Genomic DNA, 57,051 nt, shown 5'->3' with positions numbered 1-57,051 from the left:
ACCGCCTACGATGAGCACGCTCTCGAAGCCTTCGGCGTAGATGCCATCGACTACCTGTTAAAACCGATTCGACGGGACGATCTGAGCCGGGCGTTAGGCCGCGCCGAGCAACGGCTGGCGCTGCGTCAGCCTGCTACTGAGTTGGCGAGTGGATTGACTCAAGAACCAGCGGCCGATGCCTCTGGCACAGATGCTCGCTCTCACTTGTCTGCCCGTACTCATAATGGTCTGGAGCTGATCCCGATCGACGATGTGCTGTATTTCTCCGCCGATCAGAAATACGTCAATGCCGTTCATGAGCAGGGGCAAACCCTGATCGACGACAGCCTCAAGCAACTGGAAGAAGAATTTGGCGAACGCTTTGTGCGGGTGCATCGCAGTGCGTTGGTGGCCCGTGATCGCATGACCCGGCTGGAAGCCCAAACCGGCGGCGGTCATCGCTTGTATCTGCGCGGTCAGGAAGAAGGCATCAGCGTCAGCCGCCGCCATCTGGCCGATGTACGACGGCTGATGAAGCGGTTGTAATACGGCGTCATCGATTATTCCGGTTACTACCTGAGTATGTCTCTGGTCGGCTTGAGCCAGATCAGCGGTCGTATTTCGCGCAGACAAAGGCGGCTGCTATGATGCCCGCAATTCTGAATCGACCGTCTGAATCTCAGGGACCGCCATGTCTGCTATCAAAACCCTTCGAATTGCTACCCGTAAAAGCCCGCTTGCTCTGTGGCAGGCCGAACACATCAAGGCGCGGCTGGAAGCCATGCACGACGGTTTGCAGGTGGAGCTGGTGACCTTCTCGACCCAGGGCGACAAGATTCTCGATACCCCGCTGGCCAAGATCGGTGGCAAGGGTCTGTTCGTCAAAGAGCTGGAAAACGCGATGCTGGATGGTCGTGCGGACATTGCTGTGCACTCCATGAAGGACGTGCCGATGGAGTTTCCGGAAGGTCTGGAGCTGGGGGTCATCTGCGAGCGTGAAAATCCGCTTGATGCCTTTGTTTCCAACCAGTACAAGAGCCTTGATGAGCTGCCGCAAGGGGCCGTGTTGGGTACCTCCAGCCTGCGTCGTCAGTGTCAGGCTCAGCAACTGCGTCCGGATCTGGTTGTGAAGTCACTGCGTGGCAACGTCCAGACCCGTCTGGGCAAGCTCGATGCCGGTGAGTTCGACGCCATCATTCTGGCTTCTGCCGGTTTGCTGCGCATGGAAATGGACGATCGCATTGCGTCTTTTATTCCGGCAGAACAGTCGCTGCCAGCCGGTGGTCAGGGTGCTCTGGGCATTGAATGGCGTACTGGCGATACGGAGATTCAGGAGCTGATTCGCCCGCTGGGCCATGCAGAAACCACCGCCTGTGTATTGGCCGAACGGGCCTTGAACCGTCGCTTGCAAGGTGGCTGTCAGGTACCGATTGCGGCCTATGCCGAGCTGGATGGCGACAACCTCAGCCTGCGTGGTCTGGTCGGTGCGGTGGACGGCAGCAAGATGCTGACCACGGCGCAGGCGGGTTTGTCTGCGGATGCCGAAGCCATTGGTATTCGCGCCGCAGAACACCTGCTGGAGCAAGGTGCCGGTGAAATCCTGAAAGACGTGTACGGCCACGAGGTCAAGTAAACCGTGGCCCATGTGATTGTTACTCGCCCGGCGGGACAGGGTGAGGCATTGGTGCAGCAGCTGCAAGCCAATGGCCATTCGGTGGCGTCGATGCCCTTGATGGCCATCAGCGCCGTTGCCGACAGTAGCGCCGAAGCGCGCTTGTGCCGCACTCGCATGCTCGACCTCGATCTCTATCAGCACGTTATCGCCATCAGTGCCAATGCGGCCCGCTATGGTCTCGACCTGCTCGATGAACTGTGGCCTCAGCCTCCCATCGGTGTGCATTGGTATGGTGTTGGTCCTGCCAGTGCCGAACCCATGCGTGAGGCGGGTTTGACTGTGCAATTGCCGCACTCCCGATATGACAGTGAAGGCCTGCTGGCGCTGCCAGACTTGCAGGTGGTGGCGGAACAACGCATCCTCATCTGGCGGGGTGTCGGCGGCCGTGAGACGCTGGCCACCGTGCTGCGTGAGCGCGGTGCGACGGTGGATTACGCCGAGTTGTACGAGCGTGTCGAACAGCAATACAGTCCGGCCCAGTGGCAGCAGGTGTTGTCAGACGAAGGGAATAGCTGGTTGTTGCTCAGCAGTGGTCAGGCCCTCGACATTGTGATGGCGCAATTGCCAGACCTGCCACAGCGGCTGGCCGGCATTGTGCTGCCAAGCGAGCGCGTGGCCGATCAGGCCCGTGAGCTTGGCTTCCGGCAGGTGCTGGTACCCGCCAGTGCGCGCGATGACGATATGCTGGCTTGCCTTGCAAGCCACTTTAACGGATAACTGAACCAGCCCGTTTTGGCGGGCTGTGCCGGGTGGTTCTCCCCGGTTTTTTCAAACGGATCACAGGAAGTTAATCGTGGACGATAACGGCAAGCCAAATTCAAACCGGAAGTCAGACCCGAAGACAACCGTGAGTACTCCTTCATCGAACTCTTCACCAGGCTCGTCTTCGAAAAATGCCGACAAGGCTCCAGACGAGCTGGAAAGCGTTTCCCTGTCGCTCAGTATTGAATCGGCCGACGTCGAGGACGTCGCCGCCAGCAAACCGGATACGGCTGACAGTTCTCCTGCGGATAACAAGACGACTGCCGATGCGCCCAAAGCCGCGGCGAAAAAGCGTCAGGCTGCCGACAAGGCTGTGTCTGAATCCGCCTCTGAAACAGCGCCATCGAAAGGCCGTGGCTTCGCGGTGCTGTTGGCTTTGTTGCTGGCTTTGGTTGCCTTGCTGGTGGCCGGATACAGCGTCTGGATGAATCAACAGCAGCTGGTGCAGGTGAATGCTGACCAGCAGCGAATAGAAGGTATCCAGCGCCAGCTGAACGGTGCCTTGTCAGCCCAGCAGCAAGCCAGTAGCCGTGCCCAGGCGTTGGCCGCCGACAATCGTCGCTTGCTCGATGAGCTGGAAGCCTTGTCTCGCCAGACCCGCCACAATGACGCCCGTTTGGCCGAACTGGCCGGTTCCGACCGTCAGGATTGGCTGGTGGCAGAAGTCGAATACCTGCTGCGGTTGGGCAATCAGCGCCTGAATCTGGAGCGCGATGTCAGCGGTGCGCTGGCAATGCTGGAAGCTGCCGACAAGGTACTGGCTGAAACCCGCAACCCGGGCTTTGATGGCGTGCGGATGGAAATCGCCCGCGAAATCCAGTCCTTGCGTCTGGTGCCGGGCGTCGACCGGGTGGGTGCAGTGAGCCGTTTGCAGGCCATGCAGGATACCCTTGGCGAGATTAACTGGATGCCGGACGTGCGTTTCGAGACCAGCACGCCTGAGGCCTCGGCCAGCAATGAAGAACGCAGCTGGTATGTCCAGCTGTGGTTTGAAGTACGCGAGGGGTTGGGTCAGGCGATCCGGATTCGTCGCACAGACACGCCGGTCGATATCCCGCTGTCCCCCGAGCAATCCTACTACCTGCAACAGAACGCCCGTTTGATGCTGGAACAGGCTCAGCTGGCGATGTTGCGCCGTGATCAGAACCTGTACGACCGCAGCCTGAAACGGGTGTCCGAATGGATCGGCCGCGCCTTGCCGCAGGACGATGCCGCCACCGTCACCTTGCAGCAGCTGGTGACCGAATTGGAGGGCTGGAAAGTCAGCCCGGCGGTACCGGACATCAGCGGTTCCTTGCGCCTGTTGCGCCAGCGTCTGGCCCAGACTGAAGTGGTGCTGCCCGCAGCTGAGCAGGATGCAGGAGGTCAGCCATGAAGCGTTGGCTGCTGTTCTTTGTTGTCACCATGGTGGTGGGCCTGACGCTCGGCTCGCTGAGTGGTGAGGATTCAGGCTACGTACTGCTGAGCTGGGGGCCGTATCGGGTTGAAACCAGCCTGTGGGTGTTCCTGCTGCTGCTGACGGCGTTTGTACTGGTGATGTACTTCCTGTTCCGCTTCAGTCTGGTGATGCTGGGGTCGGATTGGCGCTTTAACGAATGGCGCCGCAATCGCAAAACCAGCCGTGCTCGCAAGCAGACCACTCGGGGTCTGCTGTCGCTGGCGCAGGGCCAGTGGGCACGGGCTGAACGCTTACTGACCCGCAGTGCAGCCAATACCGACATGCCGCTGATTAACTATCTGGCTGCCGCCCGGGCAGCCTATGAGCAAGGCAAGCACGAAGCCACCGACGAGCTGCTGAACTCGGCCAACAAGAGTACCCGTGGGGCAGAGCTGGCGGTGGGTATTTCCCATGCCCAGTTGCTGATTTCCCGTGGCCAGCGCGAACAGGCGTTGGCCGTGCTGGTGAACCTGCGTGACAAATACCCTCGCCACACCTATTTGCTGAAGCTGCTGGTGCGTTTGTATCAGGACCTTGAAGACTGGGTTGCCCTGCACGAGCTACTGCCGGTGATTGGCAAAGCGGGCAAGGTACCGCAAGACAAGCTGCGTGAGCTGGAGCAGAAGGTGTATCTGCAACTGATCGACCGCACCGCTCGCAGCAGCCAGTCGAAACAACCGGCGGCGGCGATCCAGAAGCTCTACAAGGGCATGCCTCGCTACTGCCGTTACAACGCCGATATTTTGATGCGCTACGTTACTGCGCTGCACGATCTTGGCGAAGATGAAATGGCCGAAGCCGACCTGCGTCACGCGCTGACGCACGTTTGGCGCGATGACCTGGTGCAGGCCTACGGCAACCTCCACGGTGCCGATGTCAGCCGTCGTTTTCTGTTTGCCGAGAAACAGCTTACCGGGCGTCCGAACGACCCGGTGCTGTTGTTGGTGTTGGCTCGTCTGGCCAACAAACAGGAACAGCCGGAGCGTGCGCGGGAATTCCTGCAAACCGGTTTGCGCCTGAAAAGCCTGCCGGAGCTGAACGCCGAGATGGGCAAGTTGCTGGTGCAAGAGCAGGATCATGTTGGCGCCAGCCGTTACTTCCAGCAGGCACTGGCCACTCGCGACTGAGGGCTGGTGAAGCGCCCGGCTGTTAGTGGGTAGCTGTTAGTAGACGGCGGGTGGTCTGAATGGATAAATATTCAGCGCTGCCATCAGTGATGGCTCACGGCAGCGCTGGTGGTTTTATTGCAATACCAATGGCTTGCCCGCGGCCTTGCGGGTTTGCTCCCACTCGGCGCGGGTCTTCACCGCCACCGAGCCGGGAATGTTCAGCAGTATTTCGAAAAAATCTTCCTTGAAGGTGTCCTTCAACACCTCGTTTCTGGCCTTACCCCGCACCACATACACCGATTGCACGTTCTGGTGATCAAAGTCGCGCCAGGTTTGTGGGTCCTTCAGGGCGGTGTAGCTATGGTTTTCCAACGCCGCAATCAGCTTGTTGGTATCGAGGCTGCCTGCTCGCTCGGCGGCATCACGAAACTGATAGACGATGCTGTAGGCCGATGCGGCCGAACTGGACGGGTAGGTACGGTAGCGGGTGCTGAAGTTTTTGACGAACTCCTGGCCCTTGGAATAACCGTAAACAAACGGCACTTGCCAGCTCCAGGGCACTGCCCCGACCACGCCTTCCATCACCCCGGCACCGGCAGATTGCGCCATGCCGAGCGTGAGGTTGGGCACTACAATCTGCATGCGGTCTTTCAGCCCCATACGGTAGGCCAGCTTCAGCGCGGTGGCCATGTCGTCACCAAACTGGATCAGCATCAGCACATCGGCGCCAGAACGCTCGGCGGCTTCCAGTGCGGCTTCAATATCGGCCTGACGTGGCCGTGGGAAAGGCACCGTCATGGCCGGATGGGCCTGGGTGTCTGCGGTATTGGTGAAGGTGCGCAGCGACGACTCCACCGAGTGGCCCCAGCTGTAGTCGGCCGTCATATAAAAGACCTTTTTATCGGCCAGGCTCGGCGTTAAATAAAACGCCAGTGCCTTGGCTGCCATCCAGGCGTTGTAGGTTTCCCGGAACATGTGCCGGTGACCTTCTTCGTCGGTGGTTTCGTTGGCGTAGGTCAGAGTGCCAAAGTAAATCAGCTTTTGTTTGGCTGCTTCCTTGCCAGCGGCAATGGCCACCGCGCTGGAAGCACCGCCAAACAGCATGGCCGCGCCCTTGGACGCCAGATCGCGGACGTTGTCGACAGCCTTGTCCGGTTTGGACGCGGTGTTAGCGGTCAGCAGGTCCAATGGCCGCCCCAGCACCCCGCCGGCAGCGTTGATCTCTTCAATGGCCATCAAGGCACCGCGAGCCTGGGCAATGCCCTGCTCTTTGTAGCGCCCTGTGGATGGGTAGTTAAGGCCCAGTTTGATGGGCTCGACGGCCTCTGCAATCAGGCTCAGGGCCAGCAGAGGCAGTAGCAGGAATCCAGATGGTTTCAGCATATCGATTTCCTATCTTGTTATTTTTATATAAGACATGATCTGCCGATTTTGCGACCAATGCAGTGGGGCTTTGGTCTGATACGCTGGTTGCGTTTGGGGAATATTGGCTACTGTCCGCCAGCTGTCGCTCGTGTTGGCGCAAAACGCGGCGTGATGACGCCGCAACAAAAACGGGCACCCGCAGGTGCCCGTTTTCGTGTGATGCAGTGACCGCTCGGCGGCCGAAGATAATAGCTGTTATGCCTTGTCTTCGGCTTCCTTATGCAGGTGCACATCCATTTGTGGGAACGGAATTTCGATGCCTTCTTCGTCGAACTTCAGTTTCACTTTCTCGGTCAGGTCCCATTTCAGGGCCCAGTAGTCGGAGGCTTTTACCCACGGGCGAACAATAAAGTTTACCGAGGAATCGGCCAGCTCGTTTACGGCAACGCGGTACTCCGGGTCTTTCAGCACGCGCTCGTCGGCGGCCAGCATTTCCTGCAACAAGCGCTTGGCCTTGAGCAGGTCGGAACCGTAGGAAATACCCACCACCAGGTCGAGACGACGGGTCGCTTCTTCCGAGTAGTTGGTCATGGTGTTACCAAACACGTTGGAGTTTGGCACGGTCACCACGCGGTTATCCGGGGTTTTCAGACGGGTACTGAAAATGGTGATCTTGTCGACGGAGCCGGCAACGCCGTCCACTTCAACGTAGTCACCGACCTTAAATGGACGGAACAGAATCAACATCACGCCAGCAGCGAAGTGCGACAGTGAGTCTTTCAGTGCCAGGCCAACGGCCAGACCGGCGGCACCCAGCAAGGTGATCAGCGAGGCGGTTTCGAGACCCAGCTGCGACAGCGAGATAACAATGACCAGAACCAGCAACAGCGAACCCAGTACGGTGCTGATGAAGTTGGTCAGGATCGGGTCTACCTTGGCGCGCCCCATGGCGCCGGTCACGCCTTTCAGGATCAGTCGGGCCAACAGGCGGCCAACGAAGAACACCACCAGAGCCATGACAATCTGGGTGCCCCACGGCAGCAGATAGTTCGCCCAGATTTCCTCGGTCGAAAGCGAGGTCATTTCTTTAAGCCAATCCACAGAAACTCCTTGGTATTGAATTGATAGCATTAAAAGCAACAGAAACGTGTTGTATCACAGCCTGTGACCACGGATATGACAAAAGTTTGCAGAAATAGCCGTGGCATTGCGGCTGGCGTCTGTATTTGGCCACTGGATTGAGCTGCTTTGGGCAGTGATCAGGGCTGGTTCTTGAGTACAGACGCTAGGGACCCTCTGAATAACTCGGTGCCCGCTCTGGATGACAGGGCGAAGCTGAATCACGAAGCTGATTTGCAGGCCTGACGGGTCAAGTCAAAAATCAGCGACACAGAGTCAGCAATGCCATGCCATCCCCGCAGGGCGCGGCCTGCAGGCCGCCAGAACGGTGTTAGCGAATTTGGAAAGGACTAGTCATTCCACTGCATTCGCCGCCTTGTTCTGACAACCTGCAGGACTCGCGCAGAGCTGTGCAGAGTTATTCAGAGGGTCCCTAGCCACCCTAACAGGGAGGCAGATACAGGTATGGCGACAGTGTGTCAGTAGAGCTGGCTGGATTTCAACCATTTGTGGCTGCCTGGCCGGGAATATTGAGTCATTGCTCAGTCGGTGCGACAGAAACGTTAAAGGCCGCTCACCAGCAGGCGAGCGGCCTTTAATGTTTGGGGGCCTCTGAAGAACCAGAGGCTTGCTGAAAAGCTACAGGCGGGTTGGTTGGCCTGCCTCCATACGGTCGGTTTTCCACTCGTCTTCGGTGCGGGCACTGACGGAGCCTGGCAGGCTCAGCATGACTTCAAAGTAGTCGGAGCGCAGTGGCGACTTCATAACGTCGTCCCAGGATTTGCAACGTACGACATACACAGACTGAATGTTCTGGTGGTCGAAGGCGCGCCACTGCTGTGGTTCTTTCAGCAGGGAGTACTTGTGGCCTTCCAGTGCATCGATCAGGTCGTTGCTGTTAAGGCCGCGGGCATTTTCGGCCGCTTCCTTGATCTGATAAACAATGCTGTAAGCGGATGCTGCCGGGCTGTCCGGGTACTGGTCGTACTTCTCAACGTAGGCGTTGACGAAGTCCTGGCCACGCTGGTAACCGAATTCAAACGACACCTGCCAGGTCCATGGCACCGTGCCGACGATGCCTTCCATCAGCGAGGCACCGGCATTGGCGGCCATATTCTGGGTCAGGCTTGGCACAATGATCTCCATGCGCTCTTTCAGGCCCATCTCGGTCGCCATTTCCAGCGCGGTTACCATGTCGTCGCCAAACTGAATCAGCATCAGTACATCGGCACCGGACTCATCCGCCTGAATCAGGGCATTTTCGATCTCGGAATGGCGTGGGCGTGGGTAAGGTACCTGAGCCGCCGGGTGGGTTTGTACATCGCCGGTGTTGGTGAAGCGGCGAATGGACTCTTCCATGGAATGACCCCAGCTGTAATCGGCGGTCAGGAAGAATACCCGGCGGTCTTGCAGCTGTTGGTTGAGGTAGAACGACAGTGCCTTGGCGGTCATCCAGGCGCTGGCGGGCTCACGGAACATATGGCGGTGTCCAGCGCTGCCGGTGGTTTCGTTGGCGTAGCTCAGCGCTGCGAAAAAGAGCTTGTCGTGGCGGGCGGCTTCCTTGCCGGCGGCGATGGCGACATCACTGGAGGCGGCACCAAACACTACGTCGGCACCCTGCTTGATCAGGCTATTCGTGGCTGCGACGCCTGTTTCAACCTTACCAGCGGTGTTTTCAGTCAGTAGTTCAACCGGCTGTCCCAGAATCCCCCCTTGGGCGTTAATCTCTTCAATTGCCAGCAAGGCGCCCTGCGCCATATCAAAGCCTTGTTGCTGGTAACGGCCGGTGGTTGGATGAACCAGGCCAAGTTTGACACTGCTGGCGATGGCTTGTTGGGTCAACAAGCCGCCCAGCAAAAGCAGAAGCGGGGTTTTCAGACGGGACGCTGTGAGCAGGTTGAACACACGACCGAATACTTCCATTTATTTCTCTCCGGTGATGGGGGGTAATTAACAAAATGATTATCATTTGATAATGATTATCAAATACAATTGATGGTTTTGTAAAGAGTGGTTTGGCCAGAATCCGTTTTGGCACTCGCTTTGAAGGGGTACAGCGGGGTGAACTTGAGGGTCCTAACAACACTTTTGTAAGTTAATTTTACTATTAAAATCAGTGCCTTAGGAAAATCTGATGGCAAGGAAGTATTGAGCCGAAAGCATGAAAAACAGTACGGTCGATCAATTTACAATGGTTCAAATTTGACATATGGAATTCGGGTTAACCGGCAACGTGAACGAGATTTTGCGCTCTATATCGTCGCTCTATATCGGTGCTCTAAGGGGAACGTTGTAAGGAAAGCAGGCAGGTGTAGGTAGTGCGGAGAAGTCGTGCAGGGAAGTCGTGAGTTGGAAAGAATAGCGCCGCTCATCGCCACGACAGAACGCTGGGCTACCGGCTGAACCGGTAGCCCAACAGCATCAGCCTTTGGCCGGGCGAGTTGCCCAGGCAAACACATCCGAGTGCAAATTGGCTTCGGTCAGACCCAGTGGTTCCAGCTGGTCGAGGGTGCCGAACACCATGTTGGGAGAGCCACAGGCGTAGGCGTGAATGCCTGACAGGTCACGGAAATCGCTCTGGATGACTTCGTAAATCCATCCCGCACGGCCATCCCAGTCTTCCGCTGCTTGCTCCAGAATCGGGTGGAAGTGCACATTACTGTGCTGCTTGACCCATTCAAACGGCAGCTGGTTCAGGTAGAAACCGCCGCCATGGCGGTTGGACCAGTACAGATGAAGCTCTTTCTCCGGCTCCAGAGCCAGAATGCCTTCGGCCAGCGCCTTGATTTGGGCAAAGCCGGTGCCGGCACAAATCAGCAGGATCGGCTTGTCGCCAAATTCTTTCAGCTTGTTGGCCGACACAAAGCAATCGCCCATTGGCAGCGTGGCGGTAACCACCGGCTGGGACTTCAGGAACTCAATCACCTTGGCGGCCGTGTCACTGGCGTTGGCAATGTGCAGTTGCAGCGCACGCTCGTCGCCACCGGTCAGGCTGCCCGGCGCACTGGCGATGGAGTACGGCAGCTGTTTGGCTTCGCCATCCAGCTCGACGTGCAGCATCAGGTATTGGCCAGGCAGGAAATCCAGCGACTTGCCAGCGGGTGCCAGCAGATCAACGATGACGACTTCTTCATTGGCCTGTGTAACGGACTGAATCTGAAAGCCCAGCTCTACCTGTGGCTTGTCGTCCGGGTGTTTGACGTTCGACATAAAAATTTCGGTATCCGTGGTCGGTATGGCTACGCAACATAGTACCTGATTCTTTTTCTCAAGTACGTGCTCGCCGATGGGATTGCTGAAACGGACGGTTCCTTGTCGCAAATCCGCTTTGCAGACCTCACAAATGCCGTTTTTGCAGGCCACCTTCATCTTGATACCCGCGGCTTTGGCCGCTGCCATGATGGTTTGGTCTGGCTCGCAAGGGATGGTGATATCGGCAGGGAGGAAATGGATTTGGGGCATGGTGGGTTCACGCGTGCTGTTGCGATGGGCACCGCAGAGCAAGTTGGACCTTTTGCCTCTTGGGGAGAACTTCTCCCGGAGCGCCGTATCGCCCCGGCGGCAAGCCATCCCCTCTGCTTTGCGCTACCGATTCGCTATTCGTTTTTTGCTCTGGCTCACAACGAACTCGCCCGGATGCGGCATCCATGCCTTAACCGGGCTATCCGGCCATCCATGGCCGTGATGTCCTGTTCGCCCTCCCCAAAAACGGCTCATCTTGATGCGCGGTTGTCGGGAGCCGAAACGCTGCTTCTTATTCATTGTAGGTTGGGCCACGCCCAACAACGCTGTGGGAGGCAGCTTGCTGCCGATGGTTTATCGAGAGCAAGCTCTCTCCCACACTCTTGGCCAGACCTCAGACCTCAGACCTCAGACCTCAGACCTCAGACCTCAGACCTCAGACCTCAGACCTCAGACCTCAGACCTCAGACCTCAGACCTCAGACTCAAATATTCCCGCCGTTTTCCGGCAGTTTGATGCCCAGCTGGTCCCAGATGTCGTCGACGTGGCTGACGACGGCGTCGTCTTTGACGATTGGCGTACCCCATTCGCGGGTGGTTTCGCCGGGCCATTTGTTGGTGGCGTCCATCCCCATTTTCGAGCCCAGGCCGGAGACCGGTGAGGCGAAGTCGAGGTAGTCGATCGGGGTGTTTTCAACCAGCGTGGTGTCGCGAGCCGGGTCCATGCGGGTGGTGATGGCCCAGATCACGTCTTTCCAGTCGCGGGTGTTGACGTCGTCGTCGACCACAATCACGAACTTGGTGTACATGAACTGACGCAGGAACGACCACACGCCCATCATCACGCGTTTGGCGTGGCCGGCGTACTGCTTCTTCATGCTGACGATCGCCAGACGGTAGGAGCAACCTTCCGGCGGCAGGTAAAAGTCGACGATTTCCGGGAATTGCTTCTGCAAAATCGGTACAAACACTTCGTTCAATGCCACGCCCAGTACTGCTGGCTCATCGGGTGGACGGCCGGTGTAGGTGCTGTGGTAGATCGGGTCCTTGCGGTGGGTAATACGTTCTACCGTGAACACCGGGAAGTTATCGATTTCGTTGTAGTAACCGGTGTGGTCGCCGTATGGCCCTTCCGGTGCCATGTCGTCCGGGTGAATCACACCCTCCAGCACGATTTCGGCGGAGGCCGGTACCTGCAGGTCGTTGCCAATGCTCTTCACCAGCTCGGTTTTGCTGTCGCGCAGCAGACCGGCAAAGGCGTATTCGCTGAGGGTATCCGGTACCGGTGTCACTGCGCCCAGAATGGTTGCCGGGTCGGCGCCCAACGCTACGGTTACCGGGAATGGCTTGCCCGGGTTGGCTTTTTGCCACTCAAGAAAATCAATCGCGCCGCCACGGTGGCTTAGCCAACGCATGATGATGCGGTTCTTGCCAATCACCTGCTGGCGGTAAATGCCTAGGTTATGGCGGTCTTTGTGAGGCCCTTTGGTGATCACCAGCGGCCAGGTAATCAGTGGCGCGGCGTCGCCCGGCCAGCAATGCATCACCGGGATTTTACCCAGATCAACGTCGTCGCCTTCAATCACCACCTGCTGACAAGCGGCCTTGCGGACTTCTTTGGGTCCCATGGTCAGCACTTTCTTGAAAATCGGCAGCTGATTCCAGGCGTCTTTCATGCCTTTTGGTGGCTCCGGCTCTTTCAGAAAGGCCAGCAGCTTGCCGACTTCACGCAGCGCTTCGACCGAGTCTTCGCCCATGCCCAATGCCACGCGCTTGGGCGTACCAAACAGGTTGGCCAACACCGGCATGTCGTAACGCTTGCCGTCTTTGGTTACCGGGTTTTCAAACAGCAGCGCCGGGCCGCCAGCGCGCAAGGTGCGGTCGGCGATTTCGGTCATTTCCAGATGGGGATCGACCGGATGGCTGACGCGAACCAGTTCGCCTTGCTTCTCCAGCTGATCGATAAAGTCACGCAGGTCGTTGTATTTCACTTGGGTGCCTCGTTTTCAGGTCGCCGCATGATAACAAGCGGCGGGAATTCTCTGCCAGTTCGCGATCTCAGCCGGGCGTTAGCCAATCGGGTGTAATTGGCCTTCGCTCAGTTGCAATACCCGGTCGCAGCTGTGGCGCAGCTGGTCGAGGTCGTGGCTGATAAAGACCGCGCTGCAATGGGCGGCACGCAAGGCGCGGGTCATCAGTACGGTGACGTCGCGGGCGGAGACGGGGTCGAGCCTGGAGGTCGGCTCGTCGGCAATCAGCAGTTTGGGGCGCATCAGCAGTGCCCGTAGCAGTGCGATGCGTTGCAGCTCGCCACCACTGACTTCGTTGGACGGCCGTTCAAGCAGGCTGGCGTCCAGAGACAGCGCTTCAAGTAACGGTGCAACCTGCTGATGGGCGAGGCCATGCAGTTGAATCACGTCGTCGATCAGCTGACCCAAGGCTACGCCGTCGGCGAACGCCGCCGGTGGTTCCTGATACAGCTTCAGCTTTTGCCAGCGTTGGACTCTGGTGTGCCAGTGAATGTCGCCCGAGTCAGCGCTGACCAGCCCCAACAGTACATCGCCGAGGGTGCTTTTGCCGCTGCCGCTGTCGCCACACAAACCGAGGATTTCACCTTCGGCGAGTTGCAGGTTCAGGCTCCCGAATAGCTGACGTCCGCCCCGTTGTTTGCCCAGACCACGGGTTTCAAGCAGCAGCTTCGAGGGGATTGGCACTGGCTGTTCAAACAAGCCGTTGGGCCAGTTCGACGGTGCGGCGGCAATCAGCTGACGGGCGTAGTCGGAGCTTGGCTGGTTCAGCACCTGCTCGGCACTGCCGCGTTCCAGAATCTCGCCTTTACGCATCACGATGATGTCGCCGCCAAGCTGACGGGCAACGTCGACATCGTGGGTGATGGTCAACAGGCCGTGGCGCTCTGGCGAGCGTTCGATGTGTTGGCGCAGCAGTCGGCAAACGTCGTTGCGGCGACTGGCATCGAGCCCTTTGGTGGGTTCGTCGGCCAGCACAATCTGTGCTCCGGCGGCGGTTGCGGCGGCGAACGCCAGACGTTGCGCCATACCACCTGACAGCTGTGAGGGAATCTTGTCGCCATCATTGACCAGTCCTAACGACTGTAAGCTTTCAGCACTGCGCTGCTGGCTTTGCTCTGGCGTGTGTTGCAGCACCAGTTGGTGGACTTCGCTGACTTGCTGTTGGGACGCCATGGTGGGGTCCAGCGCGCGGGCGGGCTCCTGCGGCAGCATGGCCAGTTGCTTGCCCCACAGTGCTTGCCGTTCGCTGGTGCTCAGGCGCTGTCCCTGGATACAAACGTCACCATCGCTGTGCAAACCATCGGGCAGCAGTCCCATGATGGCTTGTGCCAGCAGGCTTTTGCCTGAGCCGGTTTCTCCCAGAATCGTCAGCGGCCGACCCGCGTGCAAGGTCAGTGCTAGCGGTTGCATCAGGGGCTGGCTGGCCGAGCGGATGGTGAGGCCGGAAACATCGATCAATGGGGTCATGACGGCTTACTCGCCAGCAGGTTGCAGCCCAGTATCAGCAGAAACAGGGCAACAAGCGGTTGTGCCAGCACCCAGGGGGCTTCGGCGTAATACGGGAACAGTTCAACGATCATCAACCCCAGCTCTGCCGTGGGCGGCTTGAGGCCAACGTAGACAAAGCCGGTGGCGGCCATCGCCAGCACCGCGGAGGCGGCACCAAAGGCCATCAGGGTGAACACCTGACTGGCCAGCCCCGGCCAGATATGACGCTTGAACAGATACCAGCGGCCAAAGCCAAGCATGTTGGAGGCCTGCAATTGTGGGCTTTGCATGCGCTGTTGGGTAATGGCTCGCACCAGTCGAAAATACTCCACCCACAAGGTGATGGCGATGCCGACGTACAGCATTACAAACGAGCCCGGCACGATGGCGGCAAACAGCAGCACCAGCACCAGCCCCGGCAGTGCCAGTACGGTGGTGACCAGAAAATTCAGTGCCTTGTCGGTCCAGCCGCCGCGCCAGCCTGCCACCACCCCGAGGCCAATGCCGAGACTGGCGGCGGTGACCACACACATAACGGCCAGCAGCAGCGACAGCCGCACCGCTTCGCCCATGCGAGCCAGATTACTGCGACCAAACTGATCGGTACCTAACCAGTGTTCGGCCGAGGGTGCCAGAAAGCGGTTCATTAACTGCTGGCGGGCGGGGTCGGCACTGCCAAACAGACCTTCCAGCACGGCAAACAGCACCAGCACCAGCAAAATGGCCGTGCCGAGCCATTGGCGGCGAGTGACCGTGTTGATAAGCCTCACAAGCTGGCCTCCTGTGCCGTTTTTTTGCCGGTGGAGTTGGTGGGCGATGCGTTGTTGGATGTGCTGGCAGAAAGCTGTAAGCGTGGGTCCAGCCACAGGCAAATGGCATCGACCAGTGCATTGATCACCACAAACAGCATGCCCATCAGCAGTGCGGCCCCCTGAATCATGGGCACATCGCGGGAGAAAATGGCGTGTGACAGCGCATGGCCAATGCCGGGCCAGGCGAACAGGCTTTCGATCATGATCACGCCTTCAATCAGCATCACGGTTTGAATGCCCAGATAGGCCACCACCGGCACCGAAATATTGCGCACGCCGTGGTGCACAAAGGTGTGCCAGCGACTTAGCCCTTTGACCCGGGCAAACTGGTAATAGGCCGAGCGGGTGACGTCGACGGTGCTGTTACGAATGATGCGGCTGGATACCGCCGCCATGCAGATGCCCAGCGTCAGGGCGGGCAAAATCAGGTGCTTCAATTCCCCAAAGCCCGCCACCGGCAGCCATTGGATGTTCATGGCCAGCAGGAAAATCAGCAGCAGGCCGACGCTGAATACCGGTTGCGCCCGGATCAGGGTCGAGGCCAGCAAGCTCAGATGGTCAGCACCGCGGTTGGCCTTGAAGCCCGCCAACAAGCCAATCGGAATGGCCAGTAGCAGCGACACCAACAGCCCGGCGAATACCAGTGCCAGGGTGTAGCTAAGCTGGTGTTGCAGGTTGTGAATCACAGGGTCGCCACTGACCAGACTGTTGCCCAGATTCAGCTGCACCAGTTCCAACAGCCAGTTCAGGTAGTGCTGCCAGGCCGGTACATCCAGCCCTAGCTCTTGCCGTACTGAGGCGGCGGCGGCGGTGGTAATGGCGTCGTCGCCGTAGCGTTCGGCGGCAATCCGGTAAGCCATATCGCCAGGCAGGCTACGCACCAGCACAAAGGTAATGGTGCCAATGGCCCAGGCCATCAGCAGCAGTTGCAGCAAACGACGCAGCAGCAGGTTACGGATGGCGGCTGCGGGCATCATGGCTGCGGCTCGGCGTTAAGTTGCATGTCGCTGATATGGAACGAGCGTTCGTAAGGGTCAAAGCGGAAACCTTTCACCCGGTCGCTGATGCCGGTTTGCTGCTGATAGAAGGTCACCGGAATCATGGGCAACTGCGCTGCCAGCATCGCCGCTGCCTGTTGTGCTTGCTGGTGGAACAGACCCGGGTCTTGTTCGGTTTTCATCTGTTGCAGTAGGGCAAACAGCGGCGGGTAATCCCAGTTCATTGGCCCCCAGTCGCCACCGTTGGCATCGGCAAAGTCTTTTAGCATTACACTGAGTGTGTCGGGCACCGAGGCGAAGTTGCGCGCCATCAGTGCGGTTTGCAGCTCGCCACTGTGATGACCCGCCGGAATCGCACTGGAGTTATCGACCAGCACGTTCACCTGCACGCCGACATCAGCCCACTGGGCCTGAATGGCGGTGGCAATGGTGATCAGTTCCGGACGGTTGGCGTAGGTCACCATGTCCAGTTGCAGCGGCTTGCCTTCAAACAGGCGGAACTGACTGCCCGCAGGCCAGTTGAAACCAAGCTGGTCGAGCAGCTGGTTGGCGCTGGTCAGGTCGCGCTGTGGCTGTGTCAGGTTGGGATTATACCAGTCGCCCATGGCCGGGCCGAACAGCTGGTTGGCGGCGCTGCCCGGCACCCGCAAGATGCCCATGGCGATGCCTTGTCGGTCGATCGCCAGACTCAATGCCCGGCGTCCTGCAACGCTGTTCAGTAACGGCAAGGCGGTGTTCAGCTTGATGGCAATGGTGCGTGGAATCGCCACACTGCTGACGTGCACGCCTTCGGCATGGCTGAGCATGTCCATGCTGGCCGGGTCGAGGTTGTAGACAATGTCGGCCTGACCGTTTTGCAGCATCAAGGCGCGGGTTTCGGAGCGGTGGCCGGTGATGTAGTCGGCGCTGGCAATGGCGGGTTTGGCACCCCAGTAGCCATCAAAGCGTTGGGTCTGCAGTCGGTGCGGCAAGCTCAGCTCCGCAACCTGATAAGGGCCGGTGGCAATCACCTGTTCGACATGGTGGTCGTCGCCCTGATAGGACGCCGGTGCCAGAATGGCGGTGGAGTAATTGGCCAGCACGGCGGCCATTGGCCGATAAGGCTCGCTGAGTGTGATCACCAGCTCATTGGTAGCCGCCGAGGTATCGATGGATTCAATCGGCAAACCCTTCAACGGCCCGGGTTTCTGGCGGGCAATGCGCAGGCTGTTGACCACGCTTGCCAGCGTCATCGGTGTGCCGTCGTGAAAGCTGACGTTCGGGCGAATCTGAAAGCGCCATTCGGTGAAGTCGTCGGAATGCTGCCAATCAGTCGCCAGCCCGGCTTGCAGTTCGCCATGGCTGGAAACGTCCACCAGGGTTTCCAGTACCTGCATGCGGGTGAATACATAGCCCGCTTCGGATGGGTCCTGACTGACCATTTCAAACGGCCCGCTGATCACCAATTCGGCATCCGACGAGGGAATGTCTTCGCCGTCGCTGGTTAGCCAGTTGGCCAGCAGAACAGTCGCAGCGAGGGCCGCAACCAATAGGTATGTTTTCATAGTAAATAGTAACGATTATCAAAAACGGCTCACTTTACTGCAATGGGCCGAATTTGGGCAGTGTCATCAGAGCAAGGGTCTGTTCCTGACAGGTGACTGCTTTATAATGCGTCGCTTGTGTCCGACATATTCGCCACGGAATTTTCTATGCACGCCCGTACCACTCTGATGATCGCTGCCATTGCTGGTTTTCTTGCCGTTGCACTGGGGGCTTTTGGCGCCCATGGGCTGAAGAATCTGGTATCGGCGGATATGCTCAAGGTCTACCAGACTGGAGTGCAGTACCATTTGGTGCATGCGACGGTATTACTGGGGCTGGGTGTCTGGCAGGCGGTTAACCGTCAGGCCGCAGTGGCAACCTGGTTAAGCCGTGCGAGCTGGCTGATGATCATAGGCTTGCTGCTGTTCAGCGGCAGTTTGTATCTGCTGACCATGACCGGTATTCGCCCACTGGGCATCATTACGCCATTTGGTGGCACCAGCTGGTTGGCTGGCTGGGTATGTGTGCTGCTGGCTGCGCGCCAACTGCCTCGGCAACAGAATTCTTAAACAAGTTATTTGGGTCAAAACACGTGACAGAACACGAATCCGCGAAGGATCAACAAGACATCACCACGGACGATCAAAACACCGAACAGCTGTCCGATACGGTGCCTGCCGATCAGGCCAGCGCTGCCGACAAGCCGGTTTACCGTCGTGGTATCAAAAGCTTTGTGATTCGTGCCGGTCGTTTGACCAAGGGCCAGGAACTGGCACTGGAACGCAAGTGGGATGAATGGGGCGTAGAACTGACCGACGGCGCCATCGTGCCAACCGAGCTGTTTGGTCGTGATGCTCACACGGTGCTGGAAATCGGCTTCGGCATGGGCCAGTCACTGGTGAAAATGGCTGAAACCGCTCCCGAGAAAAACTACTTCGGCGTTGAAGTACATCTGCCGGGCGTAGGCTCGGCGCTGAATCTGGCCGAAGAAGCCGGTATCGAAAACCTACGTGTTTCCAAAGACGATGCCATCGAAGTGCTGAAGCGCATTCCGGATGCAAGCATCGACACTGTGCAGCTGTTCTTTCCGGACCCATGGCACAAGAAGAAGCACCACAAGCGTCGTATTGTTCAGTCTGAATTTGCCCAGACCCTGCGTCGTATCTTGAAGCCGGGCGGCATTTTCCATATGGCCACCGACTGGGAAAATTACATGGAGCACATGCTCGAAGTGATGGACGCGGAAGAAGGCTACGAAAACATCGCAGGTCCGGGCCAGTGCGTGGAACGCCCGTCCGACCGTCCTTACACCAAGTTTGAAAAGCGCGGTGAGAACAAGGGCCACGGTGTTTGGGATATGAAGTACCGCAAGATTTCCTGAGTTCGTCCCTGATGTTGGCTGGTTCAATACAGGGCTGTCATGAGCTTTTTAATCCACTCTTTCACCAATGAGGAGGCGTGAATGCAGCAGGATATTCGTTGGCAGCAACGATTTGCCAATTATCAGCGCGCTTTGACGCAGCTTGGCGATGCGGTGCAGTTAGCGTCGCAGCGTGAGCTGTCCGAGTTGGAGAAACAGGGAACGATTCAGGCGTTTGAGTACACCCATGAATTGGCCTGGAACTGCCTCAAGGACTTTTTGCAATATCAGGGGCAGCAGGATATTTACGGCTCTCGAGATGCCACCCGCAAGGCATTCGAAGTTGGCCTGATTGCTGACGGCAGCATCTGGATGGACATGATTGCTTCTAGAAATCGCAGCTCGCATACCTACAATCAGGCAACCGCCAATGCCATTCTGGAAGCAATACGTGGCTCTTACTACGACTGTTTCCAGCAGCTGGCGGACAAACTCACGCAACTGAAAGAGTCGTCTTGATGCCGTACGGGTTGCCGGATCAGAGCCTGCAACAGTTACGTGAACTGTTTGCTCGTCAGCAGAAGGTTCAGCGTGTGGTGCTGTATGGCTCCCGAGCCAAGGGCAATTATCGCCCCGGTTCTGATATTGATCTGACGCTTGAGGGCGATGATTTATCGCTTCAGGATCTGAATCGCATGGAGCAGCAGTTGGATGACTTGCTGCTGCCGTGGGCAATCGATTTATCGCTGTTTGCCGATATTGATAACCCGGATTTGATTGATCATATCCGCCGGGTTGGCCAGATCTTGTTTGAGCGGGCACCGAGTTATTCAGAGAGTCCCTAGGGCAAACCCATTTTGAGGCTTGCCAACGATCGATTAACCCCACGACGCTGCCAACGCAGCGTCCGGCAAGGAGAGAGTCCATGCAAAAGAAAGACAAAGAAAAAGTATTTGGTGGTGACTGGACGGAAGCGCAGTTGAGCATGTTCCTGAACGTCAACAGCTACGATGGCGACTCAGCGGATTACGTGTCCGTGATCCGTGCTTACCGTCATATGGTGCCGGCGACGTTTGCCGATTACGTTGAGCTGTTCAAGGCCAAGGGTCACGACCTGAACGCTACCAACCGCAACGGTGAGTCCATTCTGGCTACCGTTAGCCAGCATGCCAAAGGCGCGGATTACGCCGCCATTCTGAAGGATGCTGGCGCTGCAGCCTGAGCTGTCAGGCCCAGTTGCTCCCCTCAAACGGCCAGTGTTTACTGGCCGTTTTTGTTTCAGCCAGAGCGCTTTGTAAGGAAACGATTTCATGACTATTCAATTAAGCACTGCCGATCGGGCGGAGCTGATTCAGCGACTGAAACGCTATTTCAGTGATGAACTGGACCGTGATCTCGGCAGCTTTGAGGCGGAGTTTTTACTCGACTTTATTGGCCGGGATATCGCGACGGCTTTTTATAATCAGGGCTTGCGCGATGCTGAAGCGGTGCTGCAAAGCAAACTGATGGATATCTCTGACGAGTTGGCCGAGCTGGAGCAGTATCCGGCCAAACGTATCTGATCTGCCCCCATTCGGAACACCTTCATGTCTCATCGAAAATGCCCCCAATGCGGCACACCGCTGGATTTCCAGACCATGGTGATGGCGCTTAATCCTTTCTCCATGCCTTGCGCTGGTTGCCCGCAGAAAATTCACCCCAACCGCGCGGTGATGGCCGCTGTGTGTCTGGTGTTGCTGGTGGCGGTGTACGCCGTCTGGACCGGACTGGAGCAGCTGGGACTGAAATTCAGCCACATTGCGGTACTGGTCTTCGCCGGCTTTCTGGGGTTGGAATATGTGCTGTATCTGGCGCTCGACCGTGGTTGGCTGGGCAGCAACCTGATTGCCGCCGAGCAGCCCGCTTTTGCCCAGAGTGTTGCCGACACCATGGCCGCACAGACTCGCTCTGAAACGGCTGCAGGTATGGAATCCACCGCTGAACAGCCCTCGTTGACGCCAGAGTGTGTGCTGCCGGTGATCAAAACCACCGCCTATCAGCAGTCCCTGCTGCAACAGTTGGGCGCGTCGTCGGAGTCGTTGCCATGGTCGCAGCCTATGGTAGGTGACCTGATTCTGACCTGGGCGATCGACTGTGACAGCGATCGCATCGCCGTTAGTCCGGCCAGCTTGCGCCAGTTTGGTCTCGATCGTCAGCTGACACAGGCATCTTTGGCGACGCAGGCGGAACGTAACGCGCTGGCGGTACTGCGGACCATTCGTCAGGGCCAGCATGGCGCCATTACGGCGCTGAGCTGTGACAACCATTTGATGGCATCGGCGTTGCTGTATCCGGAGTTATGGAACCAGCTTGAACAGCAAGCGGGAGACGAGCTGGTGGTCGCGGTGCCACACCGTGACGAGATCTGGTACGTGGCGGCCAGTGATCACGACGCAGTGGATGCCTTGCGGGCGGAGCTGGCGGGCTATAGCGCCCCGGACAACCATGGTTTGTCCGGTTTGCTGTTTGTCCGGGAAGAAGGCGAGTGGGAGGTTTATAACGATCGTTAGTATTGTTTCAACTGAATAACCTGGTGTTGGTGAGTAATAAAAGCCGCTTAACTCTTGCAAATCTTAATGCTAATGTTTCGCATTGTGTTTTGTTGGAGTGCCAGTATGGATTGGAAAGCCGCAGCCAGACAGGGACAGCAGGCATTTCTGGAGCATCAGTATTTGCAGGCGTTGGGTCATCACCGCCAGGCGTTGCAGTTGGCTCTGGAGGGGTTTGAGGCACTGGCACCGCTGGATATGGATGGCGCCATTGCCAGTGTGGTGGTGAGTTACATCAATATGGCGGAGTGCAATGCCTTGTTGCAGCAGCGTGGAGAGTTTCACCGTTGCCTGACCCGGGCGGAAAACTTCATTGCCGATCTCAGCGAGCAGCAAACCCTCAATGGTCAGCGTGCCTGCCATCGGGCGGGGCTGATGCTGCGACAGGAAACGCTGACGCTGTTGCGTCAGTTTGAAGACTTGCCTGCCGACGCGGCACTGTCGCCATCTGCAGCGGCTTCGCTCAGCGGTGGCGCCGACAAAACACGATCGACTTCACCTTCACCCAAAGGATTTCACTGATGAAAAACGCATTGCTTGCAGGTTCTGCGCTGCTGCCATCCCTGGCACTGGCTCACCCTGGTCACGATCACGGTCACTGGATGAGCGGTTCCGTTCACGCCATCACCGCCGTTGCCATCGTTGCCGTTCTGGCCACTGGTGCCTGGTTCGTTCGTTCCCGTCTGGCCAGCCGTAAATCCAACGAGGAGAAATAAGTCATGCTGCACACGCTGATGTCGAAACTGGATACCTCGCTGGGCTTTGAAGAAGCCGCTGCCCACTGCGACATTCCTTGTAAAATCTACGATCCGTCCACTGCCCAGATCGCGGCATTGACTGTGATTCGTATGGTCGACCTGCTGGAAGAGCTGAAGTCTGCCGAGCTGAACGTCAACACCATCGCCAAGGTCAGCCGTCTGGTGAAGGAAAAAGAAGCTCACGGTCTGGTTGTGAAAGAAGAGATTCGTGTGATCTGGGGCGACTACATCAAGCAGCCGCAACTGGATCAATTCCCGCAACTGCATGAGTTGACGCATAAAATCATGCTGGCAGCTTCCAGGGCCAAGCAGGAAATCAACCGCGACGACGCCATGAAGTTGTTGGAGCTGGTGAACGAGTTTGCCGAAATCTTCTGGGCCACTAAAGGTGTCTCTACCTTCCGCGCCAAGTGCCCGTACCTGCCAGAAGAGATTGTGGTTTACCCACAGCTGACGCCAGAAGCCTGATGCTGAAGGTTGCCAGAGTCTCCGGACTCAGCATGTCGCCGGGCTTGATGCCCGGCGATTTTGTTTGGGCGCTACGCTGGCCGGTGCGAGGCTATCGGCCGGGCCAGTGTGTGCTGGTTCGACATGCTGAGCTGGGATTGATTGTAAAACGGATACAGGCGTGTGAAGCGGACGGGGTCTGGCTGCAGGGGGATTCCAGTATGAGCGACTCACCACAGGCGATGGGCTTGCAAAGCTATGATCGCTTGCTGGGCAGGGTTTTCTGGACGGTCAGACGCGGCAAATCGGCCTGACCATTGGTGTCAGGGCATTTCGATGCTGTATTTGTCGTACAGGGCTTGCAACTCCCCCGACGCTTTCAGTTGCTGTATGCGTTGATCGTAGATATCGATCAGTAGCCGGGATGAAGGAACGTCGTAAAAACCGATATAGACGCCCTTACCACCGGGCAAGCGATTCAATTGAAAATCCTTGGGCTCCTGGTTTGATAGCCGGATGTAATCCAGCAGGGCCTCTCTGGTATCCAGCAGATAATCTACCTCGCCGTTATTGAGCATTCCTATCGCCTGCCCAGGGGTCCGGTATTCGTGTGTTTCGAGCTGCGTGGTGCCAGGTGGAAACAGGTCATAACCCTTGTGCCATGCAACACGGACATTGGCCTGACGGGTAAATGGCGGCTGTGAGGGCATGCTCAGGCTATACAGATAAACCCGATCGAGTGGTTCCCTTGGCAGGATCAGATTACTTCCGTCGCCTTCAACAACGCCAACAATACCACTGTAGAGGTAGTAGTCGGTCACCATCTTCAAGGCCCTATTCCAGGGGGCATCGGAATAGCGCACGGCAATATCGACGGGCTCATACACCTTACGAATGACTTCCCAGTAAAGGCCGCTGCCATCGGCATTGGTGAGTCCTGGCCAGTCAGGAGCAATCAGTTTGACTGCTTTGATGTGCTGTTTTTCATATTGAGCTGCCCATGAGGGCGTGCTCAAAAGCAACAGAGACAGAAGGATAAATTTCATGAAATTCCTTAAAAATAGAATTTGTTCTATTTTTAAGGGTTGTTCGGACGTCTGTCACCCTCAAGTGTCCTCAATGGCGCCATATGAGGTATTGATAGCTCAGGGATTTGTTGTTGCTGGTGGTGGGGCGGGCAGGTCGGGAAAAGAAACAGAGCCGCAGGATGCGGCTCTGCAGGAAGTATCAGATGCTGAGGTTTTCTTCCGCAGACTTCAGTGCGCGACGGGCCAGAGCCAGGTTCGCCTTGCTGTTGGACAGCACGTAGTAAATGAACAGGCTACGGTCGGTGCTCATTGGGCGAATCAGGTGGTAGTGGTCGGTCAGGGTGATCAGGATATCGTCGATGTCCTGGTTCAGGCCCAGCATGTCGATGGTTTTCAGTTTGGAACGAACCACTTCGGTGTTACCTGCTGCAGCAATTTCCATGTCCATGCCGCTACCGGCAGAACCCAGCAACATGCCGCTGCTGTGGTCAACCACGGCGGCGGCTTCGGCGCCGTCGATTTCCAGCAGTTTGCTCAGGGTTTCATTGATGTTTGCCATGTGTGTTTACCTCACGGGATCTAATTGTAGTTTTCGAGGATCGCCAGCACGTCGCTGACCACCTTGTTGAGTGACCACAGCGCAATGCCGTGGTTGGTTGATTGTTCAAAAGCACCCAGTAATACCACTTCATGGCGATTGCTCTTGAGTTGTTTGCACACCAGCAAACCCGCATTGGTTTCAATGATGCTGCCATTGGCAGCGGGTTTGTTGGATTGGCTGGCCAGACCATCGCTGATGCCTGCAAACGAGGCGGCCATGGCAGCCAGACTGTCACGGTTGATGTTGCTGCCATCGCTGATGGTGTCGCACAGGGCATAACCGTCGGATGTGGCCATCAGCAGAAACTCCATGCCGCTGCTGCCCTTGGTGGCTGATTTCAACGCCTCGCGGAATGCTGCCTTGAGGGTGTTGGAGTTCAACGGGTTGGATGAATCAGTCATCGATGGATATCTCAATTTCCAGATTGGCGATCAGAATGTTAAGGGCCAGTACCAGCTCGTCGTGAAAGCGTGGATCGGTGGTCAGTAGCGGCAAGCAGTAACCTTGCTGGTCGAGCAGCTCGGCCAGTTCGTCATGTTGTTCATCGGTGATGCGATTGGCAGCCACCAGAATGCTGTTGCTTTTGGCCAGCATGTCGAACGCCTTGATGAAGTACAGGGTGTCCTGCTGCCAGTTGGGCTGCGATGCGTTGACCAGCAGGATCGCACCAATGGCCCCTTTGGCCACCACAGGCCAGACAGGTTCAAAGTGTTTCTGGCCAGGGATTCCGTACAAATGAATGCGCTGGTTGTCGTCCAACTGAATGGCACCGTAGTCCATGGCAACGGTGGTGGTTTCCTTGTTGAACATTTCCTTGTTGGAGTTCTGTACCTCGGTGCTGGCAGCAACATCGTCGCTGAGCGTCTGGATTGCGGTGGTTTTACCCGCACCCATAGGACCGATGAAGAGCACCTTGTTTTGTATCTGCATTATGAGAACGCCATCTTGAGTCGTTTGCGAAGGCTCGACAGCAACGAAAGCTGTTTACCTTGCTGTTCATTGGGGCTGGCCGCCAAACGCGCCTGTGCGCCGCGTATGCGGGTGTCCGTGATACGCAGCCCAACGGTGGTGCAAGCTTTCAGAAACCGGATAACAGCACCGGGTTCAATCTTTAACAGCGTAGCCGCTTCCTGAATGGACAGTGGGCGTTTGGTAAAGGCAGCACTCAGGCGCAGTACATTATCACCGGTGCGCAGCCACTTGAAATCCGGCCACTGACCAAGGCTGTAACGGCGCTGCTCCCACTGAGACAGGTCACTGGCGGGCAAGTCGGCTTCCAGCTCCAGATCCCACAGCAAAGCGATCAGCGGGTACTTGTGCGGCAGCTGGGTGGCGTTGTCGACAGCGTTGCCGATTTCAATGTGCTTGTTCTTGCGCAGGGCATCACCAAGGGCGCTGACCGGCAAGCGCGAATATATAAAGGTGCGTCGGTTTTCTTCTGTCAGGGCTGCCAGCAGCTGGTTGTTTAACTGGTATATGGCGTTACCGGATTTGAGTGCCGTCAGCTTTTTAATCAGGGCAGCGGTCTCATTGGTGGTGGCCGTGCCGGACTGGGCAGCAGAATTATTATTAATAATCTTTTCGGTTTGCTGAACGATATCCAATAAGCCGAATATCCGCAGTGGCCATTCTGCGTCTATATAGTGTGTTTGGCGCGATTCGGAATTCTTGTCGACCGGTTTATACAAACGAACCTGAACCGCCTGGGTGCCTTTGTGACACGGCTTTTTTGCCAACAGCAAGGCAGCCTCCGTCGTCTCGCCAGCGTACATCCACTGGCAAGCCACTTTGGAATCTATAACCTTGAGTTGTTCTTGAATCAGTTTTCGCTCATACGGACTAAAACCGTATGTACCCAGAATAAGTGCCATCAGTCGTCCCATTGAATCTGCAAATTGATATTAGGAGAACATCGCCGTATTGGCAAATATATTGTTTTTTAGTGTAAATATAAGTTGGACTTTCGATAATATGAACAGAGGTTCTCGTATATTGTGTGAATGTTTATATTTGGATTGTCATACAATATGTAAATGACAATTATATTTATTAAAGGTTCATTTCATTAATTGATGAGGTGGTATATCTATTAGTTGAATTTTTCCACTATTGATGATTTACGGGCAATAAAAAACCGCCGCCCGGAACTCCGGAGCGGCGGTTTTCACTGTTTCATCCAGTGCGCCATATTGGCGCGGATGTCATCAGGATTTTTTCGGCTTGGAACGCTTACGCTCGGTCTCAGTCAGCAGCTTTTTGCGCAGACGGATGCTTTCCGGCGTTACTTCCACCAATTCATCGTCTTCGATGAATTCCAGAGCCTGTTCCAGCGTGTGACGGGTTGGTGGCGTCAGGGTCAGCGCTTCGTCCGTACCGGAGGCACGAACGTTGGTCAGCTGCTTGGCCTTGGTCGGGTTAACCACCAGGTCGTTGTCACGGCTGTGCAGGCCGACGATCATGCCTTCGTAGACTTCGGTTTGAGGACCGATGAACAGACGACCACGATCCTGCAGGGTGAACAGGGCGTATGCCAGTGCCTTACCTGGAGTCATGGAAACCAGTACACCGTTGTGACGGGTAGAACCCAGGCTGGCTTGTACCGGACCGTAGTGATCAAACACGCTGGTCAGAATGCCGGAGCCGGAGGTCAAGGTCAGGAACAGGCCGCGGAAGCCAATCAGACCACGTGCAGGTGCCATGAATTCCAGACGAATACGGCCTTTGCCATCCGGGATCATGTTGGTCATTTCAGCACGACGGTTGCCCATCTCTTCCATGATCGAACCCTGATGTTCTTCTTCAACGTCGATCATGACCTGCTCGTACGGCTCTTGCAGTTCACCGTCGACTTCTTTCTGAACCACTTCAGGCTTACCAATGGCCAGTTCGAAACCTTCACGACGCATGGTCTCGATCAGTACCGACAGGTGCAGTTCACCACGGCCGGAAACCTTGAATTTCTCAGGGGTTTCGCCTTGCTCAACACGCAGGGCCACGTTGTGGATCAGTTCCTGATCCAGACGGTCCTTGATGTTGCGGGAGGTTACGAACTTGCCTTCTTTACCAGCGAACGGGGAGTCGTTCACCTGGAAGGTCATGGAAACGGTTGGCTCGTCCACGCTCAGGGCCGGCAGCGCTTCTACATTACCAACAGCACACAGGGTGTCGGAGATGTTCAGGCCGTCGATACCGGAGATACAAACGATGTCACCAGCGGTCGCTTCGGCAACATCAACACGGTTCAGACCGTGGAAGCCTTTCACCTGCTGGATACGACCCTTGCGCACATCACCTTCACGGGTGATCAGCTGGATGTCGGTACCTGGCTTCAGCTTGCCGCGGGTAATACGGCCAACACCGATAACACCAACGAAGCTGTCGTAGTCCAGTGCAGATACCTGCATCTGGAAAGGACCTTCGATTTCAACGGCAGGCGCTTCAACGTGGTCAACGATCATCTGGAACAGTGGAGACATGTCGTCAGCCATGTTCTCTGGGTCATCGCCGGCAATACCGTTCAGAGCGGAGGCGTAGATAACCGGGAAGTCGAGCTGTTCTTCGGTGGCGCCAAGGCGGTCGAACAGATCGAAGATTTCATCCATAACCCAATCAGGGCGAGCACCCGGGCGGTCGATCTTGTTGATAACAACGATCGGCTTCAGGCCACGCTCAAACGCTTTCTGGGTTACGAAACGGGTCTGTGGCATTGGGCCGTCAACGGCATCAACCAGCAGACACACGGAATCAACCATGGACATAACACGTTCAACTTCGCCACCGAAGTCGGCGTGTCCAGGGGTGTCGACAATATTGATACGGTAGTCATTCCATTTGATGGCGGTGTTCTTCGCCAGAATGGTAATACCACGTTCTTTTTCCTGGTCGTTCGAGTCCATGACTCGCTCGCCACCCTGATTGCGATCCAGCGTGCCGGACTGTTCCAGCAGCTTGTCGACCAGTGTGGTTTTACCATGGTCAACGTGGGCAATGATGGCGATGTTTCTTAAATTGTCGATCACACTGATATGCCTTGGTTAAAGTTTGTACAAATTGGCGGGCGATTATACCCGAAGTCGCGGCTCACTACATGACAATTTGAATTTGTTCTGGAGCGCCATTTTTGTGCCTTACCATTCCTGAAATGAGGCACTTGAACCTATAATGGGCACGCTGCCTAAGAGCAGTCAGATATCTGAAAAATAGAGCACTAATATGGTGCATAAAAGGTAATCTGGCACCTATATAGTGCGAAATGATAATGGTGGGCTGCCGAATAGCCTGAATTTCCGCGGATGCAAGGCGGATATGGAGTGGCACGGCTCTTGCTCTATCGTTGGGCAAGGTAAACCGGGGTAGGACCCCTTTATCGGAATTGAACCTGCATCTGGAGATAACAAAATGTCAGAGAACACTCTGAATCTGATCAAAGAGAACGACGTTAAGTGGGTTGACTTGCGTTTCACCGACACCAAAGGTAAGGAACAGCACGTTTCCATCCCTGCTTCTTACGTTGATGAAGAGTTCTTCGAAACCGGCCAAATGTTCGATGGTTCTTCTATCGCTGGTTGGAAAGGTATCAACGAGTCTGACATGATCCTGATGCCGGACGATTCCACTCCGTTCCTGGACCCGTTCACTGAAGACGCTACTCTGGTTCTGCGTTGTGACATCATCGAGCCAAGCACCATGCAAGGTTACGAGCGTGACCCACGTTCCGTTGCCAAGCGCGCTGAAGCCTTCCTGCAGTCCACTGGTCTGGGCGACACTGCTTTCTTCGGTCCTGAGCCAGAATTCTTCATGTTCGACGACGTACGTTGGGGTCAGGACATGCAGGGTTCTTTCAGCAAGATCAACTCTGACGAAGGTGCATGGGCCACTGCTTCCAAAGTAGAAGGTGGCAACCTGGGTCACCGTCCACGCGTTAAAGGCGGTTACTTCCCGGTTCCACCAGTTGACTCTCACCACGACATCCGTGCTGCCATGTGTAACACCATGGAAGCGATTGGTCTGGACGTAGAAGTTCACCACCACGAAGTGGCTAACGCTGGTCAGAACGAAATCGGCGTTAAGTTCAACACTCTGGTTAAGAAAGCTGACGAAGTGCAGATGCTGAAATACGTTGTTCACAACGTTGCTGCTGCCTACGGCAAAACTGCTACCTTCATGCCTAAGCCAATCGTTGGTGACAACGGTTCCGGTATGCACGTTCACCAGTCCTTCTGGAAAGACGGCGAAAACCAGTTCGCTGGCGACGGCTACGCAGGCCTGTCTGAAACTGCCCTGTACTACATCGGCGGTATCATCAAGCACGCTAAAGCCCTGAACGCGTTCACCAACCCATCCACTAACAGCTACAAGCGTCTGATCCCAGGCTTCGAAGCTCCAGTGATGCTGGCATACTCTGCCCGTAACCGTTCCGCTTCTATCCGTATTCCTTACGTTGCTTCCCCTAAAGGCAAGCGTATCGAAGCACGTTTCCCTGACCCAATGGCGAACCCATACCTGTGCTTCGCTGCCATGCTGATGGCTGGTCTGGACGGCGTTAAGAACAAGATCCACCCTGGCGATGCTGCTGACAAAGACCTGTACGACCTGCCAGCTGAAGAAGCTGCTCAGATCCCTCAGGTTTGTGGCTCCCTGCGTGAAGCGCTGGAAAGCCTGAAAGCCGACATGGGCTTCCTGACTGAAGGTGGCGTATTCACTGAAGACATGATCGAAGCTTACATCGATCTGAAGATGGAAGATGTGTACCGTCTGGAACACACTACCTCTCCAGTAGAATTCGACATGTACTACTCCCTGTAATCTTCGGATTAACAGCTGTAGTAATGAAAAGGCCGCTTTATGCGGCCTTTTTTATTGCTTTGAATCTGGCTGGGTAGTTATGCAGGTTGGGCTGAGCCCAATGATTGCTGGGCGGGGCCCAGCCTACGATCGTGTGCCGACACCCGACACCCGACACCCGACACCCGACACCCGACACCCGACACCCGACACCCGATCGTTCCACGCCGGACCCGACAGCACTTGCTGTTTGCGCTGACCGCCTCCAAACTAACGGTCATTCACCGGATGTTCGGAGCTTGTCTTGAAACCTCAGTACCGCTGGGACCCTTCACCTCTTAAACGCAGCCTGTTGGAGTTGTCTGACGACGTTGTTGCGGATGCTGGCCCGCTGTTGGCCGATTACCGCGCCTATTACGGTTTGCCGGAACCGGCAGGGACGCATCGTATGTACAAGATGATGCTGGAAGGGTACGAGTTGGCGGTGCAGCAGTGGCGGACGCCCAACGCTCGCGGCAATCTGCTGATGGTGCATGGCTACTACGATCACGTGGGCTTGTACGGCAACCTGATTGAATTTGCCCAACAGCAGCAGTTGAACATCCTCACATTCGACCTGCCAGGCCACGGCCTGTCGTCTGGCGAGCCTGCCACCATTGATGACTTTGATACCTACCAGCGGGTGTTTGATGCCTTGTTGCAGCACGGTCAGGGCATCTGGGCCGACTTACCCTGGGTTGTTGCCGGTCAGAGCACTGGCGGTGCCACGTTGACCACCTGGCTGATGACTCATCGGCCTGAGGTCGACGATTCGATCGTCAAGGATGTCTGGCTGCTGGCACCGCTGCTGCGACCGACCGGATGGAACAGTGGTCGCTGGGTGCATTCGGTTGCCCGCTTCTTTATCAAACGCCTCCGACGGCGTTTTACGCTGGATGGTAATAACCGTCCGTTCTTTGAATTTGTCGCCCGCCACGACCCGCTACAGGCCTCTCATTTGAGTGTGCAATGGGTGACGGCGTTGAAGCGCTGGATTGGCTGGATGGAACACCAGCCTGCGTTGGAATTCCCGATGCTGATGATTCAGGGCACGGCCGACAACACCGTCGAGGGACGTCACAACCTGCGTGAATATCAGCGTCTGTTTCCGTCCATGGCGGTCGAAATCATCATCGACGGCCAGCACCATCTGGTGAACGAAACCCCTGAACGGCTGGATCATATCTTCAAGGTGCTGCAACAGCGCCTGAAGGGGATTCTGACGCCCTGAGGGTGCATACCTGGCTCTCTCTGACTATCTGCTTTTTTCGTTGTCTCTTCCCAATCGACATCGGTGTGAAGTGCTCAAGCCTCGCACCAGTTCGGCGCAAGTCGTTGTCCCTGATTGTTCTGTGAAGGTGCTTTGTAAAGTTTTTTATTCAAAGCACCAAAAGTGAACTTTTTGCTTGGATTTTATCTATAGCTGACCTGAAATTGCCCTTGTTCCAATGGCTTGCGAGGCATAATCTATTTTGCGTCAAAAACACCACGGGTCCGCTGTGTGTTTTTTGTACGCAAATAATAAGAAAAATTGATCCGGATTAACGCCGAATCGTGGCCATCGTGACCTAATGTTGTGCATTCGTTACCGAGTCATTTGAAAGTCACAAAATGTGACTAAAGTGGCAGAAAAATTGCTGCTGGTAACAGCAAAATATAACAGGTTGTAGGTTTTGTCGGACAACCGGACAAAGTAGAGCTTAAGCTGGAGTCACTTTACGATGAAAAAGCCAGATTTACTGGTGTTCGTTGGCATGATCGTTCTTTTGGGGGCCGCGTTAACCGGCATGACGATCGATGAAGAGCAACGTCCATCACAGGCACTGGCTTCCGAGAGCACCATTCGCTGAACCCCGGTCACTCTGGTGACTGGTTGAACGTTCGCAAGGTTACATCGGTAGCAATTGCGGATAATGGAATATCCCAGGCTTCTGCAGGAATCGCAGAAAGACATTGAAACTCGTGGGCGCAACCGATCAACCTGGGCTTTTTGCCTGGCTTGCGGGTGAACGCCAACGTGCGGTCGTAAAAGCCACCCCCCATTCCCAGACGGTTACCCTGTTGGTCGAAGGCCACCAGGGGCATAAACACCGTATCCAAAAAGCGTGGATGAATGCGCTTGCCATAGCGGAAATCCGGTTCGGGAATACCGAAGCGGTTTTTGATCATGCGTGTCTGGCGGTTATACAACACAAAGGCCAACGCACCTTTTCTGAGCGGGTGCAGGGTTGGCAGGTACACCGTCTTACCCATCCGCTGGAGCTGGTCGATCAGTTGCTGGGGATCAATCTCGCCATCGTTGACCAGATACAGTGCCAGTCGCTGGCTATTCAGTAATACACCGGAGGTCAGTGCACTGCGTTTCAGTCCACGGCCTGCCTGAGCGCGTTGGGCTGGTGTCAGGGCACGACGCATCTTGCGCATCTGTTTGCGAATACGGGTCTTGTCCATAAGGGCTCGGGAGTCGGCAGAAATTCAGGTAGGAACCCCACTGCACCGCTGTCGGAAAAAGCCCTTGAACCCAATGGTTCAAGGTGGAGCGCCCATCACTGAATAAGGCTTTCCGACAAGCGGACATGCACACAACAGCGAGTGAAGCACCCCTGGGTAATGGACATCGGCTCGAGGTCTTTATCGACTGGCGGATGCAGCAGGGAGTTTTAAGAGTATAACAAAGATGGCAAAGAGATGTGAAATTTCACAATTCCCGCTGAGAAGATTCATTCAGTGCATCTTCCAGAGCCTGGTTGATTTCACTGATTAATTGTTCTTGCTCGTGCTGTTCTGTCTGAATTTCGAGCAATTGATGGGCGATATTAAGGGCCGCAATCACCGCAATTCGGTCGATGCCGGGCACCTTGCCGGACGCCGTGCTGGCGGCCTTGATTTCTGACATCTTGCTGTCGAGCAAGTGTGCGGCATTACGTAGCTGCTGCTCGGCACCGGCCGGGCAGTTGATGCGATAGTCGCGCTCGAGAATCGTCAGATTGATGGTATTTACTTCACTGCCCACAGTTGCGCTCCAGGACCTGCAATTTCTGGATCATTTCATGAACCTTGCGCTTGGCCAGCTCGTTCTGCTGGACCAGCATGGCACGTTCGGTATGCCACTGGGCTTCTTCAGCACGCATGCGCTGGTTTTCCTCCTTGAGTTCCTGTTGGACCTCAAGCAGTTTCAGAATGCGCTTTTGTAGAGTCAGCAGTTCGTTGGCGGCCATGGCAGGATTATCTGACATATCTCCTTTAAGGGACGCCTACTATAAAAGTCTGTGCTTAACATGGTCAATCGGGGACACCTATTTAATCCGGTGCCCACTCTGGGCTACCGGATGGTTTCGAATCACGAAGCCGGCTTGCAGGCCTGGCGGGTCAAGTCAAAAGCCGGTGACACAGAGTCGAGATCATCTGGTAGCCCCCGCAGGGCACAGATTGCCGTCGCCCAGTACCACATTCGGGAATCTATGCGGCCTGCCTTGAAAAGGCCTCGTCAGTTCGCCGTATTCGTCGCCTTGCCCTGGGCGGCGGCAATACTTGTGCAGGGGCGTGCTGGATTAAATTGATGTTCCCTAGCCCGCACGCTTTTCCGTGCAACGCACGGATGTCAGCGGAAACGCAGTCAGCGGCTGGTGATGGGTGTTAGAATGGTTGCAGAGAATAGTTTGAGGTTGTTATGAAGATCGATTTCGCCAATACCGCCGACCTGTGGCTGGAGTCACGTTGTTACCAGTCACCGTCTGCCTTGCATGGCTGGCTGAGTGGCTATCTGGCCTCCGGTGCCCGGCTGACGCCGCAGCAATGGATGGCGGAGGCGCTGGACTATCTGGAGCTGGATGAGACGCCGGCGGATAACCTCACCGCCACCTTGCGCCAGTTCTACGATGCCGTGCTGAACAGCATTTCGGCCGAGGAAATGGCTTATGAGCCATTGTTGCCAAAAGACGAAGACGCCGACGTGCTGGAGCAGGTCGAGTGCCTGGCTGAGTGGAGCAAAGGGTTTCTGGACGGCTTCGGAGCTTCCGAGCAATCCGGTGGTCAATTGCCTAAAGACGTACTGGAAGTGCTGAACGATCTGGATGCCTTTTCCCAGGCCCGTATCGAAGACGACAAGGACCCGGACAACGAAGCCATGTATCTGGAACTGGCCGAGCACGCCCGGGTTGCTGCCCTGACCGTGTTCTACACCATGAACCGCTCCAGTGGCGGTGCCAGCACCACACTGCATTGATTTGTACCCAACAGGAGGCCGCATGAAACTGGATGCCACTGAATACCCGCGCCGTCGCGGACAACTGATGTCGCAGCTGTGCGAGAACAGCATTGCCATTATTCCTGCGGCAGCCAGCCACGTGCGTAACCGCGATGTGGAATACCTGTACCGGCAGGACAGCGATTTTTACTACCTCACCGGCTTCGACGAGGAAGAAGGCGTACTGGTGCTGATCCCTGGCCGTGAGCACGGCGAGTACGTGCTGTTCTGTCAGGAAAAAGACAAGCAAATGGAAACCTGGACTGGCCGTCGGGTTGGTCCGGACGCCGCGCCTGAGGTGTTGGGCTGTGATGATGCCTTTCCGGTGTCCGACATCGACGACATCCTGCCGGGTCTGATTGAAGGCCGTGATCGTATCTACGCCAATCTTGGTGTGTCGCCGGAGTTTGACCAGCGCCTGATGGGCTGGGTAAACCACATCAAGTCGCAGGTGCGTAACGGTTCGCGTCCACCGCGTGAATTCTGCGGCCTGGATCATATCCTCCACGAAATGCGGTTGATCAAATCCGATGCCGAAGTCGACGTGATGCAACGGGCGGCGGAGATCAGCGCCGAAGCCCATTGTCGTGCCATGCAAATGGTGAAGCCGGGCATGTACGAATACCAGCTGGATGCCGAAATCACCCGCACCTTTATGGCAGCGGGCAGTCGTTGGCCGGCCTACCCGTCAATCGTTGGCGCCGGTGAAAATGCCTGCATCCTGCACTACACCCGCAACGATATGGAAATCAGGGACGGTGATCTGGTACTGATCGACGCCGGTTGTGAACTGGATTATTACGCCTCTGACATTACCCGTACCTTCCCGGCCAATGGCAAATTCTCGCCAGAACAAAAGGCGCTGTACGAGCTGGTGCTGCAAGCCCAGTACGCTGCCATTGACGAAGTGAAAGCCGGCAAGCACTGGAACGACCCACACGACGCTGCGGTGAACGTGCTGGTCAGTGGCCTGATTGATCTGGGGCTGCTTGAGGGCACGCTGGAAGCCAATCTGGAGTCCGGTGACTACCGCCGTTTCTACATGCACAAGACTGGCCACTGGCTGGGCATGGATGTCCACGATGTTGGTGAATACCGCGTTGATGGTCAGCCGCGCATGCTGTTGAACGGCATGGTGTTGACCGTCGAGCCGGGCTTGTATGTGGCTCCGGACGATGACTCGGTTGACGCCCGCTGGCGTGGCATTGGCATCCGTATCGAAGACGATGTGGTGGTGCGCGAAGACGGCTGTGAAATCCTTACCCGTGCGGTACCGAAGACCGTTGAGGAAGTGGAAGCCCTGTGCCAGCAAGGTCTGGACTGAAACGCCTCAACCTTGATAGTGCGCAGTGGATCGCCGCTTTCCGGCCGGGAAGCCTTGACCGCGACTGTGTGGCCGGTCACATTGGCCACACCTGAAAGCATGAGCAGAACATGACCCAACTGACCGATTCTGAAACCCTCTACGACGTGCTGATTCTGGGCGCCGGTATGGCCGGTGCCAGTCTGGTACACATGCTGTCACCCGCCCTGCAAAGCGGTATGAAAGTCGGCCTGATTGATCGCCAGTCGATCCAGTGGGACGACGACATCCTGTCGAGGCCCCCCAGCTTTGATGGTCGCGCCACCGCCCTTGCCTGGGGTTCGCGTCTGTTGTTGCAACAGATGGGCTGCTGGGACGCGATTGCTTCCCGTGCCTGTGCCATTGAGCATATTCAGGTGTCGGATCGCGGCCGTTTTGGCCAAACCCACCTGCACCATACCGAACAGAACGTTGAAGCGTTGGGCTACATTGTCGAAAACGCCGTGCTGGGGCGAGCGCTGTTGAAAGGCCTGGCCGAGCTACAAGTGCCGCAAGGCGGCGGTGGCCTGACGCTGTTGCCACATACCCAGGTCGACGCTGTGACGATGCAAGGCGAAGGTGCACAGCTGAGTCTGTCGGACGGTCGTCAGTTGACTACCCGTTTGCTGGTGATGGCCGACGGTGCCCGTTCTGGTTTGGCAGCGCAGTTGGGTATTCAACATCAGCGCAAGGAATACGGCAGCCACGCGATTGTGACTCAGGTCGAAATGGATCGGGATCACGGTCATTGGGCTTACGAGCGTTTCAGTGACCACGGCCCGGTGGCGTTTTTGCCGCTGCACAAACATCATTTTGCCGTGGTCTGGACGCTGGAACCGGAGCAGGCCGAACAGATGTTAGCCGCCCCGGACGACGAATTTATTCGCCAGTTGCAGGCGCAAATCGGCTATCGCTGTGGCCGCATTCTGGCACTGGGTCAGCGTCAGAGTTATCCGCTGGCGCTGGTGCGCAGTACCGAACAGGTACGTCAGGGGCTGGTCTTGCTGGGCAACGCGGCCCATAGCTTGCACCCGGTGGCCGGTCAGGGCTTTAACCTTGCTTTGCGTGATACCGCGGCCCTGGCTGAAAGGCTGTTGCAGCAATGGCAGCATGGACAGCCGTTAGGTGATATCGGCATGCTGACGGACTACGTCCAGCAGCAACAGCAGGATCAGGCCAACACGGTGATGGCCAGCGACTTGCTGCCGCGCGTGTTTGCCAGCCGTGGCAAGGCAATGGCGATTGGTCGAGGGCTGGGACTGATGGCGTTAGCCAGTATGAATATTCCACGCCGCCTGTTGACCTTGCATGCGATGGGTGTTGGCCAGCAGGCAGCCCGAATTCGAACCCCGGAATCGACTGGAGAATCCCCATGCGCGTAGATGTCGCAATTGTTGGTGCGGGCATGGTGGGACAGGCGCTGGCAGCCACGCTGGCGGCGGCGTCATCCGGCTTGCGCATTGCCCTTGTGGACCCGGCGCTGGCGCGTCCGGTTGAGCTACCAGAATCAAGCCAGACGGACGTTGATCAATGGGATCTGCGCGTCAGTGCCCTTACCGCGCGCAGTCAGAGCATGTTGGAAGCCTGTGGTGCCTGGCAACATCTACGTCCGGCACGACGCAAACCCTACCGCCATATGACGGTGTGGGACGCCGACGGTACCGGCCAGGTGGAGTTTGACTGCACCGACCTGCACGCTCCCTGCCTGGGTCATATTGTTGAAAACCGCGAAACCCTGGCAGCGCTGGATACGGTGGTGCGTGATCAAACCGATATCCAGCGCATTGCCCAGCCAGTCAACGCCATCGACAACCAGACGCCGGACGGTTACACCCCGGTGCTGCTGGCCGATGGTACTCGTCTGGAGGCCAAACTGGTGGTGGGCGCTGACGGCGCGCATTCCCGCGTGCGCCAGTGGGCAGGTATTGCCACTCGTGAGTGGAATTACGATCACCACGCCATCGTTGCCACGGTGAAAACCGAACACTCAATGCAGCAAACCGCCTGGCAGCGTTTCCGACCGCAAGGCCCTCTGGCCTTGTTGCCTTTGGCGGGCAGCGATCAGCTGGCGTCGATCGTTTGGTCAACGGTGCCTGAGGAAGCCGAGCAACTGATGCAGTTGGACGATGACGGCTTCTGTGAGGCGCTGACGGCGGCTTTTGAAGGCCGTGTGGGTGCGATTGAAGCCGTGTCTGAACGGCAATCCATTCCATTGCGTCAGCGTCACGCCAAGCACTATTCCTTGCCGGGTGTGGTGCTGGTTGGCGATGCTGCTCATACCATTCATCCGCTGGCAGGGCAGGGGGTTAACCTCGGCTTCAAGGATGTGGAGGTGCTGGCGGAAGAGATTCTGGCGGCTCACAAGCGTGGCGTATCAGCGGGCCATGAACTGGTGCTGGCGCGTTACCAGCGCCGTCGTCAGGCCGACAACCTGACCACCATGGCGGCCATGGAAGGGTTCAAACGCTTGTTTGCGGCAGAGGCCCCCGCCATTCGGCTGTTGCGTAATATCGGTCTGAAGCAGTTCGATCGGCTGGTGCCGGTTAAACAGCATGTGATGATGGCGGCGATGGGGCTGTAACGGCCTGGTGCAGGATGGCGCTACCAGCTGTAGCTGCGCAAACCGATGCCCAGCTCTTCAAAGTGCGCCTCCATCTGCTCCATGTCATAGGCTCCCAAGCCCAGGTACGTCAGTACTTCGTCCTTGATCAGCTCCCACTCCTGATCGACTTCTTGCTTACCCAGAATGCGATAGTTACCGCACACGTGTTCGGCCATTTTCAGGATCGCCAGCAAGGTTTTTCCCTCGGAGTCCTTTTGGTGACTGGCGTTGAATACGCGGGTGGCGCTGTGGTGTTCGGCAATCACATCACAGAGGATTTTCGGCAGGTGCCAGGACTTGGCGGTGTAATAGCCAATCACCGCATGGTTAGTGCTGAGCTCGGCGTTTTCGACATCCACCACGCGCTTTTCCGGGTGCGCATAGGAACGCTCCATCACATCCAGATAATTGTCGTAGCGGCTCATCAACAGTGGAATACCGGCGTTGTGAAACAGCCCCAGCAGATAGGCCATGTCGGGGTTGGGGTAACCCACCTGTTTGGCAATCTGGGTGGCGACCTGGGCAATATCGGTGGCAGTGTCCCAGAAACGGTTCATGGTGACGATGGTTTCGTCGCTCATCTGGCTTTTGATCGACAGGCCGTTAACCAGGTTGATGACACTGGCAATGCCGATCAGATTGACTGCCTGATTGATCGAGGTGATGCGGTTTTTGAGGCCAAAAAACGACGAATTCACCACTTTCAGAATGGTGCCTGCCAGTCCAACGTCTTGCTGTATCAACTCAGAAATGCGCTGGATATCCGGCTCGGGCATGACCTGTTCCATTTGCAGATCGACCAGAATCTGGGGCTGCGGTGGAATCTTGATGCCTTGCAGGATGCACTGGATTTGCTCGTCGGTTAACGTCTGGGCCATGAAAACGTCCACGTCGTTATGTCCCCGTTAGTGTAGGCAAAAAATCCACCCGTACCGGTGTGGAAACGAAACGTCACAGAGGATTCGGCGTTTGACAGCTTCGTCCGATATAATGCGCCGCTTTTTGCACCATCAACCTGACCGCGGAATCACTGCCATGTCTCCAGCCCTCCCTGTTTTGCGACTCAAGCCCAAGGCCGAGCGCCGTCTGAAATCCGGCCACCTGTGGGTATACAGCAACGAAGTGGATATTGCCGCCACGCCGCTGAAAGGCATGCAGCCAGGCACACAGGTGGTGATCGAAGCCGCCAATGGCAAGGCGCTGGGCAGTGCTGTGGTAAGCCCGGAGCAACTGATCTGCGCCCGTCTGATCAGCCGCGACAGCCGTCAGCAGCTGGACAGCTCGCTGATTGTGCATCGTCTGAAAATTGCGCTCAGCAGCCGTGAGCTGTGGTACCCGGGTGGTTGTTACCGCTGGGTGTATGGCGACAGCGACGGTTTGCCAGGTCTGGTCATCGACCGCTTTGGTGACGTTTTGGTGGCGCAGATTTCCAGCCCATTGATGGAAGCCATGAAGCAGGACATCGTCGACGCCATCATGAAAGTGGTGTCGCCTGAATGCGTGGTGCTGAAAAATGACGGCAAATTGCGCGCGGTGGAAGGCCTGCCTGAGTACGTGGAAGTGGTTCACGGGGCGTTGGAAGATGGCTGTGCGCCGTTAATTGAAAACGGCACCCGCTTTATGGCTCCGGTGCTGGAAGGTCAGAAAACCGGTTGGTTCTACGACCATCGTGAAAACCGCGCTGTGGTTAACCGTCTGGTGGGCGGCAAGCGTGTGCTGGACGTGTTCAGCTATGTCGGTGGTTGGGGCGTGCAGGCGGCCAATCATGGCGCCAGCGAAGTACATTGTGTGGATGCCTCTGGCTTCGCGTTGGATTGGGTTGAGCAGAACGCCACCCTGAACGGCGTTGAAGAAAAAATGCACTGCTGGGAAGGCGATGCCTTTCAGGCGTTGCGTAACCTCAAGGAACAGGGCGAGAAGTTCGACGTTATCATCGTTGATCCGCCAGCCTTTATTCCACGTCGCAAGGACATCAAGGCCGGTGAACAGGCTTACCACCGTCTGAACCAGCTGGCGATGCGGTTGTTGAACCGTGATGGTGTGCTGGTGGCGGGGTCCTGCTCCATGCACCTGGCGGAAGGCCGTTTGCCGGAAATCCTCCGTACCCTCGGTCGTGAGCTGGACCGCGATGTACTGATTCAACACGTTGGCGGTCAGGGTGCTGACCATCCGGTGGTACCGGCCATCCCGGAAACCCGCTACCTGAAAGCGGTATTTGCGCGGGTTCTGCCAACCCGCTGATGTTGGCGGTGGGGTGATTCTGCCAACCCGCTGATTTTGGCGGTGGGGGTGGTTCTGCCAACCCGCTGATTTTAGCGGTGGGGTGGATTTTCAACCCGCTGATCGGTTAACCGATCAGCGGCTGTTTAATAACCGTGGATGCGGATATTCAACGCCGTGGCGGTTTCATCCAGCAGCCCTTGCAGGTAATCCAATTTGGCGGCTGTCAGCGGTTCGGGAGTGTTCTCGGGAGCTGATTCTGGAGCAGGCTCCGGTGCCATTTCTGAAGCGCCAGCCGTGGCCAGTATGACCTGCCAGCGATCCAGTAAATCCGGTTCGTCAGCCAGCACGATGGGCAGGGCGCCGGGGTCGCTGTTCGTTCCTTGCAGCCAATTCCTCAATCCTTGCAGCAGGGCCTGATCTTCCAGAGCCTGTTGTTCAGCGTACTGCTGGCCGCTGAACTCACTGCGTACATCCTCGTTTTGCTGATGCTGGCGGGCAGCGTCCAACCAGTGCTGGGTCGCGATCAGGGCTGCGGTTAACGCGGCGCTTGGCAGGCTGTCGTTCATCAAGCGGGCGTAGTAGCCGGTCTGTGGTTCCCAGCGTTGTTGCAGCTGGCTGGCGTGTTCCCGCAGCAGTTGGCTGGCAAGGGTCAGGTAACTGCGGCGACGGTCACGATGGCGATGGCCCGGTGCGTCGTTGTTCGGGTCCGGCTCGGCAGCCAGAAAATCACTGGCCGGGCGCTGGCCATCACTGCCCCACAACAGAAACTCGACCACATGAAAGCCGACACTGGCCGACCAGGGATCAATCGAACGATGTTGTTGCAACAGCGCTTCGGTGGTCAGTGGCAGGGCCAAGTCATTAACGATACCGGTGTGCGGGTAGCCGGGCAGGTAATCCAGATAGCCCCCTTCAATCGGCCAGCTGTCCAGCTGCTGCATCAAATCCCGGTAACCACTGCGCTGACGCTGCCATTCAACCGGATCGGTGATCGGCAGATAGCCAAACAGGCGCACCCGCAACAGGGCGCTGTAGGCTTCCTGCCATTGGCGGCGGGCGTATTGCAGCCCGGCGTCGTCCGGTGCTGCCAGAAACTGCTGAATGGCGTCGTCGAGGGCGTTGGCACTGGCGGCCAGTTGCACGTGGCCGTCATTGGCCAGATGCAGCAGGTGCTGGTTAAAGGCTTCCTGCTCATCATCGTGGCTCAGCATGGTGTCCGGCACCGCCGGGGTTTGCAGGCGGCTCGGCTCGGGCGCATCGCCACAGGCGGTCAACAACAGTGCCATGGCAATGGCGGTTATGCCGCTGCTGCGATGGATGGGCCAGTGCATATCGGACTCCTTGTCGGCAGGTGGAATCAGTCTCTCAGTGAGATGATTGGCCAGCCCAGACGTTCCGCTTCCGCACTCAGGGTTGGGTCGGGGTCGACCGCTACCGGGTTGCTGACCAGTCGCAGCAGCGGCAGGTCGTTGCGGGAATCGCTGTAGAACCAGGCGTCTTTCATGCTCATGGCATGCTGTTCCAGCCACTCAATCAGACGGGTTACCTTGCCTTCCTGAAAGCTCGGAATGCCTTCGATGGCGCCGGTGTATTGGCCATCTTTCATTTCCGGGTGTGGCGCGATGATGTGCTCAACGCCCAGCTCTTCCGCAATCGGGTAGGTAACAAAGCCATTGGTGGCGGTGATGATCAGGATGGTATCGCCCTGATCGCGGTGTTTTTGCAGGATATCGCGGGCCTTCCTGGGGATCAGCGGCTTGATGCGTTGTTCCAGAAAGGTGTCGCGCTCGGCCAGCATCTGCTCCAGCGGATAGGTGGTCAGCGGCTTGAGGGCAAAGTCGAGGTACTCGTGAATGTTCAGTGTGCCCGCTTTGTACTGTTCGTAAAACACATCATTACGATATTTGTGAACTTCCGGGTCGACCAGACCACGGTCCACCAGATATTGTCCAAAAGCGTGGTCGCTGTCTGCCGACAGCAGCGTGTGGTCGAGGTCGAAGATTGCCAGAGCCAAGAGATTCTCCCGCGCAGGTTACACAAAAGAACAGTATTCTATGCCGAATAAACGCGCCTTTCCTTATAATTCTTTGGGCGTAACATAGAGTCTTGGGGCCCTCTGCATCACCCATTGTCTGCTCTGGATAGCAGGGTGTTGATGAGTCACGACGCTGGTTTCTGGCCTGACGGGTCCCTGACAATAATAACCAGACTCTGAAACATTGCCCGGCAGGGGCCTGACCTGCGGCAAATAGCGGTTGCGTCTTGACCTTTTGACCGAAATGGGCAAGTTTTGCAGGTCTGTAATATTTCTCGGATGGCATTGTGATTGATGATCAGGGTTACCGCCCGAATGTAGGCATCATTATCTGCAACGATGTTGGTCAGGTTCTGTGGGCCAAGCGAATCGGACAGGATGCCTGGCAGTTCCCTCAAGGTGGTATCAAGCAGGGGGAGTCTCCCGAACATGCGTTGTACCGGGAACTGCAAGAAGAAGTCGGGCTGGCAAAAAGTGACGTACAGATTCTGGGCTGTACCCGCGGCTGGTTGAGGTATCGCCTTCCCAAACGAATGATTCGTCAGGGCAAGCAGCCGGTGTGTGTGGGCCAGAAGCAAAAATGGTATTTGCTGAAGTTGGTGTCCGGTGACGCCAGCATCAAGGTGGATGCCAATGAAAAACCGGAATTCGATGGTTGGAATTGGGTCAGTTACTGGTTCCCGCTGGGCGAGGTCGTTGCGTTCAAACGTGACGTTTACCGCCGGGCCATGACCGAGCTGTCACCCAAGATTGCTCGCTTGCAACGCAAACTCAACACCTGAGGTTATATGCTCGACATACTGCGCCGCATTGTACAGGAAGTCAGTACAGCCACCGATTTGTCGGATGCGCTGCGCGTCGTAGTAGCAAGAATTCGGGAAGCCATGAACACCGAGGTGTGTTCGGTTTACCTGCTCGATAACGACACCAAACGCTATGTGTTGATGGCCACCGAAGGCCTCAAGCAGGAAGCGGTGGGTCGTGTCAGCCTGACATCGTCACAAGGCCTGGTGGGTCTGGTTGGCGCCCGGGCTGAGCCTATCAACATCGACGACGCTCCGTCGCATCCCAAATTTCACTTCCTGTCGGAAACCGGCGAAGACCCATTCAACTCCTTCCTGGGCGTACCCATTATTCACAACAAGCGCCTGATGGGTGTGTTGGTGGTACAGCAGCGCGAGAGCCGTCAGTTTGACGAAGGGGAAGAAGCGTTTCTGGTCACCATGTCGGCCCAGTTGGCCGGGGTGATTGCCCACGCCGAAGCCACCGGCAATATTCTTGAGCTGTCGCACAAACACAAGCGTAAGGAGCGCAAGACCGCGCGCTTCAACGGTGCTCCGGGTTCTGCTGGTGTGGGTTTGGGGCAAGGCTATGTGCTGATGCCAGCGGCCGATCTGTCGACGGTGGCGGACAAACAAATTGACGATGTCGATGCCGAGGTTGAACGCTTTGAACAGGCGTTGGAGTCGGCTCGCAAGGAAGTCCGTCATCTGGGGTCCCAGCTCAGTGGTGAGCTGCGGCCGGAAGAGATGGCGTTGTTCGATGTCTATATCAACATGCTGGATGACAACGCCCTCGGGGCGGAAGTCAACGCTCGCATCCGTGAAGGCCAGTGGGCACCGGGTGCCCTGCGGCAGGTGGTGATGCAGTACGTCGGCCACTTCAAGATGATGGAAGATGTCTATCTGCGCGAGCGGGCAACCGACATCATGGACCTCGGCGTGCGCATTCTGGCGCATCTGGAAGGGCCAACCGAACGTCGCGAAGACAGTTTTCCGGATGACTGCATTCTGGTCAGCGAAGAGCTGACACCGGGCATGTTGGGCGAAGTACCGCCGTCGAAGCTACGTGGTCTGGTGTCGGTGAAAGGCTCGTCCAACTCGCACGTGGCAATTCTGGCTCGCGCCATGGGCATTCCAACAGTGATGGGGGTGGTGGATTTGCCCTACGCCCAACTGCACGGTAAGGACCTGATCGTTGATGGCTATCGGGGCATCCTGATTTCCAATCCGGACAAGGACATTCGCCAGCAGTATCAGGAAATTTTTGAAGAAGAGCAGGCACTGCAGGAAGACCTCGAAGTGCTGCGCGATGAACCGGCTGAAACAAAAGACGGCCATCGCATTCCGCTGTGGGTAAACACCGGTCTGCTGACCGATGCTTTGCGCAGTCTCGATCGCGGTGCCGAAGGGGTGGGCCTGTACCGCACCGAAGTGCCGTTCATGATGAAAGATCGCTTCCCATCGGAAAGCGAACAGCAAAAAATTTACCGCGAGCAGCTGGAAATGTTTGCGCCAGCGCCGGTGACCATGCGGACGCTGGACGTTGGCGGCGATAAGGCCCTGACCTACTTCCCGATCAACGAAGCCAACCCGTTTCTGGGCTGGCGCGGGGTGCGCGTTACCCTTGATCACCCGGAAATCTTTCTGGTGCAGATCCGGGCGATGCTGAAGGCCAGCGCCGGGCTCGACAACTTGCGCATCATGCTGCCGATGATCAGCAGCGTCAGTGAGGTCGATGAGGCCCTGCACCTGATTTACCGCGCCCACGCGGAAGTGATTGAAGAAGGCTTCGACGTGGTGATGCCACAAGTCGGCGTTATGATCGAAGTACCGTCGGCGGTGTTCCAGATTCGTGATCTGGGGCTGCGGGTCGATTTTCTATCGGTCGGTAGTAACGACCTGACCCAGTACCTGTTGGCGGTTGACCGTAACAACCCGCGTGTCGCCGATCTCTATCAGGCGTTTCACCCGGCGGTATTGAATGCCCTCAAGCTGATCGCCGACGGCGCCCATGAAGTGGGCAAGCCGGTCAGTGTGTGCGGCGAGTTGGCCGGTAACCCGTTGGGCAGTGTGCTGTTGATGGCGATGGGCTACGATATGCTGTCGATGAACTCGACCAATTTGCCGAAAGTGAAGTCGGTGATTCGCGGCATCAGCCACGAATGGGCCAAGCGCTTGCTGGATCAGGTGATGCAGATTGAAAGTGCCCATGTGATTGCGGCCATGGTGCAGCTGGCGCTGGAAAAAGAAGGCTTTGGCCGAATCATTGGCCCGGCGTCCGGGCGCGGCTGACGAGTCGATCTTTTAACGTCAGTATCCAGCATAAAAAAAGCGTTGTCGGCTAACCGGCAACGCTTTTTTTGTGGCTGTTTATCGCCCGCAGCCGGGCTGGACTCAGGCGGTCCAGCGACGAGTGCGGCCGGTATCGATGTGAATAAAGCCACTGCGCGGGTAGTAGCCTACGCCGCCTTCACCGAGGCCAACAGCTGCCTTGTGGAGGGAGCGATGGGAGACGCCCGGAATGCGGATATCCACAGCGCGGCCTTGCATGTGCAAACTGCCTTCAGCCACCCCTGAGGTGGTTTTGCGCAGGGAGCTGTTGCTCTTGGGCGAGCGGTAGCCGGAAATGATGTACACCGGCTCGCGCGAGGCAAAGGTTTGTTGCAGGTAATGAATGCGATCGTACAGGCCTCGCTGAATCGCATTGACGCCGCCAGAACGGTGGTCACGCAGCAGGTAGTCCAGCTGCTGAAGCTCATCCTTGATGTAATGACCATCGGCCCAGTAGGTCGATTTGATGGTTTCACCGGTATGGATGTTATAGAGCTTCAGTGTGCGCTCTCCTTGTGCCACTTGCTGTCCTGCCAGAAGCTCATGACTGGCGCCCGCCAGCCACAATCCGGAAGTTAACTGTACTGCTGAACGCAGAAAACCCCGACGCTGCATTTGTTAAACCTTGTGACGAAATGTGTGTGGTTAGTATGCGTACATCTGGGCAGAAGTTAAGGAACCAGTACATCAGAAAGGCGGGTGTGACAGGCACGACAGGAAACCGTGATTTCCGGCCCTGGATGAGCGTCGAAAATGTGTCGCGGTTCACGCCGGAAAATCGTCGAATCAGGGTGGGGAGGGGGCGTTTTTCGTGCGGGATATCAGAAACTGATATCCCGTGGTCCGGTGGCAATACCGGCGATGATGTCGCGACGATAAACGTCGTCGCGGATTTGCAGCTGGCCATCCTGATTCACCCAGGCGGTCCAGTACATCAGGTGCACGGGCACCGGATTGCTGAGGCGCAGGCGAGTAGTGCGGTTCTGGGCGATGGTTTCTTCCACTCGCTGGCGGCTCCAGCCCAGTTGGCCTTTCAGTAATACCTCGGCCAGCTCCATCGGTTTTTCGACCCGTACACAGCCGGAGCTGAGCGCACGGCCATCCAGACTGAACAGTTCTGGCTGTGAGGTATCGTGCAGGTAAATGGACTGCGGGTTCGGGAACAGGAACTTCACTGACCCCAGCGCGTTGGCGCCACCGGCTTTCTGAATAATCCGATAAGGGAAGTTACGACGGGAAACCTGATGCCAGTCGATGTCATCCGGGTTCACAAATTGATCCTGACCGTCCACCCGCTCAACAATCTGGAAGCCCTTGTCACGAATGTACTCTGGCTTGCGGCGGAATTTCGGCAGCAGATACTGGGTGGCAATGCGGTAGGGCACCACCCAGGTCGGTGCCAGCTCCATCTGGCTGATCCTGTGGGTCATAACCGGTGTGCGGCGGCTGAGCTTGCCAATGATCACCTTCATTTCCAGCTCAACATCACCGTCTTCAACGTACTGCAACTTGTAGTCGGCCATGTTGACCATGACGTGGCGTTGACCCAGATCAGCGGGCAGATGGCGCCAGCGTTTCATATTGAGGGCGATTTTCTGCGCCACCTGATAGGGCGTCAGGTTAAGCCAGCTGAGGGTTTCGGCGTCTACCCGGCCGCTGGGCTCAAGGCCATAGCGTTGCTGGAAATGCATCAGCGCCCGGGACAGCGGTTCGTCGAACAGCAGTTCTTCGTCAGCAGGGGTGCTGGCGTCGCTGCCGGTTTCGCTACGACTGTCGATGAGCCACTGGAACGCTGAGGATTCGAGGTCACCGTATTGCACCAGCATGTTGCGCAATACCGGTACTGCCGGATGACGATCGCCGGGCTGCAGTTCCAGAGGTACGGGCAGTGGCTGCCAGTCGCCACGATTGGCCAGTTCCAGATACCGGTTCAGTTCCTTGCGCAGTGCCATATAGCCGCGATGCTGCGGCACCAGTTCTTCCATCAGCACCGGCAGTTCACGTTGCTGCAAGGCGTCGTTCAGCAGATTCAATACCGATTCGTCGGTGATGCGAGGGTCGCTGTCGCTGCTGGAGACCCGTCTTACCGGGTGGTCATTTTCGTTGGTGTCCGGCACCAGTTGCTGATTCAGCACCTGCTTGGTGTAGGTCATCCAGGCGTCTGTTAACAGTACATCGATGGCGGTGGCGCGTTCGGGGGTGTTGCTCAGCTGGTGGACTTCACGTAGCAGCACATGCAGTGCGTAGTCGTAGCGTTGCCAGTCGTCGGCGGAGGTTTCCTTGAGAGCCTGAATCAGCTCACGCGCGGCTGGGGTCAGCTCGTAGTTGTCGAGCCATACCGGCTGGTAGTCGCGGGCCAGGTAAAAAGGTTCCAGCGCACGGATGTGCTTGAGGCGCACTTCGCCAGCAACCCGACGGGCGTCTTCGATCAGCCAGCGTTCCATGTGTTCGCGGGCGACGGAAGGCGGCATGACCGGCTTGGTATTGATGCTGGCCGACAGGGCGCCAAACAGCAATACAAAGCAGGCCCCGGCGATCATCGCCGTGATCATCATCGGGCGGCGTCGCTTCAGTTTCAGCAGTCGCTCGCGCTCGATGGCGCGCTGTAGGGAGTGTGATGTTCTTCGCATAACCTGAGTATGGACAAGGATCAGGCCTGCAATCGGGCTGTTTTTTGCTAACGCAGGGTGCGTTTTGTAACCCTCTGCTGGGCAACCCGGGTGTCAGAAATCTTTTCTGTGATTTTTCACCGGGTTGCGTCGTTATTTTGTAACTGCCGGTAGATCGTCACCTGCTGCTGCTGGGTGTTTTATCGACTGACTTTTGTGACAGCGGATTCCGGGAGCTTATTGATTCCTCGAATACGCCGTCACGAAGCTGCCAATGTTGGCTTTCCGCTACGCTGCCGTCGCTATTCCAGCTTTGTTCACAGAGGGCAACGCCATCGTCAGACCCCTGCACGACCGTGCTGCAACGGGTGCCGTATTCCGGGCTGATGATCTTTTGGGCCGACAGCAATTGTTCCCATGCCAGTGGTACGCCGGTATCCGGCAAGTGAGAATCCGGCCAGCGGCGCGGATCGCTGAGGACGTGGTTCAGTAATTGTGACGGCGAACGGGTGCCCTGCTGGCGTTGCTGCCACAGTTGATTCAAGGCCTGACGGGCTTTTGGCCAGTCACTATTGAGGTGGGCGTTGCTTAGCACCTGCAACCCGGGTGCTACTGGCCGGGCAGTAAAATGAGGCCAGTTACAGATGTACCAGAGCGTATGGCGATTCCCGACCAACAGGTTGAAGCGACCATAGCGGTCGGCGCTGGCATGCAACTGTTCGGCAAACTGCTGTGGGGTGGCGTCGCTGTTGAGGTAGTCGCAGACCAACTCGCCCCGTGAGCGTTTATCCACTTCCGGGCCTGCGTGGCCGTCCCGGACATTGGTCAGTGCGGCGAAGCGCTCACTGCGATTGATACCGAGCCAGCTGCCGCCCTGTTGCAGGTCGCGGCCTGCCAGAATGTGGGGTTGGTCTGGCCAGGGTGCCATGGCAGCCGTCGGACGGGCGTGAAATTCATCGCGGTTGGCAACCAGCAGCAGCCAATCGGCTTGTGTCGGTTGCCAATCCAGTACGATCAGGCACATGGCTATCACCTCCCGGTGTCTCTGTCATGATGCTGAGGTTACTATCACCGGGCCGCTGGTTCATAATGCGACGCCGATTTTCGGGGTTCTTTTTTGAGTTTCTTTTTTGAATGTCGTTGACCGTTTTCTTTTGGGGACATCTATTTAATCCTGCACGGCTCTGCGCGAGTGTTGCCGTTGTACAGTGCAAGGCGACGAATGCAGCGAAATGACGAGTCCTTTTCAAGTTCGTCAACACCGCACTGGACGGCGGCAACCCGCGCCCTGCGGGGGCTGCCGGATGATCTCGACTCTGTGTCGCCGACTTTTGACTTGACCCGTCAGGCCTACAAGTCGGCTTCGTGATTCGAAACCATCCGGCAGCCCAGAGTGAGCACCGGATTAAATAGATGTCCCCTTTTGCCTACCATGACGGCTGGCTGGGTGACGTGGTTGTAAACGGACAACGGTGACAGGAGGGGCGTTGTGACCTCATTGATTATGTATCTGTTGGTAGGCGCGGTGGCTGGCACGCTGGCGGGCCTGTTTGGCATTGGTGGCGGCACCGTGATTGTTCCGGCGGTGTTGTTCGGGCTGGCGGCTCAGGGTGTGGCTCCGGATATTGCCCCTCATATTGCGGTGGCGACCTCGCTGGCGACCATTGTGTTTACCTCGCTCAGCTCCATTCGTTCCCACCATTTGCTGGGGGCGATTCAATGGCCGGTGGTGAAGTTGATGGCGGCGGGTATCGTATTGGGGACGGCTGTGGGGGTGTTGGTCAGCGTCAAGATCCCCGGTGATGTGCTGTTGCTGCTGATCGGCAGTTTTATGGTGCTGGTCAGTATCCAGATGTTTTTTGGCCTGCAACCGAAATCCACCGGCAAGGCACCGGGCAGCAAGGAACTGGTGGGGGCAGGCGCTGTGATTGGTTTTGGATCGTCCTGGTTTGGCATTGGTGGCGGCATCTTTGCGGTGCCGTACCTGACCTGGCGGTCGTTTCAGATGCGCAGTGCCGTGGCGGCATCAGCAGGATGTGGTTTGCCCATTGCCGTTACCGGGGCGCTGACCTACATCGTCTCTGGTTGGCAGGCGTCGGGTTTGCCGGCCTGGAGCAGTGGCTATGTGTACTGGCCTGCGGTGGCTGGCATCGTTGTAACCAGTGTGCCGTTTGCCAAGGTGGGTGCGCGATTGGCCCATTCACTGGACCAGAAAAAGCTCAAACGCGGCTTTGCGTTGTTATTGCTGCTGGTGGGCATCAAGTTCCTGTTTTTCTGACGGCCGTTTTATTTGAACGGCATTGGCAATGTCGGGTGCAGCGTCATATGGCTGTCGAACGGGCGTGCTATGGTAGCCGCCAATATCAGGACCTTCTGAATAACCCTGCGTGAGCATGGGGTGATTCAGGGGGCTCGAATGAATTAATCCAGACGGCGACGGTCAGACCTCGTCGTTTTAAGGTGAAGGGGATATCTGCTTAATCCAGAGCTAGCGCAGGATTAAATAGATGCCCCTCTGAAGATTACGCAAGGAAGTCTGCATGTTGACCTATCCTCAGATTGACCCGGTCGCTATATCCCTCGGCCCATTACAAGTGCACTGGTATGGCCTGATGTATTTGCTGGCGTTTGGTACCGCCTACGCACTGGCGACCTATCGTGCCCGCAAGCCCAACTCCGGCTGGACCGACCAGATGGTCTCGGACCTGGTGTTCTACGGTGCCATGGGGGTCATTCTGGGCGGCCGCATGGGCTATGTGCTGTTTTATAATTTCGGCCAGTTCCTGCAAGACCCGCTGTGGTTATTCCGGGTTTGGGAAGGCGGTATGTCGTTCCATGGCGGGCTGCTGGGCGTACTGATGGCCATGCTCTGGTTCGCGCGGAAATACAAACAGAACTTCTTCGATATTGGTGATTTTGTTGCGCCGCTGGTGCCGGTGGGGCTGATGTTCGGCCGTATTGGCAACTTTATTGGCGGTGAACTGTGGGGCCGCGTGGCCGACCCGGCGGTGGTGCCTTGGGCGATGGTGTTTCCACGTGCTGACGACTTGCCGCGTCACCCGTCGCAGCTGTATCAGGCGGGGCTGGAAGGGCTGCTGTTGTTTGTGGTGCTGTGGTATTACTCCAGCAAGCCACGGCCGCGCATGGCCGTGGGTGCGGCGTTCCTGATGGGCTATGGCATCCTGCGTTCGTTCGCCGAATTCTTCCGCGAACCGGACGCCCAGATTGGCTTTGACCTGTTCGGCTGGCTGACCCGCGGGCAGCTGTTGAGCTTCCCGATGATCCTTGCCGGACTGATATTGCTGGTGTTTGCCTATCAGCGCAATAAAATGGCCCCCCACAGCGTCCAGCGTTAAACGCCGGAGCGGATTTTGATTACGATTTTTGAAGGTAGGTTATGAAACAGTACTTGGATCTGATGCGTCATGTACGCGAAAACGGTGTTTTCAAGGAAGACCGCACAGGCACAGGTACCTACAGCTGTTTTGGTTACCAGATGCGCTTTGACCTCAGCGAAGGTTTCCCACTGGTCACTACCAAAAAGCTGCACCTGCGTTCCATCATCCACGAACTGTTGTGGTTCCTCAGTGGCGATACCAATATCTCCTACCTGAAGGAAAACGGCGTCTCCATCTGGGATGAGTGGGCTGACGAAGAAGGCAACCTGGGCCCGGTGTACGGCTCCCAGTGGCGCTCCTGGCCAACCGCCAGCGGCGAACACGTTGACCAGATTACCCAGTTGGTAGAGCAGATCAAAAACAACCCGGACTCCCGTCGCCTGATCGTCAGCGCCTGGAACGTGGGTGAAATCCAGAACATGGCGTTGCCACCGTGCCACGCGTTTTTCCAGTTCTACGTTGCTGACGGCAAGCTGTCCTGTCAGCTGTATCAGCGCAGTGCTGATATCTTCCTCGGTGTGCCGTTCAACATTGCCAGCTACGCCTTGTTGGTGCACATGATGGCGCAGCAGTGTGATCTGCAAGTGGGTGACTTTGTCTGGACCGGTGGCGATGTTCACCTGTACGCCAACCACCTTGAGCAAACCGATGAACAGCTGTCGCGCGAGCCGCTGCCGTTGCCGAAGCTGGTGATCAAGCGCAAGCCGGAAAGCATCTTCGACTACCGCTTTGAAGACTTCGAAATCGAAGGCTACCAGAGCCACCCGCACATCAAGGCGCCCGTCGCCATCTGATCTGCTGGCCTTGGCACTGTATCGTCATCAAAGCCCTGCACTGCAGGGCTTTTTTGTGTCTGGCGTTTTCAGTAGGCGTTGTTTAGAGGCGCGTGTTTTGTGGTGTTTGTGGAGCGGCTGGCCCAAACGGTCGTATCTGAGCGACTGAACTGACTCTTGCTGATAATTTTCATGGCCGTCCGGTGAAATGCAAACCGCTGTCTATAATCATTGGATGATGTATCTGAAGCCGAGAGTTATGGATTCAAGCGCGCCGTATCCACATTGCACGACGTTGCTGGTGTTCCCGGTATCCGAGCTGAAACCGAGGGTAAACAGCAGTATTGCCCAGGAGCCCATGCTGCAGATGGAGCAAATCTGCGACCGCTGGCGGCAGCCGGAGGAAGTGGTGTGCCTGATCGCCAGCCAATGCGACGATGCGCTGGTGACGCTGGTGGAAAAGATCCGCCTGAAACTACCGTCAGCCCCCTTGATGGTGGCGCTGGTCGATATGCTGAACGAACAACGGCTGATTGCCCTGGGCGTGCAGGAAGTGTTCCCGTTGCAACGGACGCCGCAGCAGGAGCTGGATCGGCTGGTCGACCGTGCCATTGCCCGTATGGAGCACGAATTGCGGCTGCGTCAGTTATCCCATTTTGACCCGCTGACCGGCCTTGCCAATCGGGTGCTGTTTCAGGATCGACTGGAACAGAGCCTGATGGGTGCACGCCGTAATGGCACCGACGTTGGCCTGCTGTTTATCGATATCGACCGATTTCGGGTGGTGAACGACATCTACGGCCATGCCTTGGGCGACGAACTGCTGCAAGCCTGCTCGGCTCGTTTGAAAGACAAGCTGCGCCGTTCGGACACCGTCGCCCGTCTGGGTGGCAACAGCTTTGCCGTGATTCTCGACGCGGTACGTAATATCGCGGTACTGACGTCGGTCGCCAGCAAGCTGTCGGAAGCGTTGCGAGCGCCGTTCAAAATCGGCGATCACGAAATTTTTGTCACCATCAGCGTCGGCATCGATATTTCCAGCGAAGCCAGCTACGACCCGGCGCAAATGGTTCGCCGTACCGAGCTGGCGCTGCATCAGGCCAAAAGCGATGGCCGCAATGCCTGTCAGGTGTTTACCCAGCAGTCGGCACCGATGGACAAGATTCGGGTTGGGTTGGAAGCCGCGTTGCACCATGCCATGGAGCGCGACGAACTCAGGCTGGCCTATCAGCCACAAGTGTCCGTGTGTGGGCAGCAGTTTGTTGGCGTGGAGGTGCTGCTGCGTTGGGAGCATCCGGCACTCGGTATGGTGGCGCCCAATGTGTTTATTCCGGTACTGGAAGACACCGGCCTGATCGAGCCGTTTGGCGAATGGGTGCTGCGCAGCGCCTGTCAGCAATACAAGCAATGGCTGGATGACGGTCTGGTGGGCAACGCCAGTAAAATTTCGGTGAACCTGTCGCCCCGTCAGTTCCGTCAGCGTGATCTGGGTGAGCGTATCCAGCAGGCGCTGTACGACACCGGCTTGCCGCCGGAAAACCTGACGCTGGAAGTGACCGAAAGTACCCTGATGTACAACCTCGAGCAAGGGGCCTCGATGCTCAGCGAAATGCGCTCGCTGGGGGTCAAGGTGGCCATTGATGACTTCGGCACCGGTTACTCGTCGTTGTCGTACCTGAAAGACCTGCCGATTGATTTTCTCAAGATCGATCGCAGCTTCGTCAAGGACATCGTCGATGACAAAAACGACGCTGCGATTGCCAACTCCATCATCGCTCTGGCCCACAATCTGGGCCTTAAAGTGGTAGCAGAAGGGGTTGAAAGCCAGGACATTCTGGACGCGCTGGCGTCTTTTGGCTGCGACCAGTATCAGGGTTACTTCTTTGCCAAACCGGTGTTTGCCGGTGACATTCCGGAGCTGGTTAGCCAGTGTGGCTGAGCCGAGGGCGAGCAAGCTCCGGGTTTCTGGAGCATTGCGCCGCTGACGGTTATCATCCGGTGTTTCCCAGCTCATGATGCTCGCACTATGAAACTTGCCCTGATCGTCGCCATGTCGCGCAACCACACCATTGGAATCAACAACCAGCTGCCATGGCACCTGCCGGGTGATCTGAAGTTTTTCAAAAACACCACCATGAGCAAGCCGATTGTGATGGGCCGCAAGACCTTCGAGAGCATCGGCCGCCCACTGCCGGGCCGTCCTAACATCGTGATTACCCGCAACAGCGACTTCGAAGCCGAAGGCGTTGCTGTGGTGGCCAGTCTGGAAGAAGCCATCGAGCAGGCAGCCCGTTTGACCGTGCAGGCCGATGTCGAAGAAGCCATGATTATTGGCGGTGCTGAAATTTACCGTCAGGTGCTGCCATTGGTGGATCGCATGTACATCACCGAAGTGGACGCCGAGATTGAAGGCGATGCCTTCTTCCCTGAGTTCGATGCCAGCCAGTGGCGTCAGACCGAGCGTGAATCCCACGCGCCGTGCGAGAAAAACCCGTACCCGTACAGCTTTGTAACCTACGAACGCATTCGCGACTGAGGCAACGGCACCCGCGCGCAGCAATGGCTTGATGACCCACATGGCAACAGTGTTTGTCAGCATGGGTCATCGCATCTGTGCCCGAGTGGCGTTAGCCTGACGCACATTCCCCAACGGTTTAGCTTTCTCCCCACGGTTACCCTTATGGCCAATCTGCCCCTCAAAATATTCGCTGGCAAAGATGCGTTGCAGCACATCCGTGAACACGGTCTCAAGCCTGACGATATCAAGATGATTCTGGGCGCATCCGGTGGCCCCAAGTGGTTGTCGCTGGCGGCGATGGACAAATACCTGCTGAGCGAATGGTTTGCCGACCGTCGTGAGCCGCTGCACCTGCTGGGCACCTCGGCCGGTGGCTGGCGCATGGCGTGTTACGCCCAGAACGACGCGCTGGCGGCGCATGCCCGCTTACTGGATGCCTATGTTGAGCAGCGCTATTCGGCCAAACCGACGCCGGGGGAAGTGGCGGCGGAATGCCGCCGCATGCTGGACATTTTGTTGGGTGACCACGGCCTGGAAGAAATCCTTAATCACCCGGTGATGCGCTACAACACCATGGCGGCGCGCTGCCGTGGCCTTACCGGCAGCGACACCAAGTGGCTGCAAACCGCAGGCTGGATCGGTGCGATTGGGGCCAACCTGGTATCGCGCAGCGCCATGCGGCCGTGGGTGGACCGGGTGTTGTTTCATCACCCGGACAAACCGCCGATTGACCATTTCCCGCACCTGCCTGCCCAGCAAGTGGCGCTGACGGCCGACAACCTGCACAAGGCGATTCTGGCCACTGGCGCAATTCCGCTGGTGATTTCCGGCATTCGCGACATTCATGGCGCACCGCAGGGCACCTACCGCGACGGCGGCATTACCGACTACCAGTTCGACTTGCCGGTGCTACCGGACGACGGCTTTGTGCTGTATCCGCACTATTTTGCCAAAGCCCCGAAAGGCGGTTGGTTTGATAAAAAGCTGCGCTGGCGCACGGTATCGCGGGAGCACTACCGCAAGACCATCATCATTGCGCCGTCGTGGGAATTTGCCGCGACCTTGCCCGGCGGCCATATCCCCGATCTGGAAGACTTCTACGACTTCGACAACGAACCGCGCATTCAACGCTGGCGAAAAGTGCTTGGCCAATGCGAGGTGTTGGGCGACGCGCTGGATCATATCCACAGCCAGAACCGTTGGGCCGAGGTGGCCGAACCACTGCCGTGGTGAGTTAGTCGGGCGTCTGGCGTCCGACATCCGACACCCGCCACCCCAGCCGCAGGCTGGCCTTCCTGATCACACGCCGTACAATCGTGGCCGCAGAATGTCAGCTGATAATAAAACGGATAACGATCATGAAAACCGTGTTGGAAGTCTTCAAAGCCTTCTGGGTGCTTGGCCTTACGTCGTTTGGTGGCCCGGTGGCTCACCTTGGTTATTTTCGAACCGAATTTGTAGAAAAACGCCGCTGGTTGTCGGATCAGGCCTATGCCGATCTGGTGACCTTGTGTCAGTTCTTACCCGGCCCAGCCAGCTCGCAGGTCGGTTTTGGCCTGGGCCTGATGCGCGGTGGTTTTGCCGGAGCACTGGCGGCCTGGTTGGCCTTTACCTTGCCGTCGGCGATTGCTCTGGTGTTGCTGGCGGGGTGGGCACAGGTAACTGAGTCGCCACTGTTAATCAGCCTGTTGCATGGCCTGAAAGTCGTTGCGGTAGCGATTGTGGCTCACGCAGTACTGGGAATGGCCAAAAGCCTCTGTCCGGATCGTCAGCGGGCGTCGTTGGCAGTCATCGCGGTGGCCTTTGTCTTGCTGATGGGCGGTATTG

The 57,051-nt window shown here is 57.0% G+C and carries 57 protein-coding genes and 1 other RNA gene (2 of these 58 cut by a window edge); 33 read left to right on the top strand and 25 right to left on the bottom strand.

Features of this window, described 5'->3' with window-relative positions; translation table 11 throughout:
- The 5 genes from G516_RS0100990 to G516_RS20515 all read left to right on the top strand — a co-directional run.
- Positions 1-525 carry the 3' portion of a LytR/AlgR family response regulator transcription factor gene (locus G516_RS0100990; protein ID WP_245582578.1) on the top strand. It extends 249 nt beyond the left edge of the window, so only the last 525 of its 774 coding nucleotides appear in the window; its start codon lies off the left edge, out of view; it ends in the stop codon at positions 523-525.
- A 145-nt stretch (positions 526-670) separates the two neighbouring features.
- Complete coding sequence (hemC, locus tag G516_RS0100985; protein WP_028292067.1) at positions 671-1,612, top strand: hydroxymethylbilane synthase; 942 nt, start codon at positions 671-673, stop codon at positions 1,610-1,612.
- Positions 1,613-1,615: 3 nt separating this feature from the next.
- Entirely contained in the window at positions 1,616-2,371 is a 756-nt protein-coding gene (locus G516_RS20520) for a uroporphyrinogen-III synthase (RefSeq protein WP_051218805.1), read from the top strand.
- Positions 2,372-2,501: 130 nt separating this feature from the next.
- Positions 2,502-3,791 (top strand): uroporphyrinogen-III C-methyltransferase, encoded by a 1,290-nt coding sequence (locus G516_RS0100975; RefSeq protein ID WP_169449483.1) that lies wholly within the window; start codon positions 2,502-2,504, stop codon positions 3,789-3,791.
- Positions 3,788-4,981 (top strand): heme biosynthesis HemY N-terminal domain-containing protein, encoded by a 1,194-nt coding sequence (locus G516_RS20515; RefSeq protein ID WP_051218804.1) that lies wholly within the window; start codon positions 3,788-3,790, stop codon positions 4,979-4,981. Before G516_RS0100975 ends, G516_RS20515 begins: the two co-directional genes overlap by 4 nt.
- A gap of 114 nt (positions 4,982-5,095) precedes the next feature.
- Here G516_RS20515 and G516_RS0100965 read toward each other — a convergent pair whose 3' ends face one another.
- The 9 genes from G516_RS0100965 to G516_RS0100925 form a co-directional block, all read right to left on the bottom strand.
- Positions 5,096-6,346, bottom strand: coding sequence for an ABC transporter substrate-binding protein (locus tag G516_RS0100965; protein WP_156878915.1), 1,251 nt, complete (start codon positions 6,344-6,346; stop codon positions 5,096-5,098).
- Between the two features lie 237 nt (positions 6,347-6,583).
- Positions 6,584-7,429: a mechanosensitive ion channel family protein gene (locus G516_RS0100960; protein WP_456090126.1), complete on the bottom strand. Its 846-nt coding sequence runs from the start codon at positions 7,427-7,429 to the stop codon at positions 6,584-6,586.
- A 657-nt stretch (positions 7,430-8,086) separates the two neighbouring features.
- Positions 8,087-9,370, bottom strand: coding sequence for an ABC transporter substrate-binding protein (locus tag G516_RS0100955; RefSeq protein ID WP_084644779.1), 1,284 nt, complete (start codon positions 9,368-9,370; stop codon positions 8,087-8,089).
- 498 nt (positions 9,371-9,868) lie between these two features.
- A complete protein-coding gene (locus G516_RS0100950) occupies positions 9,869-10,909 on the bottom strand; it encodes a 2Fe-2S iron-sulfur cluster-binding protein (RefSeq protein ID WP_051218803.1) in 1,041 nt (346 codons plus the stop codon).
- A gap of 484 nt (positions 10,910-11,393) precedes the next feature.
- Positions 11,394-12,899 (bottom strand): 4-hydroxy-3-polyprenylbenzoate decarboxylase, encoded by a 1,506-nt coding sequence (gene ubiD, locus G516_RS0100945; protein WP_028292061.1) that lies wholly within the window; start codon positions 12,897-12,899, stop codon positions 11,394-11,396.
- Positions 12,900-12,977: 78 nt separating this feature from the next.
- Positions 12,978-14,405 (bottom strand): ABC transporter ATP-binding protein, encoded by a 1,428-nt coding sequence (locus G516_RS0100940; protein WP_028292060.1) that lies wholly within the window; start codon positions 14,403-14,405, stop codon positions 12,978-12,980.
- The gene (locus tag G516_RS0100935) at positions 14,402-15,196 is read right to left on the bottom strand and encodes an ABC transporter permease (protein WP_028292059.1); all 795 of its coding nucleotides are present in this window, start codon (positions 15,194-15,196) and stop codon (positions 14,402-14,404) included. Before G516_RS0100935 ends, G516_RS0100940 begins: the two co-directional genes overlap by 4 nt.
- Positions 15,193-16,215, bottom strand: coding sequence for an ABC transporter permease (locus G516_RS20510; protein WP_245582577.1), 1,023 nt, complete (start codon positions 16,213-16,215; stop codon positions 15,193-15,195). The genes G516_RS0100935 and G516_RS20510 overlap by 4 nt, the downstream gene beginning before the upstream one ends.
- A complete protein-coding gene (locus G516_RS0100925; RefSeq protein ID WP_028292058.1) occupies positions 16,212-17,780 on the bottom strand; it encodes an ABC transporter substrate-binding protein in 1,569 nt (522 codons plus the stop codon). The genes G516_RS20510 and G516_RS0100925 overlap by 4 nt, the downstream gene beginning before the upstream one ends.
- Positions 17,781-17,927: 147 nt before the next feature.
- Here G516_RS0100925 and G516_RS0100920 point away from each other — a divergent pair, with 147 nt between their 5' ends.
- From G516_RS0100920 to G516_RS0100870, 11 genes are all read left to right on the top strand, one after another.
- Entirely contained in the window at positions 17,928-18,329 is a 402-nt protein-coding gene (locus G516_RS0100920; protein WP_028292057.1) for a DUF423 domain-containing protein, read from the top strand.
- Between the two features lie 89 nt (positions 18,330-18,418).
- On the top strand, positions 18,419-19,141 hold the full coding sequence (gene trmB, locus G516_RS0100915) for a tRNA (guanosine(46)-N7)-methyltransferase TrmB (RefSeq protein ID WP_051218873.1): 723 nt from the start codon (positions 18,419-18,421) through the stop codon (positions 19,139-19,141).
- Between the two features lie 81 nt (positions 19,142-19,222).
- Entirely contained in the window at positions 19,223-19,639 is a 417-nt protein-coding gene (locus G516_RS0100910) for a nucleotidyltransferase substrate binding protein (protein WP_028292055.1), read from the top strand.
- Positions 19,639-19,965, top strand: a complete 327-nt coding sequence (locus tag G516_RS0100905) for a nucleotidyltransferase family protein (RefSeq protein WP_028292054.1) — start codon at positions 19,639-19,641, stop codon at positions 19,963-19,965. Before G516_RS0100910 ends, G516_RS0100905 begins: the two co-directional genes overlap by 1 nt.
- An 80-nt stretch (positions 19,966-20,045) precedes the next feature.
- A complete protein-coding gene (locus G516_RS0100900) occupies positions 20,046-20,342 on the top strand; it encodes a PA4642 family protein (RefSeq protein ID WP_028292053.1) in 297 nt (98 codons plus the stop codon).
- Between the two features lie 88 nt (positions 20,343-20,430).
- Positions 20,431-20,682, top strand: coding sequence for a DUF2164 domain-containing protein (locus tag G516_RS0100895; RefSeq protein ID WP_028292052.1), 252 nt, complete (start codon positions 20,431-20,433; stop codon positions 20,680-20,682).
- A gap of 24 nt (positions 20,683-20,706) precedes the next feature.
- Positions 20,707-21,669 (top strand): hypothetical protein, encoded by a 963-nt coding sequence (locus G516_RS0100890; RefSeq protein ID WP_156878914.1) that lies wholly within the window; start codon positions 20,707-20,709, stop codon positions 21,667-21,669.
- A 105-nt stretch (positions 21,670-21,774) separates the two neighbouring features.
- On the top strand, positions 21,775-22,230 hold the full coding sequence (locus G516_RS0100885; protein ID WP_028292050.1) for a hypothetical protein: 456 nt from the start codon (positions 21,775-21,777) through the stop codon (positions 22,228-22,230).
- Positions 22,230-22,424: a hypothetical protein gene (locus G516_RS20505; protein ID WP_036533733.1), complete on the top strand. Its 195-nt coding sequence runs from the start codon at positions 22,230-22,232 to the stop codon at positions 22,422-22,424. Before G516_RS0100885 ends, G516_RS20505 begins: the two co-directional genes overlap by 1 nt.
- Positions 22,425-22,427: 3 nt before the next feature.
- Positions 22,428-22,934 carry a superoxide dismutase, Ni gene (sodN, locus tag G516_RS0100875; RefSeq protein WP_028292049.1) on the top strand — a complete coding sequence of 169 codons (507 nt, stop codon included), beginning with the start codon at positions 22,428-22,430 and terminating at the stop codon, positions 22,932-22,934.
- Positions 22,934-23,227, top strand: coding sequence for a S24/S26 family peptidase (locus G516_RS0100870; RefSeq protein WP_028292048.1), 294 nt, complete (start codon positions 22,934-22,936; stop codon positions 23,225-23,227). Before sodN ends, G516_RS0100870 begins: the two co-directional genes overlap by 1 nt.
- A 9-nt stretch (positions 23,228-23,236) precedes the next feature.
- Here the strand turns inward: G516_RS0100870 and G516_RS0100865 are convergent, their stop codons facing one another.
- The 6 genes from G516_RS0100865 to typA form a co-directional block, all read right to left on the bottom strand.
- Positions 23,237-23,959 (bottom strand): substrate-binding periplasmic protein, encoded by a 723-nt coding sequence (locus G516_RS0100865; RefSeq protein ID WP_028292047.1) that lies wholly within the window; start codon positions 23,957-23,959, stop codon positions 23,237-23,239.
- A 181-nt stretch (positions 23,960-24,140) separates the two neighbouring features.
- A complete protein-coding gene (locus tag G516_RS0100860) occupies positions 24,141-24,500 on the bottom strand; it encodes a roadblock/LC7 domain-containing protein (RefSeq protein WP_028292046.1) in 360 nt (119 codons plus the stop codon).
- A gap of 20 nt (positions 24,501-24,520) precedes the next feature.
- On the bottom strand, positions 24,521-24,943 hold the full coding sequence (locus tag G516_RS0100855; RefSeq protein ID WP_028292045.1) for a roadblock/LC7 domain-containing protein: 423 nt from the start codon (positions 24,941-24,943) through the stop codon (positions 24,521-24,523).
- The gene (locus G516_RS0100850) at positions 24,936-25,472 is read right to left on the bottom strand and encodes a GTP-binding protein (protein WP_028292044.1); all 537 of its coding nucleotides are present in this window, start codon (positions 25,470-25,472) and stop codon (positions 24,936-24,938) included. The genes G516_RS0100855 and G516_RS0100850 overlap by 8 nt, the downstream gene beginning before the upstream one ends.
- On the bottom strand, positions 25,472-26,413 hold the full coding sequence (locus G516_RS0100845) for a hypothetical protein (RefSeq protein WP_028292043.1): 942 nt from the start codon (positions 26,411-26,413) through the stop codon (positions 25,472-25,474). The genes G516_RS0100850 and G516_RS0100845 overlap by 1 nt, the downstream gene beginning before the upstream one ends.
- Before the next feature lie 333 nt (positions 26,414-26,746).
- Positions 26,747-28,561 carry a translational GTPase TypA gene (typA, locus tag G516_RS0100840; protein ID WP_028292042.1) on the bottom strand — a complete coding sequence of 605 codons (1,815 nt, stop codon included), beginning with the start codon at positions 28,559-28,561 and terminating at the stop codon, positions 26,747-26,749.
- Positions 28,562-28,940: 379 nt separating this feature from the next.
- On the opposite strand from typA, the gene glnA reads away from it, so the two are divergent.
- The 3 genes from glnA to G516_RS25135 all read left to right on the top strand — a co-directional run bounded on the left by glnA (position 28,941) and on the right by G516_RS25135 (position 32,215).
- Positions 28,941-30,347, top strand: coding sequence for a glutamate--ammonia ligase (glnA, locus tag G516_RS0100835; RefSeq protein ID WP_028292041.1), 1,407 nt, complete (start codon positions 28,941-28,943; stop codon positions 30,345-30,347).
- A 283-nt stretch (positions 30,348-30,630) separates the two neighbouring features.
- Complete coding sequence (locus G516_RS20500; protein WP_156878912.1) at positions 30,631-31,596, top strand: alpha/beta hydrolase; 966 nt, start codon at positions 30,631-30,633, stop codon at positions 31,594-31,596.
- A 490-nt stretch (positions 31,597-32,086) separates the two neighbouring features.
- On the top strand, positions 32,087-32,215 hold the full coding sequence (locus G516_RS25135; protein WP_281168000.1) for a hypothetical protein: 129 nt from the start codon (positions 32,087-32,089) through the stop codon (positions 32,213-32,215).
- Positions 32,216-32,222: 7 nt separating this feature from the next.
- On the opposite strand, the gene G516_RS0100820 is transcribed toward G516_RS25135, so the two are convergent.
- The 4 genes from G516_RS0100820 to G516_RS0100810 form a co-directional block, all read right to left on the bottom strand.
- Positions 32,223-32,816, bottom strand: coding sequence for a 5-formyltetrahydrofolate cyclo-ligase (locus G516_RS0100820; protein WP_036533732.1), 594 nt, complete (start codon positions 32,814-32,816; stop codon positions 32,223-32,225).
- A 30-nt stretch (positions 32,817-32,846) separates the two neighbouring features.
- Positions 32,847-33,025: non-coding RNA, 6S RNA (gene ssrS, locus G516_RS24215), on the bottom strand.
- Between the two features lie 38 nt (positions 33,026-33,063).
- Entirely contained in the window at positions 33,064-33,378 is a 315-nt protein-coding gene (locus G516_RS20495) for a cell division protein ZapA (protein ID WP_036533726.1), read from the bottom strand.
- Positions 33,368-33,601, bottom strand: a complete 234-nt coding sequence (locus G516_RS0100810; RefSeq protein ID WP_156878911.1) for a DUF904 domain-containing protein — start codon at positions 33,599-33,601, stop codon at positions 33,368-33,370. The genes G516_RS20495 and G516_RS0100810 overlap by 11 nt, the downstream gene beginning before the upstream one ends.
- A 434-nt stretch (positions 33,602-34,035) precedes the next feature.
- Between G516_RS0100810 and G516_RS0100805 the strand changes: the two genes are divergently transcribed.
- The 4 genes from G516_RS0100805 (at position 34,036) to G516_RS0100790 (ending at position 38,534) form a co-directional block, all read left to right on the top strand.
- The gene (locus G516_RS0100805) at positions 34,036-34,590 is read left to right on the top strand and encodes a UPF0149 family protein (RefSeq protein ID WP_028292038.1); all 555 of its coding nucleotides are present in this window, start codon (positions 34,036-34,038) and stop codon (positions 34,588-34,590) included.
- Between the two features lie 22 nt (positions 34,591-34,612).
- Entirely contained in the window at positions 34,613-35,935 is a 1,323-nt protein-coding gene (gene pepP, locus G516_RS0100800) for a Xaa-Pro aminopeptidase (RefSeq protein ID WP_028292037.1), read from the top strand.
- Between the two features lie 110 nt (positions 35,936-36,045).
- Complete coding sequence (gene ubiH, locus G516_RS20490; protein WP_051218800.1) at positions 36,046-37,335, top strand: 2-octaprenyl-6-methoxyphenyl hydroxylase; 1,290 nt, start codon at positions 36,046-36,048, stop codon at positions 37,333-37,335.
- A complete protein-coding gene (locus G516_RS0100790; protein ID WP_051218799.1) occupies positions 37,326-38,534 on the top strand; it encodes a UbiH/UbiF/VisC/COQ6 family ubiquinone biosynthesis hydroxylase in 1,209 nt (402 codons plus the stop codon). Before ubiH ends, G516_RS0100790 begins: the two co-directional genes overlap by 10 nt.
- 20 nt (positions 38,535-38,554) lie before the next feature.
- Here the strand turns inward: G516_RS0100790 and G516_RS0100785 are convergent, their stop codons facing one another.
- On the bottom strand, positions 38,555-39,433 hold the full coding sequence (locus G516_RS0100785) for an HDOD domain-containing protein (protein ID WP_028292035.1): 879 nt from the start codon (positions 39,431-39,433) through the stop codon (positions 38,555-38,557).
- Positions 39,434-39,590: 157 nt separating this feature from the next.
- Between G516_RS0100785 and G516_RS0100780 the strand changes: the two genes are divergently transcribed.
- On the top strand, positions 39,591-40,796 hold the full coding sequence (locus G516_RS0100780; protein WP_036533968.1) for a class I SAM-dependent rRNA methyltransferase: 1,206 nt from the start codon (positions 39,591-39,593) through the stop codon (positions 40,794-40,796).
- A gap of 125 nt (positions 40,797-40,921) precedes the next feature.
- Here G516_RS0100780 and G516_RS0100775 read toward each other — a convergent pair whose 3' ends face one another.
- Positions 40,922-42,109, bottom strand: coding sequence for an imelysin family protein (locus G516_RS0100775; RefSeq protein ID WP_028292033.1), 1,188 nt, complete (start codon positions 42,107-42,109; stop codon positions 40,922-40,924).
- Between the two features lie 26 nt (positions 42,110-42,135).
- Positions 42,136-42,792, bottom strand: a complete 657-nt coding sequence (locus G516_RS0100770; protein ID WP_028292032.1) for a histidinol-phosphatase — start codon at positions 42,790-42,792, stop codon at positions 42,136-42,138.
- Between the two features lie 308 nt (positions 42,793-43,100).
- Here G516_RS0100770 and rppH point away from each other — a divergent pair, with 308 nt between their 5' ends.
- Both rppH and ptsP read left to right on the top strand, forming a co-directional pair.
- Positions 43,101-43,595: an RNA pyrophosphohydrolase gene (rppH, locus tag G516_RS0100765; RefSeq protein WP_028292031.1), complete on the top strand. Its 495-nt coding sequence runs from the start codon at positions 43,101-43,103 to the stop codon at positions 43,593-43,595.
- A 6-nt stretch (positions 43,596-43,601) separates the two neighbouring features.
- Positions 43,602-45,887, top strand: a complete 2,286-nt coding sequence (ptsP, locus tag G516_RS0100760) for a phosphoenolpyruvate--protein phosphotransferase (RefSeq protein WP_028292030.1) — start codon at positions 43,602-43,604, stop codon at positions 45,885-45,887.
- A gap of 102 nt (positions 45,888-45,989) precedes the next feature.
- Here ptsP and G516_RS0100755 read toward each other — a convergent pair whose 3' ends face one another.
- The 3 genes from G516_RS0100755 to G516_RS20480 form a co-directional block, all read right to left on the bottom strand.
- Positions 45,990-46,541, bottom strand: a complete 552-nt coding sequence (locus tag G516_RS0100755) for a DUF882 domain-containing protein (RefSeq protein WP_028292029.1) — start codon at positions 46,539-46,541, stop codon at positions 45,990-45,992.
- 206 nt (positions 46,542-46,747) lie between these two features.
- Complete coding sequence (locus G516_RS23590) at positions 46,748-48,556, bottom strand: L,D-transpeptidase family protein (RefSeq protein WP_084644775.1); 1,809 nt, start codon at positions 48,554-48,556, stop codon at positions 46,748-46,750.
- A gap of 157 nt (positions 48,557-48,713) precedes the next feature.
- Positions 48,714-49,559, bottom strand: a complete 846-nt coding sequence (locus G516_RS20480) for an NRDE family protein (RefSeq protein ID WP_084644774.1) — start codon at positions 49,557-49,559, stop codon at positions 48,714-48,716.
- 465 nt (positions 49,560-50,024) lie between these two features.
- Between G516_RS20480 and G516_RS0100740 the strand changes: the two genes are divergently transcribed.
- From G516_RS0100740 to chrA, 7 genes are all read left to right on the top strand, one after another.
- A complete protein-coding gene (locus tag G516_RS0100740; protein WP_028292028.1) occupies positions 50,025-50,813 on the top strand; it encodes a sulfite exporter TauE/SafE family protein in 789 nt (262 codons plus the stop codon).
- Between the two features lie 262 nt (positions 50,814-51,075).
- A complete protein-coding gene (lgt, locus tag G516_RS0100735) occupies positions 51,076-51,891 on the top strand; it encodes a prolipoprotein diacylglyceryl transferase (protein ID WP_028292027.1) in 816 nt (271 codons plus the stop codon).
- Positions 51,892-51,932: 41 nt separating this feature from the next.
- Complete coding sequence (thyA, locus tag G516_RS0100730) at positions 51,933-52,727, top strand: thymidylate synthase (RefSeq protein WP_028292026.1); 795 nt, start codon at positions 51,933-51,935, stop codon at positions 52,725-52,727.
- A gap of 238 nt (positions 52,728-52,965) precedes the next feature.
- Positions 52,966-54,645 carry a putative bifunctional diguanylate cyclase/phosphodiesterase gene (locus tag G516_RS20475; protein WP_169449482.1) on the top strand — a complete coding sequence of 560 codons (1,680 nt, stop codon included), beginning with the start codon at positions 52,966-52,968 and terminating at the stop codon, positions 54,643-54,645.
- 87 nt (positions 54,646-54,732) lie between these two features.
- On the top strand, positions 54,733-55,242 hold the full coding sequence (locus G516_RS0100720) for a dihydrofolate reductase (protein WP_028292025.1): 510 nt from the start codon (positions 54,733-54,735) through the stop codon (positions 55,240-55,242).
- Between the two features lie 144 nt (positions 55,243-55,386).
- The gene (locus tag G516_RS0100715) at positions 55,387-56,457 is read left to right on the top strand and encodes a hypothetical protein (RefSeq protein WP_028292024.1); all 1,071 of its coding nucleotides are present in this window, start codon (positions 55,387-55,389) and stop codon (positions 56,455-56,457) included.
- A 125-nt stretch (positions 56,458-56,582) separates the two neighbouring features.
- Positions 56,583-57,051, top strand: the 5' end (the start) of a protein-coding gene (gene chrA, locus G516_RS0100710) for a chromate efflux transporter (RefSeq protein ID WP_036533724.1). It continues 725 nt past the right edge of the window; the window shows 469 of its 1,194 coding nt (coding positions 1-469); it begins with the start codon at positions 56,583-56,585; the stop codon falls past the right edge of the window.

Origin of the sequence: Oceanobacter kriegii DSM 6294 (genome assembly GCF_000422845.1) — a bacterium.
GTDB classification, from domain to species: domain Bacteria; phylum Pseudomonadota; class Gammaproteobacteria; order Pseudomonadales; family Oceanobacteraceae; genus Oceanobacter; species Oceanobacter kriegii.
The sequence above is the reverse complement of the archived record's forward strand: the minus strand, read 5'-3'. Positions and strand labels throughout refer to the sequence as shown.

Excerpts from the sequence above, each read along its gene's own strand:
- hemC (WP_028292067.1), top strand. The coding sequence starts at position 671 with ATGTCTGCTATCAAAACCCTTCGAATTGCTACCCGTAAAAGCCCGCTT.
- G516_RS20515 (WP_051218804.1), top strand. The coding sequence starts at position 3,788 with ATGAAGCGTTGGCTGCTGTTCTTTGTTGTCACCATGGTGGTGGGCCTG.
- G516_RS0100965 (WP_156878915.1), bottom strand. The coding sequence starts at position 6,346 with ATGCTGAAACCATCTGGATTCCTGCTACTGCCTCTGCTGGCCCTGAGC.
- G516_RS0100955 (WP_084644779.1), bottom strand. The coding sequence starts at position 9,370 with ATGGAAGTATTCGGTCGTGTGTTCAACCTGCTCACAGCGTCCCGTCTG.
- G516_RS0100950 (WP_051218803.1), bottom strand. The coding sequence starts at position 10,909 with ATGCCCCAAATCCATTTCCTCCCTGCCGATATCACCATCCCTTGCGAG.
- G516_RS0100940 (WP_028292060.1), bottom strand. The coding sequence starts at position 14,405 with ATGACCCCATTGATCGATGTTTCCGGCCTCACCATCCGCTCGGCCAGC.
- G516_RS20510 (WP_245582577.1), bottom strand. The coding sequence starts at position 16,215 with ATGATGCCCGCAGCCGCCATCCGTAACCTGCTGCTGCGTCGTTTGCTG.
- G516_RS0100925 (WP_028292058.1), bottom strand. The coding sequence starts at position 17,780 with ATGAAAACATACCTATTGGTTGCGGCCCTCGCTGCGACTGTTCTGCTG.
- G516_RS0100920 (WP_028292057.1), top strand. The coding sequence starts at position 17,928 with ATGCACGCCCGTACCACTCTGATGATCGCTGCCATTGCTGGTTTTCTT.
- G516_RS0100910 (WP_028292055.1), top strand. The coding sequence starts at position 19,223 with ATGCAGCAGGATATTCGTTGGCAGCAACGATTTGCCAATTATCAGCGC.
- G516_RS0100905 (WP_028292054.1), top strand. The coding sequence starts at position 19,639 with ATGCCGTACGGGTTGCCGGATCAGAGCCTGCAACAGTTACGTGAACTG.
- G516_RS0100900 (WP_028292053.1), top strand. The coding sequence starts at position 20,046 with ATGCAAAAGAAAGACAAAGAAAAAGTATTTGGTGGTGACTGGACGGAA.
- G516_RS0100895 (WP_028292052.1), top strand. The coding sequence starts at position 20,431 with ATGACTATTCAATTAAGCACTGCCGATCGGGCGGAGCTGATTCAGCGA.
- G516_RS0100890 (WP_156878914.1), top strand. The coding sequence starts at position 20,707 with ATGTCTCATCGAAAATGCCCCCAATGCGGCACACCGCTGGATTTCCAG.
- G516_RS0100885 (WP_028292050.1), top strand. The coding sequence starts at position 21,775 with ATGGATTGGAAAGCCGCAGCCAGACAGGGACAGCAGGCATTTCTGGAG.
- G516_RS20505 (WP_036533733.1), top strand. The coding sequence starts at position 22,230 with ATGAAAAACGCATTGCTTGCAGGTTCTGCGCTGCTGCCATCCCTGGCA.
- sodN (WP_028292049.1), top strand. The coding sequence starts at position 22,428 with ATGCTGCACACGCTGATGTCGAAACTGGATACCTCGCTGGGCTTTGAA.
- G516_RS0100870 (WP_028292048.1), top strand. The coding sequence starts at position 22,934 with ATGCTGAAGGTTGCCAGAGTCTCCGGACTCAGCATGTCGCCGGGCTTG.
- G516_RS0100865 (WP_028292047.1), bottom strand. The coding sequence starts at position 23,959 with ATGAAATTTATCCTTCTGTCTCTGTTGCTTTTGAGCACGCCCTCATGG.
- G516_RS0100860 (WP_028292046.1), bottom strand. The coding sequence starts at position 24,500 with ATGGCAAACATCAATGAAACCCTGAGCAAACTGCTGGAAATCGACGGC.
- G516_RS0100855 (WP_028292045.1), bottom strand. The coding sequence starts at position 24,943 with ATGACTGATTCATCCAACCCGTTGAACTCCAACACCCTCAAGGCAGCA.
- G516_RS0100850 (WP_028292044.1), bottom strand. The coding sequence starts at position 25,472 with ATGCAGATACAAAACAAGGTGCTCTTCATCGGTCCTATGGGTGCGGGT.
- G516_RS0100845 (WP_028292043.1), bottom strand. The coding sequence starts at position 26,413 with ATGGCACTTATTCTGGGTACATACGGTTTTAGTCCGTATGAGCGAAAA.
- glnA (WP_028292041.1), top strand. The coding sequence starts at position 28,941 with ATGTCAGAGAACACTCTGAATCTGATCAAAGAGAACGACGTTAAGTGG.
- G516_RS25135 (WP_281168000.1), top strand. The coding sequence starts at position 32,087 with ATGAAAAAGCCAGATTTACTGGTGTTCGTTGGCATGATCGTTCTTTTG.
- G516_RS0100820 (WP_036533732.1), bottom strand. The coding sequence starts at position 32,816 with ATGGACAAGACCCGTATTCGCAAACAGATGCGCAAGATGCGTCGTGCC.
- G516_RS0100810 (WP_156878911.1), bottom strand. The coding sequence starts at position 33,601 with ATGTCAGATAATCCTGCCATGGCCGCCAACGAACTGCTGACTCTACAA.
- G516_RS0100805 (WP_028292038.1), top strand. The coding sequence starts at position 34,036 with ATGAAGATCGATTTCGCCAATACCGCCGACCTGTGGCTGGAGTCACGT.
- pepP (WP_028292037.1), top strand. The coding sequence starts at position 34,613 with ATGAAACTGGATGCCACTGAATACCCGCGCCGTCGCGGACAACTGATG.
- ubiH (WP_051218800.1), top strand. The coding sequence starts at position 36,046 with ATGACCCAACTGACCGATTCTGAAACCCTCTACGACGTGCTGATTCTG.
- G516_RS0100790 (WP_051218799.1), top strand. The coding sequence starts at position 37,326 with ATGCGCGTAGATGTCGCAATTGTTGGTGCGGGCATGGTGGGACAGGCG.
- G516_RS0100785 (WP_028292035.1), bottom strand. The coding sequence starts at position 39,433 with ATGGCCCAGACGTTAACCGACGAGCAAATCCAGTGCATCCTGCAAGGC.
- G516_RS0100780 (WP_036533968.1), top strand. The coding sequence starts at position 39,591 with ATGTCTCCAGCCCTCCCTGTTTTGCGACTCAAGCCCAAGGCCGAGCGC.
- G516_RS0100775 (WP_028292033.1), bottom strand. The coding sequence starts at position 42,109 with ATGCACTGGCCCATCCATCGCAGCAGCGGCATAACCGCCATTGCCATG.
- ptsP (WP_028292030.1), top strand. The coding sequence starts at position 43,602 with ATGCTCGACATACTGCGCCGCATTGTACAGGAAGTCAGTACAGCCACC.
- G516_RS0100755 (WP_028292029.1), bottom strand. The coding sequence starts at position 46,541 with ATGCAGCGTCGGGGTTTTCTGCGTTCAGCAGTACAGTTAACTTCCGGA.
- G516_RS23590 (WP_084644775.1), bottom strand. The coding sequence starts at position 48,556 with ATGCGAAGAACATCACACTCCCTACAGCGCGCCATCGAGCGCGAGCGA.
- G516_RS20480 (WP_084644774.1), bottom strand. The coding sequence starts at position 49,559 with ATGTGCCTGATCGTACTGGATTGGCAACCGACACAAGCCGATTGGCTG.
- lgt (WP_028292027.1), top strand. The coding sequence starts at position 51,076 with ATGTTGACCTATCCTCAGATTGACCCGGTCGCTATATCCCTCGGCCCA.
- thyA (WP_028292026.1), top strand. The coding sequence starts at position 51,933 with ATGAAACAGTACTTGGATCTGATGCGTCATGTACGCGAAAACGGTGTT.
- G516_RS20475 (WP_169449482.1), top strand. The coding sequence starts at position 52,966 with ATGGATTCAAGCGCGCCGTATCCACATTGCACGACGTTGCTGGTGTTC.
- G516_RS0100720 (WP_028292025.1), top strand. The coding sequence starts at position 54,733 with ATGAAACTTGCCCTGATCGTCGCCATGTCGCGCAACCACACCATTGGA.
- G516_RS0100715 (WP_028292024.1), top strand. The coding sequence starts at position 55,387 with ATGGCCAATCTGCCCCTCAAAATATTCGCTGGCAAAGATGCGTTGCAG.